Origin of the sequence: Roseibium sp. AS2, assembly GCF_038900065.1 — a bacterium.
Lineage (GTDB): Bacteria > Pseudomonadota > Alphaproteobacteria > Rhizobiales > Stappiaceae > Roseibium.
The window spans coordinates 110,611-167,108 of the sequence record NZ_JBBMQN010000005.1; the positions used below are offsets into that span (position 1 = coordinate 110,611).

At 62.1% G+C, this 56,498-nt stretch carries 56 protein-coding genes and 1 pseudogene (2 of these 57 only partly in view); 44 read left to right on the forward strand and 13 right to left on the reverse strand.

The features are described 5' to 3' along the window. The 37 genes and pseudogenes from WNZ15_RS15655 to WNZ15_RS15835 form a co-directional block, all read left to right on the forward strand. A protein-coding gene (locus tag WNZ15_RS15655; protein ID WP_342893932.1) for an ABC transporter substrate-binding protein crosses the window boundary here: on the forward strand, positions 1 to 609 show its 3' portion. It extends 876 nt beyond the left edge of the window; only the last 609 of its 1,485 coding nucleotides appear in the window; the start codon falls outside the window, past its left edge; the stop codon is at positions 607 to 609. A gap of 91 nt (positions 610 to 700) precedes the next feature. Next, positions 701 to 1,648 (forward strand): ABC transporter permease, encoded by a 948-nt coding sequence (locus WNZ15_RS15660; protein WP_342893933.1) that lies wholly within the window; start codon positions 701 to 703, stop codon positions 1,646 to 1,648. Continuing rightward, positions 1,649 to 2,479, forward strand: a complete 831-nt coding sequence (locus WNZ15_RS15665; RefSeq protein WP_342893934.1) for an ABC transporter permease — start codon at positions 1,649 to 1,651, stop codon at positions 2,477 to 2,479. Beyond that, a complete protein-coding gene (locus WNZ15_RS15670) occupies positions 2,476 to 4,065 on the forward strand; it encodes a dipeptide ABC transporter ATP-binding protein (protein ID WP_342893935.1) in 1,590 nt (529 codons plus the stop codon). The genes WNZ15_RS15665 and WNZ15_RS15670 overlap by 4 nt, the downstream gene beginning before the upstream one ends. Positions 4,066 to 4,074: 9 nt before the next feature. Beyond that, complete coding sequence (locus WNZ15_RS15675; protein ID WP_342893936.1) at positions 4,075 to 5,529, forward strand: aldehyde dehydrogenase family protein; 1,455 nt, start codon at positions 4,075 to 4,077, stop codon at positions 5,527 to 5,529. Between the two features lie 370 nt (positions 5,530 to 5,899). Further along, on the forward strand, positions 5,900 to 6,640 hold the full coding sequence (locus WNZ15_RS15680) for an SDR family oxidoreductase (RefSeq protein WP_342893937.1): 741 nt from the start codon (positions 5,900 to 5,902) through the stop codon (positions 6,638 to 6,640). 12 nt (positions 6,641 to 6,652) lie between these two features. Next, positions 6,653 to 6,846: pseudogene (locus WNZ15_RS15685) on the forward strand (GFA family protein); the annotation flags it as partial. 288 nt (positions 6,847 to 7,134) lie between these two features. Next, entirely contained in the window at positions 7,135 to 8,055 is a 921-nt protein-coding gene (locus WNZ15_RS15690) for a sugar ABC transporter substrate-binding protein (protein WP_342893938.1), read from the forward strand. Between the two features lie 79 nt (positions 8,056 to 8,134). Beyond that, the gene (locus tag WNZ15_RS15695) at positions 8,135 to 9,697 is read left to right on the forward strand and encodes a sugar ABC transporter ATP-binding protein (protein WP_342893939.1); all 1,563 of its coding nucleotides are present in this window, start codon (positions 8,135 to 8,137) and stop codon (positions 9,695 to 9,697) included. Further along, positions 9,694 to 10,692 carry an ABC transporter permease gene (locus WNZ15_RS15700; RefSeq protein WP_342893940.1) on the forward strand — a complete coding sequence of 333 codons (999 nt, stop codon included), beginning with the start codon at positions 9,694 to 9,696 and terminating at the stop codon, positions 10,690 to 10,692. The genes WNZ15_RS15695 and WNZ15_RS15700 overlap by 4 nt, the downstream gene beginning before the upstream one ends. Continuing rightward, positions 10,689 to 11,099: a D-ribose pyranase gene (gene rbsD / locus WNZ15_RS15705; RefSeq protein WP_342893941.1), complete on the forward strand. Its 411-nt coding sequence runs from the start codon at positions 10,689 to 10,691 to the stop codon at positions 11,097 to 11,099. The genes WNZ15_RS15700 and rbsD overlap by 4 nt, the downstream gene beginning before the upstream one ends. Continuing rightward, complete coding sequence (locus WNZ15_RS15710) at positions 11,096 to 12,022, forward strand: ribokinase (RefSeq protein WP_342893942.1); 927 nt, start codon at positions 11,096 to 11,098, stop codon at positions 12,020 to 12,022. The genes rbsD and WNZ15_RS15710 overlap by 4 nt, the downstream gene beginning before the upstream one ends. Before the next feature lie 74 nt (positions 12,023 to 12,096). Beyond that, positions 12,097 to 13,080, forward strand: a complete 984-nt coding sequence (locus WNZ15_RS15715; RefSeq protein ID WP_342893943.1) for a LacI family DNA-binding transcriptional regulator — start codon at positions 12,097 to 12,099, stop codon at positions 13,078 to 13,080. A 156-nt stretch (positions 13,081 to 13,236) separates the two neighbouring features. Next, positions 13,237 to 15,531 (forward strand): bifunctional salicylyl-CoA 5-hydroxylase/oxidoreductase, encoded by a 2,295-nt coding sequence (locus tag WNZ15_RS15720; RefSeq protein ID WP_342893944.1) that lies wholly within the window; start codon positions 13,237 to 13,239, stop codon positions 15,529 to 15,531. Further along, positions 15,528 to 16,271, forward strand: coding sequence for an SDR family oxidoreductase (locus tag WNZ15_RS15725; protein ID WP_342893945.1), 744 nt, complete (start codon positions 15,528 to 15,530; stop codon positions 16,269 to 16,271). The genes WNZ15_RS15720 and WNZ15_RS15725 overlap by 4 nt, the downstream gene beginning before the upstream one ends. Beyond that, positions 16,271 to 16,750: a MarR family transcriptional regulator gene (locus tag WNZ15_RS15730; protein WP_342893946.1), complete on the forward strand. Its 480-nt coding sequence runs from the start codon at positions 16,271 to 16,273 to the stop codon at positions 16,748 to 16,750. The genes WNZ15_RS15725 and WNZ15_RS15730 overlap by 1 nt, the downstream gene beginning before the upstream one ends. Continuing rightward, on the forward strand, positions 16,743 to 17,543 hold the full coding sequence (locus tag WNZ15_RS15735) for an enoyl-CoA hydratase family protein (RefSeq protein ID WP_342893947.1): 801 nt from the start codon (positions 16,743 to 16,745) through the stop codon (positions 17,541 to 17,543). Before WNZ15_RS15730 ends, WNZ15_RS15735 begins: the two co-directional genes overlap by 8 nt. Further along, entirely contained in the window at positions 17,543 to 18,697 is a 1,155-nt protein-coding gene (locus tag WNZ15_RS15740; RefSeq protein WP_342893948.1) for an acyl-CoA dehydrogenase family protein, read from the forward strand. The genes WNZ15_RS15735 and WNZ15_RS15740 overlap by 1 nt, the downstream gene beginning before the upstream one ends. A 3-nt stretch (positions 18,698 to 18,700) precedes the next feature. Next, on the forward strand, positions 18,701 to 20,320 hold the full coding sequence (locus WNZ15_RS15745; RefSeq protein ID WP_342893949.1) for a benzoate-CoA ligase family protein: 1,620 nt from the start codon (positions 18,701 to 18,703) through the stop codon (positions 20,318 to 20,320). 179 nt (positions 20,321 to 20,499) lie between these two features. Next, a complete protein-coding gene (locus WNZ15_RS15750; RefSeq protein WP_342893950.1) occupies positions 20,500 to 21,636 on the forward strand; it encodes an ABC transporter substrate-binding protein in 1,137 nt (378 codons plus the stop codon). A gap of 53 nt (positions 21,637 to 21,689) precedes the next feature. After that, positions 21,690 to 22,610 (forward strand): branched-chain amino acid ABC transporter permease, encoded by a 921-nt coding sequence (locus WNZ15_RS15755; protein ID WP_342893951.1) that lies wholly within the window; start codon positions 21,690 to 21,692, stop codon positions 22,608 to 22,610. After that, entirely contained in the window at positions 22,607 to 23,590 is a 984-nt protein-coding gene (locus tag WNZ15_RS15760; protein WP_342893952.1) for a branched-chain amino acid ABC transporter permease, read from the forward strand. The genes WNZ15_RS15755 and WNZ15_RS15760 overlap by 4 nt, the downstream gene beginning before the upstream one ends. After that, on the forward strand, positions 23,583 to 24,362 hold the full coding sequence (locus WNZ15_RS15765; protein WP_342893953.1) for an ABC transporter ATP-binding protein: 780 nt from the start codon (positions 23,583 to 23,585) through the stop codon (positions 24,360 to 24,362). Before WNZ15_RS15760 ends, WNZ15_RS15765 begins: the two co-directional genes overlap by 8 nt. Continuing rightward, complete coding sequence (locus tag WNZ15_RS15770; RefSeq protein WP_342893954.1) at positions 24,359 to 25,048, forward strand: ABC transporter ATP-binding protein; 690 nt, start codon at positions 24,359 to 24,361, stop codon at positions 25,046 to 25,048. The genes WNZ15_RS15765 and WNZ15_RS15770 overlap by 4 nt, the downstream gene beginning before the upstream one ends. 56 nt (positions 25,049 to 25,104) lie before the next feature. Then, positions 25,105 to 25,500: a RidA family protein gene (locus tag WNZ15_RS15775; protein WP_342893955.1), complete on the forward strand. Its 396-nt coding sequence runs from the start codon at positions 25,105 to 25,107 to the stop codon at positions 25,498 to 25,500. 256 nt (positions 25,501 to 25,756) lie between these two features. Further along, positions 25,757 to 26,479: an FCD domain-containing protein gene (locus WNZ15_RS15780; protein ID WP_342893956.1), complete on the forward strand. Its 723-nt coding sequence runs from the start codon at positions 25,757 to 25,759 to the stop codon at positions 26,477 to 26,479. Next, on the forward strand, positions 26,472 to 27,638 hold the full coding sequence (locus tag WNZ15_RS15785) for an aminotransferase class I/II-fold pyridoxal phosphate-dependent enzyme (protein WP_342893957.1): 1,167 nt from the start codon (positions 26,472 to 26,474) through the stop codon (positions 27,636 to 27,638). The genes WNZ15_RS15780 and WNZ15_RS15785 overlap by 8 nt, the downstream gene beginning before the upstream one ends. Before the next feature lie 43 nt (positions 27,639 to 27,681). Next, positions 27,682 to 28,938 carry a sugar ABC transporter substrate-binding protein gene (locus tag WNZ15_RS15790; protein WP_342893958.1) on the forward strand — a complete coding sequence of 419 codons (1,257 nt, stop codon included), beginning with the start codon at positions 27,682 to 27,684 and terminating at the stop codon, positions 28,936 to 28,938. Between the two features lie 62 nt (positions 28,939 to 29,000). Then, a complete protein-coding gene (locus WNZ15_RS15795; protein WP_342894362.1) occupies positions 29,001 to 29,864 on the forward strand; it encodes a sugar ABC transporter permease in 864 nt (287 codons plus the stop codon). Between the two features lies 1 nt (position 29,865). Continuing rightward, positions 29,866 to 30,714 carry a carbohydrate ABC transporter permease gene (locus WNZ15_RS15800; protein ID WP_342893959.1) on the forward strand — a complete coding sequence of 283 codons (849 nt, stop codon included), beginning with the start codon at positions 29,866 to 29,868 and terminating at the stop codon, positions 30,712 to 30,714. 12 nt (positions 30,715 to 30,726) lie between these two features. Next, entirely contained in the window at positions 30,727 to 31,803 is a 1,077-nt protein-coding gene (gene ugpC / locus WNZ15_RS15805; protein ID WP_342893960.1) for a sn-glycerol-3-phosphate ABC transporter ATP-binding protein UgpC, read from the forward strand. A 614-nt stretch (positions 31,804 to 32,417) separates the two neighbouring features. Next, positions 32,418 to 33,443, forward strand: a complete 1,026-nt coding sequence (locus tag WNZ15_RS15810; protein WP_342893961.1) for a LacI family DNA-binding transcriptional regulator — start codon at positions 32,418 to 32,420, stop codon at positions 33,441 to 33,443. Positions 33,444 to 33,481: 38 nt separating this feature from the next. Then, the gene (locus WNZ15_RS15815) at positions 33,482 to 34,432 is read left to right on the forward strand and encodes a substrate-binding domain-containing protein (RefSeq protein WP_342893962.1); all 951 of its coding nucleotides are present in this window, start codon (positions 33,482 to 33,484) and stop codon (positions 34,430 to 34,432) included. 68 nt (positions 34,433 to 34,500) lie between these two features. Next, complete coding sequence (locus tag WNZ15_RS15820) at positions 34,501 to 35,244, forward strand: ATP-binding cassette domain-containing protein (protein ID WP_342893963.1); 744 nt, start codon at positions 34,501 to 34,503, stop codon at positions 35,242 to 35,244. Next, entirely contained in the window at positions 35,241 to 36,245 is a 1,005-nt protein-coding gene (locus WNZ15_RS15825) for an ABC transporter permease (protein ID WP_342893964.1), read from the forward strand. Before WNZ15_RS15820 ends, WNZ15_RS15825 begins: the two co-directional genes overlap by 4 nt. Position 36,246: 1 nt before the next feature. Next, positions 36,247 to 37,317: a phosphotriesterase-related protein gene (locus WNZ15_RS15830; RefSeq protein WP_342893965.1), complete on the forward strand. Its 1,071-nt coding sequence runs from the start codon at positions 36,247 to 36,249 to the stop codon at positions 37,315 to 37,317. A gap of 27 nt (positions 37,318 to 37,344) precedes the next feature. Then, a complete protein-coding gene (locus tag WNZ15_RS15835; protein WP_342893966.1) occupies positions 37,345 to 38,115 on the forward strand; it encodes a glutamine amidotransferase in 771 nt (256 codons plus the stop codon). Between the two features lie 21 nt (positions 38,116 to 38,136). Here the strand turns inward: WNZ15_RS15835 and WNZ15_RS15840 are convergent, their stop codons facing one another. Beyond that, positions 38,137 to 39,033, reverse strand: a complete 897-nt coding sequence (locus WNZ15_RS15840; protein WP_342893967.1) for a ribokinase — start codon at positions 39,031 to 39,033, stop codon at positions 38,137 to 38,139. A 28-nt stretch (positions 39,034 to 39,061) separates the two neighbouring features. Here WNZ15_RS15840 and WNZ15_RS15845 point away from each other — a divergent pair, with 28 nt between their 5' ends. From WNZ15_RS15845 to WNZ15_RS15855, 3 genes are read left to right on the forward strand one after another with little or no spacing between them, the layout of a single operon-like run. Beyond that, positions 39,062 to 39,904: a BtpA/SgcQ family protein gene (locus WNZ15_RS15845; RefSeq protein ID WP_342893968.1), complete on the forward strand. Its 843-nt coding sequence runs from the start codon at positions 39,062 to 39,064 to the stop codon at positions 39,902 to 39,904. Then, positions 39,901 to 40,569, forward strand: a complete 669-nt coding sequence (locus WNZ15_RS15850; protein ID WP_342893969.1) for a TenA family protein — start codon at positions 39,901 to 39,903, stop codon at positions 40,567 to 40,569. The genes WNZ15_RS15845 and WNZ15_RS15850 overlap by 4 nt, the downstream gene beginning before the upstream one ends. Beyond that, positions 40,566 to 41,858 (forward strand): Zn-dependent hydrolase, encoded by a 1,293-nt coding sequence (locus tag WNZ15_RS15855; protein WP_342893970.1) that lies wholly within the window; start codon positions 40,566 to 40,568, stop codon positions 41,856 to 41,858. Before WNZ15_RS15850 ends, WNZ15_RS15855 begins: the two co-directional genes overlap by 4 nt. A gap of 95 nt (positions 41,859 to 41,953) precedes the next feature. On the opposite strand, the gene WNZ15_RS15860 is transcribed toward WNZ15_RS15855, so the two are convergent. From WNZ15_RS15860 to WNZ15_RS15895, 8 genes are all read right to left on the reverse strand, one after another. After that, positions 41,954 to 42,094 (reverse strand): hypothetical protein, encoded by a 141-nt coding sequence (locus WNZ15_RS15860; protein ID WP_342893971.1) that lies wholly within the window; start codon positions 42,092 to 42,094, stop codon positions 41,954 to 41,956. After that, on the reverse strand, positions 42,095 to 43,504 hold the full coding sequence (locus tag WNZ15_RS15865) for a metallophosphoesterase (protein ID WP_342893972.1): 1,410 nt from the start codon (positions 43,502 to 43,504) through the stop codon (positions 42,095 to 42,097). Between the two features lie 179 nt (positions 43,505 to 43,683). Then, positions 43,684 to 45,201 carry an ABC transporter substrate-binding protein gene (locus tag WNZ15_RS15870; RefSeq protein ID WP_342893973.1) on the reverse strand — a complete coding sequence of 506 codons (1,518 nt, stop codon included), beginning with the start codon at positions 45,199 to 45,201 and terminating at the stop codon, positions 43,684 to 43,686. A 28-nt stretch (positions 45,202 to 45,229) separates the two neighbouring features. After that, positions 45,230 to 46,222, reverse strand: a complete 993-nt coding sequence (locus tag WNZ15_RS15875) for an ABC transporter ATP-binding protein (RefSeq protein ID WP_342893974.1) — start codon at positions 46,220 to 46,222, stop codon at positions 45,230 to 45,232. Then, positions 46,219 to 47,214 carry an ABC transporter ATP-binding protein gene (locus WNZ15_RS15880; RefSeq protein WP_342893975.1) on the reverse strand — a complete coding sequence of 332 codons (996 nt, stop codon included), beginning with the start codon at positions 47,212 to 47,214 and terminating at the stop codon, positions 46,219 to 46,221. Before WNZ15_RS15880 ends, WNZ15_RS15875 begins: the two co-directional genes overlap by 4 nt. Then, positions 47,211 to 48,065, reverse strand: coding sequence for an ABC transporter permease (locus tag WNZ15_RS15885; protein ID WP_342893976.1), 855 nt, complete (start codon positions 48,063 to 48,065; stop codon positions 47,211 to 47,213). Before WNZ15_RS15885 ends, WNZ15_RS15880 begins: the two co-directional genes overlap by 4 nt. After that, positions 48,062 to 49,000, reverse strand: coding sequence for an ABC transporter permease (locus tag WNZ15_RS15890; RefSeq protein ID WP_342893977.1), 939 nt, complete (start codon positions 48,998 to 49,000; stop codon positions 48,062 to 48,064). The genes WNZ15_RS15885 and WNZ15_RS15890 overlap by 4 nt, the downstream gene beginning before the upstream one ends. An 8-nt stretch (positions 49,001 to 49,008) precedes the next feature. Continuing rightward, entirely contained in the window at positions 49,009 to 49,896 is an 888-nt protein-coding gene (locus tag WNZ15_RS15895; RefSeq protein WP_342893978.1) for a proline iminopeptidase-family hydrolase, read from the reverse strand. A gap of 231 nt (positions 49,897 to 50,127) precedes the next feature. On the opposite strand from WNZ15_RS15895, the gene WNZ15_RS15900 reads away from it, so the two are divergent. Beyond that, positions 50,128 to 50,895, forward strand: a complete 768-nt coding sequence (locus WNZ15_RS15900; RefSeq protein WP_342893979.1) for a LuxR family transcriptional regulator — start codon at positions 50,128 to 50,130, stop codon at positions 50,893 to 50,895. A 107-nt stretch (positions 50,896 to 51,002) separates the two neighbouring features. Beyond that, entirely contained in the window at positions 51,003 to 51,893 is an 891-nt protein-coding gene (locus WNZ15_RS15905; protein ID WP_342894363.1) for a proline iminopeptidase-family hydrolase, read from the forward strand. A gap of 10 nt (positions 51,894 to 51,903) precedes the next feature. On the opposite strand, the gene WNZ15_RS15910 is transcribed toward WNZ15_RS15905, so the two are convergent. Genes WNZ15_RS15910 through WNZ15_RS15920 form a run of 3 tightly spaced genes read right to left on the reverse strand, consistent with a single transcriptional unit; the run spans position 51,904 to position 54,781 of the window. After that, positions 51,904 to 53,202 (reverse strand): TRAP transporter large permease, encoded by a 1,299-nt coding sequence (locus WNZ15_RS15910; protein ID WP_342893980.1) that lies wholly within the window; start codon positions 53,200 to 53,202, stop codon positions 51,904 to 51,906. Then, positions 53,199 to 53,807, reverse strand: a complete 609-nt coding sequence (locus WNZ15_RS15915) for a TRAP transporter small permease (RefSeq protein ID WP_342893981.1) — start codon at positions 53,805 to 53,807, stop codon at positions 53,199 to 53,201. The genes WNZ15_RS15910 and WNZ15_RS15915 overlap by 4 nt, the downstream gene beginning before the upstream one ends. Beyond that, positions 53,804 to 54,781: a sialic acid TRAP transporter substrate-binding protein SiaP gene (locus WNZ15_RS15920; RefSeq protein ID WP_342893982.1), complete on the reverse strand. Its 978-nt coding sequence runs from the start codon at positions 54,779 to 54,781 to the stop codon at positions 53,804 to 53,806. Before WNZ15_RS15920 ends, WNZ15_RS15915 begins: the two co-directional genes overlap by 4 nt. 235 nt (positions 54,782 to 55,016) lie before the next feature. Between WNZ15_RS15920 and WNZ15_RS15925 the strand changes: the two genes are divergently transcribed. After that, on the forward strand, positions 55,017 to 55,787 hold the full coding sequence (locus tag WNZ15_RS15925) for a GntR family transcriptional regulator (protein WP_342893983.1): 771 nt from the start codon (positions 55,017 to 55,019) through the stop codon (positions 55,785 to 55,787). Between the two features lie 90 nt (positions 55,788 to 55,877). On the opposite strand, the gene WNZ15_RS15930 is transcribed toward WNZ15_RS15925, so the two are convergent. Continuing rightward, positions 55,878 to 56,372 (reverse strand): Lrp/AsnC family transcriptional regulator, encoded by a 495-nt coding sequence (locus WNZ15_RS15930; RefSeq protein ID WP_342893984.1) that lies wholly within the window; start codon positions 56,370 to 56,372, stop codon positions 55,878 to 55,880. 105 nt (positions 56,373 to 56,477) lie between these two features. On the opposite strand from WNZ15_RS15930, the gene WNZ15_RS15935 reads away from it, so the two are divergent. Further along, on the forward strand, positions 56,478 to 56,498 hold the 5' portion of the coding sequence (locus WNZ15_RS15935; protein WP_342893985.1) for a universal stress protein. 414 nt of this gene lie beyond the right edge of the window; only the first 21 of its 435 coding nucleotides appear in the window; its start codon is at positions 56,478 to 56,480; the stop codon falls past the right edge of the window.

The following is a 56,498-nucleotide window of genomic DNA, read 5'->3' on the forward strand; positions in this document are numbered from 1 at the left end:
GCGATCATCGACGGAGCCATGTTCGGCTACGGCACGCCGATCGGCACCCATTTCGCGCCGCATAATCGCGACTACGTCGACCTGACGGAAAAGAGCCAGTACGATCCCGAGTTGTCCAAAAAGCTGCTGGCGGAAGCCGGCTATGCGGAGGGCTTCTCGACCACCTTGAAGCTGCCGCCACCGTCTTATGCGCGCCGGGGCGGGGAGATCATCGCCTCGCAATTGCGTGCCGTCGGCATCCAGACCGAAATCTCCAACCTGGAATGGGCGCAGTGGCTGGAACAGGTGTTCAAGGGCAAGGATTTCGGCCTGACCATCGTCAGCCATACCGAACCGATGGACATCGGCATCTATGCCCGTCCGGACTATTATTTCCAGTATGACAATCCCGATTTCCAGAAGCTGTTCGAGGATCTGAGCGCTGAAAACGATCCGGACAAACGCTCCGCGCTGTTGAAGCAGGCGCAGGAAACGATTGCCGGAGACTACGTCAACGGCTTCCTGTTCCAGCTGGCGTTCCCGACGATTGCCGACGCCAGGATCAGGGGGCTGTGGATGAACCAGCCGACCCAGGCAACCGACCTGACGGCCGCCTATTGGGTGGACTGACCTGCCGACAGCCGGATGGCCGCGCGCGGGCGGGCCATCCGGCTGAGTTTCTCTTTCCTTTCCCGGGTCCCGGACGGCGAATGACGCACACATGCTGCAGTATTTCCTGAAACGACTGCTGTCCCTGGCGCTGAGCCTGGTGGCCGCGTCCGTGGTGATTTTCCTGACCCTGGAAGTGGTGCCGGGCGACCCGGCGGCCTATATGCTCGGCCTGAATGCCCAGGAGGACACGCTGGCGGCCCTGCGCGAGGAACTGGGTCTGGGCGGCACCCTGGTGCAGCGGTATGTTTCCTGGTTCGGCGGACTTCTGGTCGGCGATTTCGGCACGTCCTACACCTACCGGACACCGGTCGCGGACATGATCGGCGACCGGCTCTGGGTGTCCCTGCCACTGGCACTCTACGCGCTTGCTTTGAGTACCCTGATTGCCTTTCCGGCGGGCATTTTTGCGGCGTCCCGGCGCGGGACGACGTCGGATGCCGCCGTCATGGGCGTCACCCAGCTCGGCGTTGCGATCCCCAATTTCTGGTTCGCCATGCTGATGGTGCTGGTGTTTGCCATCAACCTGCGCTGGTTTTCCGCCGGCGGATTTCCCGGCTGGAACGCCGGTTTCTTTCCGGCGATGAAAGCGCTGACCCTGCCTGCGATCGCCCTGGCCCTGCCGCAGGCGAGCATCCTGACCCGGGTGATGCGCTCCAGCCTGCTCGACACCCTCAACGAGGATTTCATCCGCACCGCCCGGGCCAAGGGGCTGACACGGGGGCAGGCCCTGTGGCGGCATGCGGTGCGCAACGCGCTGATCCCGGTGCTGACGATCCTCGGGCTGCAGTTTTCATTCCTGCTGGCCGGTGCGATCATCATCGAGAACGTGTTTTTCCTGCCCGGTCTCGGCCGGCTGGTCTTCCAGTCGATCAGCGCGCGCGACCTGATCGTGGTCGAGAGCGTCGTGATGCTGCTGGTTTTCGCGGTGATCCTGGTCAATTTTGCGGTCGACATGGCCTATGCCTGGGTGGACCCGCGCCTCAGGGGGCGCAGGTAGATGGCCCCGTTCTTTCACAGCCGCACGCTCCTTCCGGGGGCCATCCTCACGCTGATGTTTTCCGGCGCCGCGCTGATCAGCCTGTTCTGGGTGCCTTATGACACGACGGTGCTGGACATTGCCAACCGCCTGAAACCACCGAGCTGGATGCATCCTTTCGGCACCGACCAGTTCGGCCGGGACATCCTCAGCATGATCATGGTCGGCGCGCGCACCTCGATTGCCGTGGCCCTTGTGGCCGTCGGCATCGGCATGCTCGCCGGCGTGCCTCTGGGTCTCGCCGCAGCCGCCGGCAAGGGCGGACTGCCGGACGAGGTCATCATGCGCGGCAACGACCTGGTCTTCGCCTTTCCCAGCCTCCTGATCGCGGTCATGATCACCGCCGTCTTCGGCGCCTCCGCGCTCAACGCCATCATCGCCATCGGCATCTTCAACATTCCGGTGTTCGCGCGGCTGACGCGCGGGGCGGCGCTGTCGCTATGGAACCGGGAGTACATTCTGGCGGCAAAGGTCGCCGGCAAGGGAAGGGCACGGATCTCGCTGGAACACATCCTGCCCAACGTCGCCAACTTGCTGATCGTCCAGGGCACGATCCAGTTCTCGCTCGGCATCCTGGCCGAAGCGGGCCTGAGCTATGTCGGGCTCGGCGCGCAGCCGCCGCTCGCCAGTTGGGGCCGCATGCTGGCCGACAGCCAGACGATGATATCGCTCGCGCCGCATCTGGCCCTGTTTCCCGGATTGGCGATCCTGTTGACGGTGCTCGGCCTGAACCTGCTGGGCGACGGTCTGCGCGACCTGCTCGATCCGAAACTGAGGAGGGCGCGCGTGTGAGCCTTCTCAAGATAGACAACCTGTCGCTTGCCATTCACGGACAGCCGATCCTTGATGACGTCTCCATGGAGGTGGCGCCGGGCCGCATTCTGGGGGTCATCGGGGAAAGCGGCTCCGGCAAGTCGATGACCGCCTTCTCCGTGCTGCAACTGCTGCCGGACGGTGCGGCCTGTTCCGGAGGCATCACGCTGTCCGGCAAGGATATCCTGTCGCTGTCCGAAGCAGGACTGTGCGGCTTGCGCGGGCGGGATGTCGGCATGGTCTTTCAGGAACCGATGACCGCGCTCAACCCGCTGAAAACCATTGGCGATCAGGTCGCGGAAACCATCCTGGTCCATGAGCGGGTGTCCAGATCGGCGGCGATGGACCGTGCCGCGCAGGCGCTGCGCCGGGCGGAGCTGCCACAGGACAGGTTTCCGCTTTCCCGCTACCCGCATGAACTCTCCGGCGGCCAGCGCCAGCGGGTCGTGATCGCCATGGCGATCGCGCTTCGGCCGAAGCTGCTGATCGCCGACGAACCGACCACCGCACTCGACGTCACCACCCAGGCCCAGATCCTCGATCTCCTCAAGCGGCTCGTCGCCGAGGATGGCATGGGCCTGATGCTGATCAGCCACGATCTGGCCGTCGTCGCCGATCTCGCCGACGATCTCGTGATCATGAAGGAAGGCCAGGTGGTCGAAAGCGGGCCGGCCAGAGACCTTTTCAGGTCCCTGAGCCATCCCTATTCCCGCGCGCTGCTGGAAGCGTCCGGCCATGTGCCGGAGCGAACCGGCACGCCCGCGCAGACACCCCTTCTGCAAGTGTGCGATGTGGTGCGGGACTACACCGGCCATTCCCATGGCTGGTGGGGCCGGAGCACGCGGTTTCGCGCCGTCGATGGGGTCAGCTTCGAAATACGCAAGGGTGAGAGCCTCGGGCTGGTCGGCGAGAGCGGCTGCGGCAAGTCCACGCTGACCCGCGCCATTCTCGGTCTGGAGGAGGTTCAGGGCGGCGAGATCCTGTTCGACGGCGCTCCTGTCTTCACCCATCATCACGCCAATGTCGCAGTGCGCCGGCGCATGCAGGTGGTGTTCCAGGATCCCTATGGCAGCTTCAATCCGCGCTGGAAGGTCGACCGGCTGATCACCGAGCCGTTTCATCTTCTGGACACCCCGCCAAAAGGGCGGGACAGGTCGGATGCGGTGGCAGAAGCCCTGGAAAGCGTCGGTCTGAGCGCTGCGGACGGTGGCAAGTACATTCATGAGTTCTCCGGCGGTCAGCGCCAGCGGATCGCCCTTGCGCGCGCGCTGATCATCCGGCCCGATCTGATCATCCTCGACGAGGCGGTTTCGGCGCTGGACGTCTCGGTCAGGGCGCAGGTGCTCGACCTGCTGGCGGATCTGGGCAGCAGGCTCGGGCTGACATATCTGTTCATTTCTCACGATCTCGGCGTGGTGCGCTCGATCACCGACCGTGTGCTGGTGATGAAAGCCGGCAAGATCGTCGAGGAAGGCCCGACCGGTGCCGTCCTCGATCAGCCACGGCATCCCTACACACAACAGCTTGTCGCCGCCGCGCCGGTTCTCCCGGTGCAGGCGACCTAAGGAGGAACCATGACCCAGGAGCTGGACCTTTGGTTCGATCCGGCGAAATGCCTGATCAACGGACAATGGCTTTCTCCGTCCGGCGGACAGGAGCTGCCCCTGAGCGACCCGTCGACAGGGGCATGTATCGGCGCCATCGCGCGCGGCGGGGCGGCGGATATCGACGCGGCTGTTGCCGCAGCGGAGGCGGCGCTGGCCGGAGACTGGGGCCGGGCGAATGCCGTGGAGCGCGGTCGGGTCCTCTTCCGCCTGCAGCAGCTTGTTCTGGAAAAGGTCGATCACCTGGCCCGGATCGAGGCGATCGATGTGGGCAAGCCGTTGAAACAGGCCCGGGCCGACGCGGTGGCGTTGGCGCGCTATCTGGAATTCTACGGCGGGGCCGCCGACAAGCTGCACGGTCAGACGATCCCTTATCTGGACGGCTACACGGTCTACACCCTGCGCGAACCTCATGGGGTCACCGGGCACATCGTGCCCTGGAACTATCCCATGCAGATCATCGGCCGTTCGGTCGGCGCGGCGCTGGCAACCGGCAATGCCTGTGTCCTGAAACCGGCGGAAGACGCCTGCCTGACCGCGCTCGCCTTTGCCGATCTCGCCCGTCAGGCAGGTCTGCCGGACGGCGCGCTCAACGTGGTGCCGGGTCTCGGCTCGGAAGCCGGCGCGGCACTGACCGCGCATCCGCGCGTTCATCACATCAGCTTCACCGGATCGGTCGCCACCGGCGTGCATGTGCAGACGGCGGCGGCGCAAAACGTCGTGCCTGTGACCCTGGAACTCGGCGGCAAGTCGCCTCAACTCGTGTTTGAGGACGCGGATCTTGAGGCCGCCCTGCCGTTTCTGGTCAACGCGGGAATCCAGAATGCCGGCCAGACCTGTTCGGCGTCCTCGCGCATCCTGGTGCACCGGCCGCGGCTGGACGAGGTCACCGGTCTGATGGCCGCGCGCTACGGCGCGCTCAAGGTAGGACCGGCGCTCGCCGATCTGGATGTCGGACCTTTGATCTCGGCAAGGCAGGAAAGCATTGTTTCCGGTTTCCTGGACCGGGGGGCGGATCTTGAAAAGGCGGCTGAAGGGGTGCTCCGGGATGTGCCTGAAGGCGGCAATTATGTGCGCCCGACGCTGTTTGCCGGCGTCACGCCGGATCATGTACTGGCGCGGGACGAAATCTTCGGTCCGGTACAGGTGATCATTCCCTTCGACGACGAGGACGAGGCCATCGAGATAGCGAACGGCACCGACTACGGACTGGTCGCCAGCATCTGGACCCGCGACGGTGCTCGTCAGATGCGGGCCGCAAAAAAGATCCGCAGCGGCCAGGTCTTCATCAACAATTACGGCGCCGGAGGCGGCGTCGAGCTGCCCTTCGGCGGCACGGGCAGGTCCGGCCACGGCCGGGAGAAAGGCTTCGAGGCGCTCTACGGTTTCACCACGCTGAAGACCGTGGCCGCCTACCACGGATGACAAACGTATTTCTCTTCGGCGCAGTGGGGCCGCAGCGATAAGCAGCTTGGAGAACTTAGGAGACATCGAAGCAACCAGTGTCTGCCTTCCCGGACGCAGCTGAGCGAAGATCCGGGATCCAGTACCCTCGGCGCCGGTTTAAGTTCCGGAACTCATGGGTTACTGGGCCCCTGCCTCCGCAGGGGCGGCCAGGGAGAGAGGGCCTCGAAAACTCAAGCCTTTTCCAATGTAAATTCAAACCGGACAGCCGTGTGGCATGCCCTGCAATGACGTCAGTTGTTTGGCGCGTGAACACCCGGTGCCCGGCGACATGTGAATTCGAACCGATGTGGAAAACTCGCTACTGGTTCGAGACAGACAGGAGACACGCATGAGACTTGAGGGAAAAAAAGCCATTGTCACCGGTGGCGCGTCCGGTTTCGGGGCGGGGATCGTGCGCAAGTTCGCGGCTGAAGGCGCGAAGGTGATGATCGCGGATCTGAACATGACACTGGCCGAAGAGATCGCGGCGGAAGTGGACGGACTGGCGCTCAAGACCGATGTCTCCAGCAATGACAGTGTCAGCCATCTGGCCGATGTCGCATCGACACTGCTCGGCCCCGTCGACATTCTGGTCAACAACGCCGGTATCACCCATCTGCCAAAGCTCATGCAGGACGTGAGCGAAGAGGAATTCGACCGGGTCATGGCGGTCAATTGCAAGTCGGTCTATCTGACCGCCCGGCATTTCGCTCCGGCCATGATCAAGGCGGGCAGGGGGGCAATCCTCAACATCGCCTCAACCGCCGGCCTCAGTCCGCGCCCGAAACTCAACTGGTACAATGCCTCCAAGGGCTGGATGGTGACCGCGACGAAAACCATGGCCGTCGAACTGGCGCCGTCCGGCGTGCGCGTAAATGCCCTTTGTCCGGTCGCCGGCGAGACGCCGCTCCTGAAAAGCTTCATGGGCGAGGACACGCCGGAAATGCGCGCCAAATTTCTGTCGACGATCCCGATCGGCCGGTTCTCGACCCCGGAAGACATGGGCAACGCCGCCTGTTTCCTGTGTTCTGACGAAGCCGGCATGATCACCGGGGTGGCGATGGAGGTCGATGGGGGGCGTTGTATTTGAGGGGACACGGTGATGGACCTCCACACCGGCGGTTGTCTTTGCGGGAACACCCGCTTCAAGACCTCGGGCCGCCCTTGTCGCGTCGTCTGTGCCACTGCCCCGACTGCCGCAAACACCATGGTGCATCGTTCCATGCCTCGCCGGTCTTTGACGAGGCGGCCGTAACCGTGGAAGGTGAAACGGCGAGCTATCAGGGCCGGGATTTCCTCTGTCGAAGCGGTATGAGCGGGATCGCGACACGCCGTCCGGAATGACGACGAAGAGCGGATTCGAGCTTCCGGACCTCGATCCGAGGCTCTCCAGCCAGATTTTCCTTCGATTAATTTCAGGTGAAACACTCTGAAAACACTTATCAATTTGTCCATAAAAATGAATGCATTCAAAAAAATGAAACGTTTCATATTGACGTTGCAAACAGGCCGTGCTTTCAATTTGTCAGCCTGATCGCCCCAGTGCATAGGCGGCGAGGGTGGAGCCTTTTTGGGAGGAAAATCATGAAGTTGTTTAAAATCGCTGCTGCGGCGGCGACCGGTCTCGCTATGCTTGGTGGCACCGCACTTGCCGATGACAAGCCGGTCGTTGGTCTGATCATGAAATCACTGGCCAACGAGTTTTTTCAGAACATGATGGTCGGCGCCGAGGCGCACCAGGAAAAGCGCGGCGACTACGAGCTCAAAGCTGTCGGCATGCAGAACGAGACCGACTTTGAATCGCAGATCAACGCGGTCGAGAACTTTATCACCCAGGGCGTCGATGCCATCGTGGTGGCTCCGGCCGACAGTCGCGCCATGGTGCGGCCGCTGAAAAAGGCGATGGAAGCCGGCATCGTTGTCGTCAATTTCGACGTTTCGCTGGATGAAGACGCCAAGAAACAGCAGGGCGTGAACCTCGCCTTTGTCGGCCCGGACAACCGCGGCGGTGCCAAGCTGGCCGGCGATGCGCTCGGCAAGAAACTGGGCGAAGGCGGCAAGGTCGTCATCATCGAGGGCAATCCGGGCGCCGACAACGCCAACCAGCGTCGTCTCGGCTTCGAGGACAGCGTGGCTGAATACAAGCTGGACCTGCTCGACAGCCGCACCGCCCATTGGGAAACCGAAGAAGCCAACCAGGTCTTCGCTACCATGCTGACCGCGCACCCGGACATCCAGGGCGTGATGGCGGCCAATGATTCCATGGCCATCGGTGTCGTCAAGGCGCTGGAAAGCGCCGGTCGTGACGATATCGTGGTTGTCGGCTTCGACAACATCCCGGCCGTCGGTCCGATGATCGCGGACGGCCGCATGCTGGCCACGGTCGATCAGTTCGGCACAGACATGGCCGCCAACTCCATCGATCTGGCCCTGGAAGTCGTGGCCGGTGGAGACCCGCTGCAAGGCTGGGTCAAGACCCCGATCGAATTGGTGACTGCCAACTAAGCGGTCTCTGATAGCGCTCCCGTCCGGTCAGCCTGAGGACGGGAGCCGTTTTTCTCCATCAATCATGACTGGACGCATCATGGCAGCACCGCTTGCCGCAGTGGCCTCCGCTGCGCCGGATATGCCGTTTCTTTCCGTTCTCGGCCTCAAGAAGTATTTCGGCGGTGTCAAGGCACTGGATGGCGTGAGCTTCTCTCTGGAAGAGGGCGAGGTCCACGCGCTGGTCGGCGAGAACGGCGCCGGCAAATCAACCTTGATCAAGATCCTGTCGGGTGTCTTTCCCCATGATGCCGGTGATGTTTCCCTGGCGGGCGAGCCTTACCGGCCGTCCAGTCCGCATGAGGCCAAGGGTCACGGCGTTCAGGTGGTGCATCAGGAATTCAACCTGCTGGATCACCTGACCATTGCCGAAAACATTTCCATCGAGCAGATGCCGAAGACCCGGTTCGGGCTGCTGGACAGGACGGAAATGAACCGCCGGGCGCGGCGGGCGCTCGATGCCATCGGCCTCACCGACATCAATGTCGCCCAGCCGGTGTCGTCGTTGGGCATTGCCCACCGCCAGCTGGTCGAGATTGCCCGGGCGCTGCAGTCGAAAAGCCGGATCCTGATCCTGGACGAACCGACGGCAACCCTGACGGAGCGTGAGACCAAGCGCCTGTTCGACATCGTCGCCGGCATCAAGGCCGACGGTGTCACCGTGGTGTTCGTCTCCCATCATCTCGACGAGGTTTTTGCGATTTGCGACCGTGTCACCGTTTTCCGAAACGGCAAGACCATTGCCACAGACCTGATAGCCGAAACGACACCGGAAGGCGTGGTCCAGCGCATGGTCGGTCGGCGTCTGGCCGCTGAACTGGACGCGCAACAGGCCCATACACCCGGCAAGTCGGCCCTGCGGATCGACAACCTGGTCACCCAGGCCAATTCCGGCGAAACCGGCGTGTCGCTGGATCTCAAGGCCGGCGAGATTGTCGGCATTGCCGGGTTGGTCGGTGCCGGGCGCACGGAAATCCTGCGCGGCATTTTCGGCATCGATCCGATCCGGAATGGCAAACTCTATCGCGATGGCCGTGAAATCCGCTTCAGGGGGCCGAAGGACGCCATCGCGGCCGGTATCGGCTTCGTCACCGAGGACCGCAAGGACGAAGGCCTGATCCTCGACATGCCGATCGCCGCCAACATGTCACTGGCAAGTCTCAAGGCAGTGTCGAAATCCGGCCTTCTTCAGCTTGCCAGTGAAACCCGGCGCGCCAGAGACGGCGGGGCGAAGCTGAAACTCAAATACGGAAAGACCTCGGACGCGGTCTCGAGCCTGTCCGGCGGCAACCAGCAGAAGGTGGTGCTGGCCAAATGGCTGGCGAGACAGCCGAAAGTGCTGTTGCTGGATGAGCCGACACGGGGCGTGGATGTCGGCGCCAAGGCCGAAATCTACGCGATCCTGAAGGATCTCGCCCGCGACGGTGTCGCGCTGCTGGTGGTCTCCTCCGAAATGCCGGAGCTGATGACCCTGGCTGACCGGATCCTGGTCCTTGCCGAGCATCAGATCCAGGGCGAACTCCAGCGCCCGGACTTCTCAGAAGAAAACATCCTGAAACTGGCCTACGGGCAGACGCCCGAGGCTGCGGGAGAGACACAATGACAATCGACACCGTACAGGAAGCCGCACCGCCGGTTTCCAAATTCTCCGTGCGCACGGTGCTGCACAATGCGGGCATCGGCCTGGCCCTGCTGGCGCTGATCATCTTTTTCTCGGTCTTTACCGAGCATTTCCTGACGCCGAACAACATCACCAACATCCTGACCCAGATCACAATCAACCTGATTCTGGCCGTCGGCATGACTTTCGTGATCCTGATCGGCGGCATCGATCTGTCGGTCGGCTCGGTGATGGCGTTTGCCGCCGTTGTCGCCGGCAAGGCGATCACACTGCCCGGTTTCGGGCCGGCGGAAGCGATCGCGCTTGCGATTGTCGCGGCCACGCTCACCGGTGTGCTCTGCGGGGTTCTGAATGGCGCCATCAGCGCCTATTGGGCGCTGCCATCCTTCATCATCACGTTGGGCATGCTCAACATTGCCCGCGGCGCGGCGCTGCAGGTCTCCAACGCCCAGACGATCTACTCCTTCCCCTACGCTTTCGAGGAGTTCGGATCCGCCATGATTTACGGTGTGCCTGTCGTCTTTTTGGTGGCGCTGGTACTGGTGTTCATCGCCTGGTTCGTGCTGAATTTCACCGTGTTCGGGCGGCTGATCTACGGCATCGGCAACAACGCCGAGGCCGTTAGGCTCGCCGGGCATTCGGTGTACCGCTACAAGATCGCCGCCTTCACCATCTGCGGCCTGACCGCGGGCATCGCCGCCATCGTCTACATGGCGCGCCTCAACATCTCCAGCCCGATTGCCGGCATCGGTTTCGAGCTGAACGCCATTGCAGCGGTGATCATCGGCGGCACCAGCCTCAGCGGCGGACGCGGATCGGTGATCGGCACACTGCTCGGCGCGTTCATTATCGGCGTGCTCGCCAACGGGTTGATCCTGATCGGTCTCAGCGACTTCATGCGCCAGATGATCACCGGTGTCGTCATCATCGTCGCCGTCATACTCGACTATTACCGCGCCAAGTACGCTTCGACATGAAACGGACCCCGCTTCTCAACCGCCATCTGAGCACACTTGTCGCTTCACTTGGGCATCTGGACGAAATCGTCGTCGCCGATGCCGGATTGCCGGTTCCCGGTGGCGTGGCGGTGATCGACCTCGCCGTCTCGCCCGGTGTACCCCGTCTCCGGGATGTGCTGGCGGCTCTGCGCTCCGAGCTTGTCATCGAACAAGCCGTCTGGGCCGACGAGGCTTCGGAAACGGTCTGTGGTGTGATGCAGGCCGAAATGGACCTCTGGCGCGATCAGACGGGGCCGTCGATCGAAACGTCCCGGTTGCCACACGAGGCCTTCAAGCAGCGCAGTGCGTCGGCCAGGGCCATCATCCGCACGGGTGAGACCACGCCATATGCCAATATCCTTCTTGTCAGCGGGGTCGCGTTTTGAGTTTTGTTACTGTCGTCGGCAGCATCAATGTCGACCTGACCAGTTATCTCGACCGCTGGCCACAGGTGGGCGAAACCGTCTCGGTCCGCGAAACCGTCTTCTCCCTTGGTGGCAAGGGGGCCAACCAGGCGGTCGCCGCACAGCGCCTGGGGGGGGCAGCCACCTTCATCGGCGCCGTCGGCACCGACGGTTTTGCCCAGCAGGCAGTTGGAGACCTGAGACAGGAAGGGGTCGGCGCGTTGTTGCGGGAGGTGCCGGAGGCAGCGACCGGTCTCGCCTTTATCGATGTCGGTCCGGAAGGCGGCAACATGATCCGGCTCGCAGGTGGGGCAAATCTCAAACTGACACCGGCCGACATTCACCGGCACGCGGACGTGCTGGCAGAAAGCCGCGTGGTTCTGCTGCAAAACGAAATCAATCTGGACACCTCGCTTGAAGCGGCCCGGCTGGCGCGCCGTGCCGGCACACTGGTGATCATGGACCCCGCGCCGGCGCCGAGCCCGGCCTGGACACACGGCGTGTTGTCGGAGTTCGACATCATCACGCCGAACGCCCACGAGGCCGGCGGCCTGCTGGGCTGGGAACCGAAAACGCTCCAGGAAGGGCGTGAAGTGGCAAACCGGTTGCAGGCGTTGTGCCCGCGCGGTGCCATCGTCACCATGGGCGGCACCGGTGTTGCATGGGCGCTAGACGGCGACAACGATTGTCTGCCCGCGCCCCAGGTCGCCAGCATCGACACGGTCGCCGCGGGCGATTGTTTCAACGGGGCCCTGGCAACAAAGCTGGGGGCCGGGGCAAGTCCGAGAGCAGCCATCATCTTTGCCATGCAGGCGGCTGCGCTGGCAACCACCCGAAAAGGCGCAGCGGCATCGCTTCCCTTTCTGGAGGATCTGCAAAGCAACCGCGTCACGCTCTCCGCCTGACAGAACCGGCAGCTTGATCAATCCGCTGAGGAGTGGTTCAAGGGAAGCAGCCGCCATGGGGAGAACCGGAATAGATGCCAACCATCAAGGACGTCGCACGCAAGGCCGGTGTGTCCGTCGGGACTGTCTCGCGCGTTCTTTCCAGGAATGACACCGTCAAGGAACCGTTGAAACTGCGCGTGCGCGCGGCAATGAAGGAGCTGAACTACAAGCCCAATCTCGCAGCTCGCGCATTGCGTACCAATTCCATCGAGGTGATCGGCCTGGTGGTGCCGGATATCACCAATCCGTTTTTTGCCCAGCTCGCCAAGAACATCGAAATGGAAGCCGCCAGACGCGGCCACTCCGTCATGCTGGCCAATTCCCATGACGACGTTGAAGCCGAGCGAACCCAGATTTCCGTGCTGCTCGACCGCTCCGTCTGCGGCGTCATCGTTGTCGCGACCTCCGACGGCGGCGAAGGGCACAAGGCCGAGGTGCCGATCGTCTCGCTCGACCGCCGCTTCGGTGCCTATCCGCTGGTCGCCACTGATCACCGCGACGGCTCGCAGAAGATCGCCGATCACCTGGTCGGCCTCGGTCACCGGCAGATCGCCTATATCGCCGGCCCGCAATCGATGGAAGTCGCCCGCCAGCGCCGCGACGGTTTCGTCGCGCGAATTGAGGCGTTGTCAAAGAAGGACGATCCGATCCGTCTCACCATCCGGGAAGGCCAATTCGACTATGACAGCGGCGAGGAGATCGGCCGCGCGCTCCTGAAAGACGCCCCCTCCGGCACCCGCCCGACCGCCATCGCCGCAGCCAGCGACCAGCAAGCCATCGGCGTTCTGCGCTGCGCCCGCGACCTCAAGCTCGAAATCCCGAAAGACCTCTCCGTTACCGGCTTCGACGACATCACACTCGCATCGCTGGTCGTCCCCCGCCTGACCACTTTGCGTCAGTCGATCGAACGTCTCGCGGTGACGGCTGTTGAGCGGGTTATTGCCGGGGAGGCTGTGAGTGCGGATGAGGCGATTGGTGGGGAGGTGGTCGTGCGGGAATCGACGGCTGAAGTGTGATTTTCGACCCACTGCAGCCAGAAAACATCCGGCCCAAGACCTTCTTGACGAAACAATCCAAGGCAGTCGCATTCATTTATTTCAAACTTAAAACTTTAGGCTTGAAATATATCTTGCCCTGTGGTTCGCTGATCCGGTCACAGCACGGAGGATCGCATGCGCATTGCTTGTCTTGGTGGAGGACCTGCCGGTCTCTATTTCGCCATTTCGATGAAACTGCGTGATCCGTCCCACGAGATCGACGTGATCGAGCGCAACCGGGCCGATGATACATTCGGCTGGGGTGTGGTGCTCTCCGACGAGACCCTGCAGAACCTCGCCGCCAACGATCCGGTCAGCGCGAAGGCCATCGGCGAGAATTTTGCCTATTGGGACGATATCGCCCTGCATATGCGTGGTGAGCGGCTGGTTTCCACCGGTCACGGATTCTGCGGCATCGGCCGCATGAAACTGCTGCTCCTGTTGCAGGACCGGGCCCGCGAACTCGGCATCAATCTGAAATTCGAGACCAATGCCGACAGCGCCGAGGACTATCGGCACAGCTACGATCTGGTGGTTGCCAGCGATGGCCTGAATTCCAGGACAAGGACGCTCTACCAGGACACGTTCAAGCCCGATATCGAAGAGCGGCTGTGTCAGTTCGTCTGGCTCGGTACACACCAGAAATTCGCCGACGCCTTCACGTTCATCTTCGAGGAAACCGAGCACGGCTGGGTCTGGGCGCATGCCTACCAGTTCGATGACGACACGGCGACCTTCATCGTCGAGTGCGCCCAGGACACCTATGACGCCTTCGGCTTCGGCGAGATGAGCCAGCAGGACAGCATCCGGGTGTGCGAGGAGATCTTCAAGGACCATCTCGGCGGCCATCCCCTGATGACCAACGCCAACCACATCCGTGGTTCCGCCTGGATCCGTTTCCCGCGGGTGCTGTGCGAGAAGTGGAGCCACGAGAACGTGGTGCTGCTGGGCGATGCCGCGGCAACAGCGCATTTTTCCATCGGTTCAGGCACGAAACTTGCCGTGGAATCCGCGATCGCCCTGGCGGACTGCCTGCACAACGAACGGGACATGGCCTCGGCTTTCGCCCGCTACGAACAGGACCGCCGCCTGGAAGTGCTGCGCCTGCAATCGGCCGCGCGCAATTCGCTGGAGTGGTTCGAGCATGTCGAACGCTATCTGCATCTCGATCCTGTGCAGTTCAATTATTCCATGCTCACCCGGTCCCAGCGGATCAGCCACGAGAACCTGCGCCTGCGTGACCCGCAATGGCTGCAATCGGCAGAGCGCTGGTTCATGAACCAGGCGGGTGTCTCTCCCGAGGCACCGGTGCGCACGCCCATGTTCACGCCGTTCAGTCTGCGCGCAATGGAGCTGAAGAACCGTATCGTCGTCTCGCCGATGGCGCAGTACAAGGCGGTCGACGGCGCGCCCACCGACTGGCATCTGGTGCATTATGGCGAGCGCGCGAAAGGCGGGGCCGGTCTTGTCTTCGTCGAGATGACCTGCGTCAGCGCGGAAGGCCGGATCACCCCGGGCTGCCCGGGCCTCTATGCGCCCGAACACGAGGCTGCCTGGAAGCGCCTGACCGATTTTGTCCATGCCGAGACCGATGCGAAAATCTGTTGCCAGATCGGCCATTCCGGCCGCAAGGGCTCGACCCGGATCGGCTGGGAGGGCATGGATCAGCCGCTGACCGGCGGCAATTGGGAGCTGGTCTCGGCCTCGGCGCTTGCCTGGTCGGACGGCAACGCGACACCGCGCGAAATCACGCCGGCCGAAATGGACGACATCAGGGACCGGTTCGTGGCCGCGGCTGAAATGGCCGAGCGCGCCGGTTTCGACATGATCGAACTTCATGCCGCCCACGGCTACCTGCTGTCCTCCTTCATATCTCCGGTTTCCAACGTGCGCACAGATGCTTACGGTGGATCTCTGGAAAACCGCATGCGCTGGCCGCTGGAAGTGTTCGCGGCGATGCGCGCTGTCTGGCCGGAGGAAAAGCCGATGTCCGTGCGCATTTCCGCGAACGACTGGGTCGGAGATGAAGGCGTGACGCCGGACGAGGCGGTCGAGATTGCACGGATGTTCCGGGGCGCCGGTGTCGACCTGGTCGATGTGTCCGCCGGTCAGACCACGCCCACAGCGAAGCCGGTCTACGGGCGCATGTTCCAGACGCCGTTTTCCGACCGGATCCGCAATGAGGGCGGACTGCCGACCATGGCGGTCGGCAACATCTTCGAGGCCGATCACGCCAACTCGATCCTGATGGCCGGACGGGCGGATCTGGTTGCCGTCGGCCGGCCCCATCTGGCCGATCCCTGCTGGACCTTCCACGAGGCCGCCAGGATCGGTGACCGCAACGCCTCCGACTGGCCCAAGCCCTATCTGGCTGGCCGCGACCAGCTCTGGCGGCTTGCGGACCGGGAAGCGGAGATGGAAAAGGTATGAGCGTGAAGGACCGTCATATCGTCGTCACCGGCGGTGGCAGCGGCGTCGGCGCCGCCTGCGCGCAGCTCTTTGCCGAAAAAGGCGCGAAGGTCACGATCTTCGGGCGCACCGCAACAAAGCTGGCCGAACAGAAGCTGTCCTGTCAGGTCTGTGATGTCACCGATGCGGATGCCGTCCGCGCGGCCATGACCGCCGCCCGCCAGGAACATGGCCCCGTCGACGTGGTCGTTGCCAATGCGGGCGCGGCCACCAGCAAGCCGTTTGCGAAGACCTCCCCGGAAGACTTTCAGGCCATGCTCGCGGTCAATTTCTTCGGCACCTCGAATGTCTGGCAGGCAGCCCTTGAAGACATGAAGGACCGCGGCTGGGGACGCATGATCGCGATCGCCTCGACCGCAGGGCTCAGAGGCTATCCCTATGTCAGCGGCTATTGCGCGGCCAAACATGCGGTCGTCGGCCTGACCCGGTCGCTGGCGCGCGAGCTGGCCAGGACCGGCATCACGGTCAATGCGATCTGCCCCGGCTTCGTCGACACGCCGATGCTGGAAAAATCCATCGATCTGATCGTCGACAAGACCGGCATGACCCGGGAGGCGGCCGCCGATACACTCAAGGCCGACAATCCGCAGGGGCGGTTCATCCAGGTCTCGGAAGTGGCCGAAGCCGCGCTTTACCTGTGTTCGCAGGGTGCAAGATCCGTCAACGGACAGGCCTTGACCCTGGCGGGAGGAGAACTGTGATGCCGGATCCCGGCCCTGCAAACGAACATTTGTCCAAGGCGCGCCTCCGCCTCTGGCTGAAGCTTCTGAAATCCGTCAACGGCATCGAGGCGGAAATCCGCCGGAACCTGCGCGAGCAGCATGGCACCACGTTGCCGCGCTTCGACGTCATGTCCGCGCTGGCCAGGTTTCCCGACGGGCTGAAAATGTCGGACCTGTCCACGTATCTGAAGGTCTCCAACGGCAATGTCACCGGCATTGTCGACAAGCTGACCGAAGAAGGGCTTGCCGTGCGGGTGGCCGTGCCCGGCGACCGGCGGGCCCAGCAGGCCCGGCTCACACAAAAGGGCAGGGACACGTTCGCGGACCTCGCCAGCCATCATGAAAGCTGGATCAACGACCTTCTGGACGGCTGGCTGCCTGAGGACATCGACGCGCTGTCGGCGCGGCTCGACACGGTCCTGAACCGTCAAAACCAGGAGGAGGCAGTCAATGGGTGAGAATGTGACGCATTTCAGGTGCGACATCGACGGCGGGATCGCACGCATTTCGCTCGACCGGCCGGAACGCAAGAACCCGCTGACCTTCGAAAGCTACGCGGAACTGCGCGACTGGTTCCGGGACCTGCATTATGCCGAAGACGTTCATGCGGTGGTGATCCTGCCCAATGGCGGCAACTTCAGTTCCGGCGGCGACGTGCATGACATCATCGGCCCGCTGACGAAAATGAACATGAAGGAGCTTCTGGCCTTCACCCGCATGACCGGCGATCTGGTCAAAGCCATGCTGAATTGCGGCAAGCCGGTGATCGCCGCCGTCGACGGCATCTGCGCCGGGGCCGGGGCGATCATGGCCATGGCCGCCGATCTGCGCATCGCCACCCCCGAGGCGAAGGTCGCCTTCCTGTTCAACCGGGTCGGCCTTGCCGGCTGCGACATGGGCGCCTGCGCGATCCTGCCGCGCATCATCGGCCAGGGCCGGGCTGCGGAACTTCTTTATCTCGGCCGCTCGATGAAGGCGGAGGAGGGCCACGCCTGGGGCTTCTTCAACTCTGTCGTGCCGGCAGCCGGGCTCGAAAGCGCCGCGCTGGAGATGGCCGGACGCATTGCAGCCGGCCCGACCTTCGCCAATTCCATGACCAAGACCATGCTGGCCCAGGAATGGTCCATGACCCTGGAACAGGCCATCGAGGCCGAAGCCCAGGCCCAGGCGATCTGCATGCAGGGCAATGACTTCCGCCGCGCCTATGAGGCGTTCGTGAACAAGGAAAAGCCGGTGTTCAAGGGGGACTGATGTCGGATAAATCCTTCCTGCATTGGCCGTTTTTCGACGACACGCACCGTGCGCTGTCCGAGGATCTGGAAAACTGGGCAGACGCAAATCTGGTGCCTGCCGATCACGCCGATACGGACATGGCCTGCCGGGATCTGGTCGCACGGCTGGGCAAGGCCGGATTTCTGCAGCACACGGGGGCCGGGGACGGGGTTCTCGATGTGCGCAGCCTGTGTCTGATCCGCGAAACGCTCGCGCGTCACGACGGCCTCGCGGATTTCGCCTTCGCCATGCAGGGTCTTGGCACCGGTGCGATCTCGCTGTTCGGCACCGACGCCCAGAAGGCCGACTGGTTGCCGAAGACACGGTCCGGAAAGGCCATCTCGGCCTTTGCGCTCACGGAGCCGAAATCGGGCTCCGATGTCGCCAACTCCACCATGACCGCCACGGATGACGGCGATGCCTATGTGCTGGATGGCGAGAAGACCTGGATATCGAACGGTGGTATCGCCGACGTCTACACCCTGTTCGCACGGACTGGCGAGGCACCGGGCGCGAAGGGCCTGTCGGCCTTCATCGTGACGCCTGATCTGCCGGGGTTCGAAGTCGCCGAACGCCTGGAAACGATCGCGCCCCATCCGCTCGCTTCCCTGCGGTTCACGGGCTGCCGGGTCCCGAAGGCCAATCTCCTCGGCGCGCCGGGGGCGGGGTTCCGGATCGCCATGTCGGTGCTCGACATCTTCCGCTCGACGGTTGCCGCTGCCGCGCTCGGCTTTGCCAGGCGGGCACTGGATGAATCCCTCTCTCGTGTGATCACGCGGGAAATCGGGGGGGCGCCGCTGTTCGACCTGCAACTGGTGCAGGGCCACATCGCGGACATGGCCCTCGACATCGATGCGGCCGCCCTGCTGGTCTACCGGGCCGCCTGGACCAAGGACAGCGGCGCCCCGCGCGTCACCCGCGAAGCGGCCATGGCCAAACTGTTCGCCACCGATCAGGCGCAGGCGGTTATCGACAAGGCCGTGCAGCTTCATGGCGGTGACGGCGTCCGTTCCGGTTCGGCGGTCGAAAAACTCTACCGGGAGATCCGCGCCCTGCGCATCTACGAGGGGGCTTCGGACGTCCAGAAAATCATCATCGCGCGCCAGACGCTTGGCGCCTTCCAGGGAGACTGATCCATGCTAGGTCCCTCCGCCCATGTCGATACCTTCACGCGGGACAATTTGCCACCTGAGAGCACGTGGCCCGATTTCCTGCTCGACGGGTTTTCCTACCCGGAGCGTCTCAATGCGGGCGTTGAATTCACCGACAGGCTGGTCGCCCAAGGGATGGGCGATCACACGGCGCTGATCGGCAACGGCCGCAGGCGCACCTACAAGGAACTGGCCGACTGGACCAACCGCCTGGCCCATGCGCTCACCGAGGATCTGGGCGTGAAGCCCGGCAACCGGGTGCTGATACGCTCGGCCAACAATCCGGCCATGGTCGCCTGCTGGCTCGCGGCCACCAAGGCCGGCGCGGTTGTCGTCAACACCATGCCGATGCTGCGGGCAGGGGAACTCGCCAAGGTCGTCGACAAGGCGGAAATCGAGTTCGCTCTCTGCGATACGCGTCTGATGGACGAGATGGTCTCCTGTGCAAAGTCGTCGCCGGTCCTGAAAAAAGTCGTCGGTTTCGACGGCACGTCCAATCACGATGCCGAGCTGGACCGGCTGGCACTGGAAAAGTCCGTTCGCTACGACGCCGTGCCGACAGGGCGCGACGATGTCGCGCTGCTGGGGTTCACGTCCGGGTCGACCGGAACACCCAAGGCGACCATGCATTTCCATCGGGACCTGCTGATCATCGCAGACGGCTATGCGAAGGAAGTCCTCAACGTGACACCGGAGGATGTCTTCATCGGGTCGCCGCCGCTCGCCTTTACCTTCGGTCTCGGCGGCCTGGCGATTTTCCCGCTCCGGTTCGGCGCGGCGGCAACGCTTCTGGAAGCCGCCACACCGGCGAACATGATCGAGATGATCGAGAAATACAAAGCCACCGTCTGCTTCACCGCGCCGACCGCCTACCGGGTCATGCTGCAGGCAATGGACGCGGGTGCGGACCTGAGCTCGCTGCGGGCTGCGGTTTCGGCCGGCGAGACCCTGCCGGCACCCGTCTACGATGCCTGGAAGGCGAAGACCGGAAAGCCGATGCTCGACGGTATCGGCGCCACCGAAATGCTGCACATCTTCATTTCCAACCGGTTCGAGGATCATCGGCCGGCCTGCACGGGAAAACCCGTCAGCGGCTACGAGGTCAGGATCATCGGCGAGGACGGCCAGCCTGTGCCGGCCGGAGAGGTCGGCCGGCTCGCGGTGCGCGGTCCGACCGGTTGCCGTTATCTCGCCGATGAGCGCCAGAATGACTATGTGGTCGACGGCTGGAACATCACCGGCGACAGCTTTTCCATGAGCGCGGACGGCCATCTGCATTTCGCCGCCCGCAACGACGACATGATCATCTCCGCCGGGTATAACATCGCGGGTCCGGAGGTGGAGGCCGCGTTGCTGGCGCATCCGGCCGTCCTGGAATGCGCCGTGATCGGTGTTTCCGATGAGAGCAGGGGTGCCATCGTGCAGGCTCACGTGGTTTTGGCCGCTGGCAGCGCAGCGTCAGAAGATCTCGACAAGGCCTTGAAGGATCACGTGAAGGCAATGATCGCGCCCTACAAGTATCCGCGTTCGATCGTGTTTACCGAGACATTGCCGAAAACCGAAACCGGCAAGATCCAGCGCTTCCGGCTGCGTCCGGATGCCTGAGCCTGAGCTGAGACTGGCCTGAGGCTTGCCTGAGACTGGCCAGATGCAGCAAAGGACACCCGTGCGGGGCGCGCGGGAATAACAACAACGCCCCGACGCCGACCGAACTCGAACAATGAAGCTAGGCGGCACTTTGACTTGAACGGGAACAGCAGGTCCTAGACCAAGAGGAGCAACAGATGAAATTCACACTTATGGCTGCCACGGCGGCTCTGGCGATCGGTCTTTCCGGTGCCCAGGCCGAACCTGTGAAGGTCGGCATGATCACGACGTTGTCGGGGGGCGGTGCCGGTCTCGGGATCGACGTGCGCGACGGTTTCATGCTGGCGGTGAAACAGTCCGGCAACACGGACATCGAGGTCGTCATCGAGGACGACCAGCGCAAGCCGGACATCGCGGTGCAACTGGCGGACAAGATGGTCCAGTCGGAAAAGGTCGACGTCCTGACCGGGATCATCTGGTCGAACCTGGCCATGGCGGTGATCCCGTCCGTGACCGCGCAGGGCAAGTTCTACCTGTCTCCGAATGCGGGTCCGTCCGCGCTGGCGGGCAAGGGCTGCCATCCGAACTATTTCAACGTCGCCTGGCAGAACGACAACCTGCACGAGGGCGCAGGGGCCTATGCCAATTTCCAGGATTTCAAGAACAGCTTCATCCTGGCGCCGAACTATCCGGCCGGCAAGGACGCGCTGACCGGCTACAAGCGCTTCTACAAGGGCGACCTGGCCGGTGAGGTCTATACCAAGCTCGGCCAGACCGACTATGCATCCGAGATCGCACAGATCCGCGCGTCGGGGGCCGACAGCGTGTTCTTCTTCCTGCCGGGCGGCATGGGGATCTCGTTTCTGAAGCAGTACAAGGATTCAGGTGTCGACCTGCCGGTGGTCGGTCCGGCGTTCTCGTTCGACCAGGGCATCCTGCAGGCGGTCGGCGATGCCGCGCTGGGCGTGAAGAACACCAGCCAGTGGAACAAGGACATCGACAATCCGACCAATAAGGCGTTTGTCGAGACGTTCCAGGCCGAATACGGCCGGCTGCCGTCGCTGTATGCCTCCCAGGGGTTCGACACGGCCAACCTCTTGCTGTCGGCAATGGCCAAGGCGGACGTGAGCGATGCCGACGCGTTCCGCGCGGCGCTGGAGGAAGCCGACTTCAAGTCGACGCGCGGCAACTTCCGGTTCGGTCCCAACCATCACCCGATCCAGGACATCCATGTCCGCGAGGTGATCAAGGAAGGCGACGTCTACACCAACAGGACCATCGGCACGGCGCTGACCAGCCACGCCGATGCCTACTGGTCCGAGTGCAGCATGTAACGTATTGACCCCGGGCCGGCGTGTTTTGCGCCGGCCCGTCAGGTGGGAATTTCATGTCACTGATATTGCTCCTTGAGCAGGTTCTCAACGGCCTGCAATTCGGCATCATGCTGTTTCTGATGGCCGCCGGACTGACCCTCATCTTCGGCGTGATGGGACTGATCAATCTCGCGCACGGTTCGCTCTACATGATCGGGGCGTTCTGCGCCGCGGCTGTTGCGGCGGCGACGGGATCGTTCCTGCTTGCCTTGGTGGCCGCGCTTGCCGGGGCGGCGCTCGCCGGCGCGCTGGTGGAACTGGTTGTCATCCGGCGTCTCTACGGCAAGGACCATCTCGACCAGGTGCTCGCGACCTTCGCGCTGATCCTGATCTTTTCGGAAGGCACACGCTGGATTTTCGGATCCTTTCCGCTGTTTTTGAATGTGCCCGAGACCCTGTCCGGACCGGTCACGCTGCCGGGAGGGATCGAATACCCGCTCTACCGGCTGGCCCTGATCGTCGTCGGGCTTCTGGTCGCAGTCGGATTGTGGCTCCTGATATCCAGGACCCGTCTGGGCGTCCAGATCCGCGCCGGAGAGAACGACCGCGAGATGATCGCCGCTCTCGGTGTCGACATCGCCCGGCTCTATACCATCGTGTTCGCTCTCGGCGCGGCTCTCGCCGGTCTGGCCGGGGCCCTGGTCGGCGCCATCCAGTCGGTCCAGGTGGGCATGGGCGAACCGGTGCTGATCCTGGCCTTCGTGGTCATCGTCATCGGCGGCATCGGGTCCATCAAGGGAGCGCTGATCGGGGCGATCCTGGTCGGACTGACCGACACGCTCGGCGGCATCTTCCTGCCCGAGCTCTTGAAACTCGTTCTCGATCCGTCGACCGCGACCTCCGTCGGGTCCTCGCTCGCCTCCATGGCGATCTACATCCTGATGGCCGCCGTGCTGATCCTGCGGCCCGCCGGACTTTTCGGAGCGCGCGCATGATCCCCGAACGGTACGTCAACGCCGCGACGCTCCTGGCCCTCGTCGCAATCCCGCTCTGGGCCCTTGCCGCCGACGAGCCCTTCACCATCACGCTGATGACCCGGGCCGCCATTTTCGCCATCGCGGCGGTTGGCCTCAACATCGCGCTCGGCCTCGGCGGGCTGGTCAGTCTCGGGCACGCGATGTTCTTCGGTCTCGGCGGCTATGCCATGGGTATTCTGGCCCACCACGCCCAGACCTACACTGTGCTCAGCGAGTGGCCGGTCCTGATCGAGGGCACCAAGTCGATGCCGGTGATCTGGCTGGCAGCCGTGCTGGTGTCATCGCTGGCCGCGCTGGTGATCGGCATCCTGTCGCTCCGGACGGCAGGTGTCTATTTCATCATGATCACCCTGGCCTTCGGACAGATGTTCTTCTTCTTCGCGATTTCCTGGGCCGAATATGGCGGCGAGGACGGTCTGTCGATCTATGTCCGCAACAGTTTTCCGGGCCTCAACACGCTGGATCTGATCCAGTTCTACGGGCTGTGCCTCGGGCTGCTGTGCCTGGTGCTGGTGTTCGCCTGGCGTCTGGCGGGATCGCCCTTCGGTCTTGCGCTCAACGCCGCGCGCCAGGCGCCGGTGCGCGTGGAAACGGTCGGGCTCGATCCGGTCCGCCTCAAGTTGGTGGCCTTTGTGCTCTCCGGGGCCATAACCGGCTTGGCAGGTGCGCTCTTCGCCGATCTCAACCGCTTTGTCAGCCCGACCATGTTCAGCTGGCAGACCAGCGGCGAGATCATGATCTTCGTGATCCTCGGCGGTGTCGGGCGCCTGTTCGGTCCTGTGGTCGGCGCGCTGGTTTTCGTGGCCCTGGAGCACTGGCTCGGCGGTCTCAGCGATTTCTGGCACATCTGGCTCGGGCTGTTGCTGCTGGTCATCGTGCTGTTCGGCAGGGGCGGTCTGATCGGCATGATCTGCGGACGGGAGGCGGTTCATGACTGATGCTGTTGTTCAGGCTCCTGTCCCTGAAATCCCGGTTCTGGAAACAAGAGGGATCAGCAAGAGCTTCGGTGCGCTGCGCGCCAGCCGGAACATCTCTATCGATCTGCGGCCGGGTGAAATTCACGCCGTCATCGGACCGAACGGGGCCGGCAAATCGACGCTGATCGCCCAGATCTGCGGCACGCTGAAACCCGATGCCGGATCCGTGTATCTGCTTGGCCAGGACGTCACCGATGTGCCGACCCGCACACGCGCCCGCGCCGGTCTGGGGCGGACATTCCAGATCTCCGCGCTGGCCATGGAGGACACGGTTCTGCAGAACGCGCTGCTCGGGGTCCTCGGGTCGAGCGGCAAACCCTGGCGGTTCTTCGGCAACGCGCTGAAGGACGGCGCGCTGCGGGCGCGCGCGGAACAGGCACTCGAACGGGTCGGCCTTCAGGATCAGGCGCGCATGCGCACCGCCGAACTCAGCCACGGCCAGCGCCGCCAGTTGGAAGTTGCCGTCGCCCTGACGCTGGACCCAAAAGCGCTGGTGATGGACGAACCGATGGCCGGCATGGGTGCGGAAGGCTCCAGGACCCTGACCGGTTTTCTCGACGCGCTGCGCCAGGAGGCGCCGATCCTCCTGGTCGAACACGACATGGATGCGGTCTTTTCGCTGGCCGACCGGATCAGCGTCCTGGTCTATGGCGAGGTGATCGCCACCGGCACGGTCGACGAGATCCGCGCCAACGCCGCCGTCAGGGAAGCCTACCTGGGAGACGAGGCATGAGCGCACTGTTGAAACTGACCGGTGTCACCGCCTCCTATGGCGCCAGCCAGGCGCTGTTCGGCGTCGATCTGGAGGTTAACGAGGGTGAGGTGCTGGCGCTGCTGGGGCGCAACGGCATGGGCAAGTCGACCACCGTCAAATGCATCTGCCGGATGCTGGCGGCCGACGGAACACTGAGCTTCGATGGCCAGGACCTGTCGCGCCTGCCGAGCCACAAGGCCGCGCGGCTCGGGCTCGGGCTGGTGCCGGAAGGCCGCCGGTGTTTCCGCGATCTCAGTGTTCAGGAAAACCTGATCGCCGCCGCGCGCCGGGGCGACTGGACCTTCGAACGGGTGACCGGTCTGTTCCCGCGTCTCGGGGAGCGGCGCGGCCAGCGGGCAGGGTCGCTGTCGGGCGGAGAACAGCAGATGCTCGCCATCGGCCGGGCGCTGATGACCAATCCCAGGCTCCTGATCCTGGACGAGGCCACCGAAGGCCTTGCACCGGTGATCCGGCAGGAGATCTGGGCCGTGGTCCGGCAACTCAAGGCCGAAACCGGTCTCGCGATCCTTGTGATCGACAAGTCGATCCGGGAATTGCGTCAGGTGTGCGACCGGGCGACCATTCTGGAACGCGGAAAATCGGTCTGGACCGGATCGGTTGACGCGCTCACGGACGACGTCACCGCCGGCTATATCGGAGTATGAGCCGTGTTTCTCTCCGGTCAGGTCAAGATGCAGCAACTCAAGGAAAGTCAGGATCAATGACGCTCAAAACCATTCAACCGGAAGGCTGGGCGCCTGCCAGAGGCTATGCGAACGGGATGCTGACACAGGGCCGGACCCTGCACATCGGCGGCCAGATCGGCTGGAACAAGGACCAGGTCTTCGAGACCAGCGATTTTGTCGGCCAGATGGAACAGACGCTATCCAACATCGCCGCCATCGTGGAAGAAGCGGGCGGCACGGTTGCCGACATTGCGCGGTTGACCTGGTTCATCACCGACAAGCAGGAATACCTGGCGCGGCAGAAGGACGTCGGCGAGGCTTACCGCCGGGTCTTCGGCCGCCATTTTCCGGCCATGTCCGTTGTGGTCGTCGCCGGTCTCATCGAGGACGAAGCGCTGATCGAGATCGAGGCGACCGCCCAGATCGGCTGATCGCTTTTCCATCAGTCACCTAAACGCAGCCCGGCAATGTGCCGGGCTGTTTTGTTTTGTGAAACCGGATGTCCGATTCCGTGCATCTGACACAGTGACGTGGGTCAAACGCGTCGCCAGGTTTTTTCCTTAAGATAATTAGATCAGTAAGTTACATCGAGATTTTGACTCGTAAAAATTATGTCAGACATAATGTTTACATTGTCAGACAAAGTGGTATCGTTGGCGGGCTAACGAGAAAGGCGCTCCCCACCTGATGCCCGAAATTGCCCTCCAGAAAGCTCCCGACGCAGGCCGGACCGAAGGTCCGCGGGACGTGCCGCGGGCCCTGATTACCCTGATCGAGGAAGAGGGGCTCAAGGTTGGCGACCGCCTGCCGCCCGAGCTTGAGCTGGTGCGGCGTCTTGGCTTCGGCCGCTCGACCATTCGCGAAACCCTGAAGACATGGGAAAGCATGGGTGTCGTCAGCCGAAACAAGGGTGCCGGCACGCGGCTTATCGCGGAAATTTCGAGAAACACGCTGCGCGTCGCCCTGACGATCAAGCACGAGGCGCAAAGCCTGTTGCGCATGCAGCAGGTGCGCCGTCCGCTTGAAATCGAGGCGGTCCGGATCGCCACGCGTCAGGCGACCCCGGAGCAGCGCAGGATCATCAATGCCCGCGTGGCGGAGCTGATGGCGGTTTTTGAGGCCGGCGAGGACTGGCGGCCGGCGGACCACCGCTTTCACAATGCCGTACACGAGGCCACGGGCAATCCGCTGTTCAAGCAGTTCATCGCAGAGATCCAGAAGGCCTTTCACGGCATTTACGATACCCCTTTCGGCAAGGCCCATCTCGGTCAGGAGACCATACCGCTTCACCGGCCGCTCGCCGACGCGATCATCGCGGGGGACGAGGACAGGGCCGCTGAGCTGACCGCGACCATCATCGACATGGTGTGCACCGAAACCCAGAAGATTTCAGAGGAACACGATGGCTGACGCTGAGCCGGGCGGATATTCGATCGAGACCATGCTGGCCGCGGCAGCTTCCGGGTTCGGCGGCGCGGTCGCACCGCCGATCGTGCAAACGTCGCTGTTCACCTTCGACAGCTACAAGGCCTTCGAGGACCGCATGGCCGGCCGCTCGGGTGACCCGCTTTACACGCGCGTCCAGAACCCGACGGTGGCTGCCTTCGAAAACCTGATGGCGAAAGCGGAAGAAGGCGAGGCCGCGGTCGGTTTCGCCTCCGGCATGGCGGCAATTTCGTCAACGGTGCTGGCCTTTGTGCGTCCGGGAGACCGGATCGCCTGTATCGAACACGTCTACCCCGATGCCTACCGCCTGTTCGAGCGTCTGCTGCGCCCGTTCGGTATCGAAGTGACCTACCATTCCGTGGCAGACTTCCAGCAAGATCCGGATCTGCTCAAGGGCGTCAGGCTCGCCTATCTGGAGAGCCCGAATTCGGTAGTGTTCCAGACATTGGATCTGGCCGCCGTTGCCGCCCATGCCAGGCGGCACGGCACGCTGACCGTGGTCGACAATTCCTGGGCGACGCCGCTGTTTCAGCGTCCGCTGACCCTTGGCATCGACATCGTTGTTCACTCGGCATCCAAATACCTGTCCGGCCATTCGGACACGGTCGCGGGCGTTGTCGTTGCGGGCACCGATCTGATCGGCCGCATCCGGGATCTCACCTTGACGTTGCTCGGTGGCAAGCTGGCGCCCTTCGAGGCGTTTCTCCTGACCCGCGGGCTGCGCACCCTTGGGCCGCGCATGCGCCAGCACCAGGAAACGGCGAATGTCTTTGTCGACAGGCTGTCAGCCCATCCGAAAGTCACCGCAGTGCTTTCGCCCGGCCCCAATTCGGTTCCGGGCCTGACCGGTCGGTCCGGACTGATGTCGCTTGAACTGGACGCAAGCGTTGATATTCCGCGCCTGGCGGACGCGTTGAAACTGTTCCGGCTGGGGGTCAGCTGGGGCGGCTTCGAAAGCCTGGTGCTGCCGACCCGGATCGGCCTGGCCCAGGCCGGCGAACAGAATTCCATGCAGCGTTTCGGCGTGTCGGACCGGGTCCTGCGCCTGAGCCTGGGTCTGGAAGACCCGAACGATCTTTGGGCCGATTTCGAAGCGGCCCTGAGCACAAGCGCCCGATCATAAGCGGCGCGACCAGAACGAAACCTTTCAGCAAGTGGAGTTGATCATGAGGGGATTGATAGGAGCAATTAGCGCTTTGGCGTTTCTGTCGGGCACGGTGGCCGGCGCGGAAACCCTGAAGCTGGTGGAAGTCATCACCAGCCCGGAACGCACCAAGGTGCTGCAAGGCCAGGTCGATGCTTTCGAGGCAGCCAATCCGGGCACCGAGGTCGAGATCGTCTCGCTGCCCTGGGGACAGGCCTTCGAGAAATTCGCCACCATGGTGGCCGGCGGCGACATTCCCGATGTCGTGGAAATGCCGGACCGCTGGGCGGGGATCTACAAGGACAGGCTTGTCGACCTGAACAGCCGCATCGCCGGCTGGGAACACGGCGATACCCTGACCCAGAAGACCCTTGACATGGGCCGCCAGACGGACGGCAAGTCCGCCCGGATGATACCCTACGGCTTTTACCTGCGCGCCCTGTTCTACAACAAGAAACTGCTTGCGGAAGCGGGTGTCGAAGGACCGCCGAAGACCATGGAAGACTTCATGGCGGCCTCGAAGGCGGTTTCCGAACTGGACGGCAAATACGGCTATTGCCTGCGCGGCGGCCCCGGCGGCCTCAATGGCTGGATCATGATGGCCGCCACCATGAATGGCAGCAACACCTTCTTCGACGCGGACGGCAAAAGCACGCTCAACCAGCCGGGTTCGGTGGAAGGCATCCAGTTTCTGATCGACATGTACCAGAACGGCTACGCACCGAAGGATTCGGTCAGTTGGGGCTTCAACGAGATTGTCGCCGGCTTCTATTCGGGCACCTGTGCGTTCCTGGATCAGGATCCGGATGCGCTGATCGCGGTGGCCGAACGCATGGAAGCGGATGATTTCGCTGTTGTTCCGATGCCGGTCGGTCCGGCGGGCAAGGCTTTTCCGACCATCGGCTTCGCGGGATGGGCGATGTTCGACAACACGGACAACGAGGACCTGTCCTGGAAGCTGATCGCGCATCTTGCCAGCCCGGAAGCCAACAAGGACTGGGCGAAACGTGTCGGGGTCATTCCGATCCACGAAGGCGCCGAGCAGGACCCGCACTTCAAGACCGAACAGTTCGCCGGCTGGTTCGAAACCCTGAACGGGGAGGCCTATATCCCGACCGTGATGCCGACCTATCTGGAACAGTTCGGGTATTTCGCCGATTCCGTCGCGCTTGAAACCAGCCAGGAAGCCCTGCTTGGCCAGATCAGTGCCCAGGAGATGGCCGATCAGTGGGCCGCGTTCCTGACGGAAGAATACGGCCGCTGGAAAGCCGCGCAATGAATTCCGCAAAATCAGTCGCGCCCGGGACTTCCCGGGCGCGGCCCTCCTTCTATCTCCGCTACATGGTGGAACCGTATCTTTATATCTCGCCGGCGCTCGTCCTGATCGGCCTGGTGATGCTGGTTCCGCTGGTGATCGGGATCTCCTACGCCTTCCAGTCCGTCAACCTGCTGCGCCCGTTTCAGTCGGGCTGGGTCGGATTCGACAACTTCCAGGCGCTGTGGAGCGACCGGAAATTCTGGCTGGCACTGACCAACACCTTCTGGTGGACGCTGGGCTCGATCTTCTTCCAGTTCTTTCTGGGCCTTGGCCTGGCTCTGCTTCTCAACACGCAGTTTCATGGCAAGCGCCTCGTGCAGGCGCTGGTGTTCCTGCCCTGGGCCGTGCCGACCTTCCTGTCGGCCCTGACCTGGGCCTGGCTGTTCAACCCGACCATCGGACCGCTGCCGCACTGGCTCGCCGCGCTCGGCATTCTTCCCGAACCGTTCAACATTCTGGGCGACCCGGACCTGGCCATGTGGGGCCCGGTCACCGCCAATGTCTGGTTCGGCATTCCGTTTTTCGCCATCACCCTCCTGGCAGCCCTGCAATCGATTCCGAACGAGCTCTACGAGGCCGCGGAAATCGACGGCGCCACGCCCTGGCAGTCCTTCACCAAGATCACGCTGCCCTTCCTGGCGCCGATGATTGCCATCACCGTCATGCTGAGGACGATCTGGATCGCGAATTTCGCCGATCTCATCTTCGTCATGACCGGCGGCGGGCCTGCCAATTCCACGCAGATCCTGTCGACCTACATTTTCACCACCGCCTTCCGGAAACTGGATTTCGGCTACGCCTCGGCGATCGCGGTCGCGCTGCTCGCCCTTTTGATGCTGTATGCCGTCATCCTGCTGGTGTTGCGCCGCAAGCTGGTCAGGATCTGAGATGTCCCTGAGAACGCTCCGAAAAAACTCGCCGCTGGCGGTCACGGGAAAGTATCTGGCGCTGGCCCTTTATGTCGGCTTCGCCCTTTTCCCGCTCTACTGGCTGGCCAAGATCGCCATCACGCCGGACAAGCTGATCTATTCGGAAGGAACGGCGCTGTTCCCCAGTTCGGTCACTTTCGAGAACTTCCGGACCGTCCTGCTCGCGACCGACTTTCTGGCCTATTTCAGGAACAGTGTGATCGTCTCGTTGGTCACGGCCGCCGTCACCACCTGTGTCGCTGCGGCGGCAGGCTATGCCTTCTCGCGCTTCGATTTCCGCGGCAAGCGGCTCGTGGTGGCCCTGATGCTGATCACCCAAATGTTTCCGCTCCTGATGATCATCGCGCCGATCTACAAGATCGTGGCCGCTGTCGGCCTCCTGAACTCACTGACCAGCCTGATCATCGTCTACACGGCCTTCAACATTCCCTTCGCCACCTTCCTGATGCAGTCCTTTTTCGACGGCATTCCCAAGGATCTGGAGGAAGCGGGCATGATCGACGGCTGCACCCGGTTCGAGGCGCTCAGGAAGATCATCCTGCCGCTGACCCTGCCGGGGCTGGCCGCAACCCTCGGCTTTGTCTTTACCGCCGCCTGGAGCGAACTCCTGTTCGCGCTTATGCTGATCAATTCCAACGACACCATGACCTTCCCGGTCGGGCTGTTGACCTTCGTCTCGAAATTTTCGGTCGACTGGGGGCAGATGATGGCGGCCGGCGTGCTCGCGCTGGTGCCGTCCTGCCTGTTCTTCATCTTCATCCAGCGCTATCTGGTCCAGGGGCTCACCTCTGGCGCCGTCAAGGGGTAGGGGACCCGGCTCATGGCTCGCATCGAACTTCAGAACATCGCCAAGAATTACGGTCCCGTTGAAGTCCTGCGCGACATCAACCTGGAGATCGAGGACGGCGAATTCATCGTGCTGGTCGGCCCGTCCGGCTGCGGCAAGTCGACCCTTCTGCGCATGATCGCCGGGTTGGAACCGATCACGGACGGGGAGTTCCGGGTCGATACACGCCGCATGAACGAAGTGCCGCCGCGCGACCGCGACATGGCCATGGTGTTCCAGTCCTATGCGCTTTATCCGCATATGGATGTCGCCCGGAACATGGGCTTCTCGCTTGAAATCCGCAAGGCTGCAGCAGCGGAGCGTAACGACAAGGTCGGCAACGCGGCCGGCGCGCTGGGGCTGAGCAGCCTGACCGCCCGGCTGCCCAAACAGCTTTCCGGCGGCCAGCGCCAGCGGGTGGCCATGGGCCGGGCCATCGTGCGCGATCCGAGCGCCTTCCTGTTCGACGAGCCGCTCTCGAACCTGGACGCCGCCCTGCGCGTCGAGATGCGCCTGGAAATCGCTCGCCTGCACCAGCGCCTGAAGGCGACCATGATCTACGTGACCCATGACCAGGTCGAGGCGCTGACGCTGGCGGACCGGATTGTCGTCCTGAATGGCGGCGACATCCAGCAGGTGGGAACGCCGCTCGACCTCTATGAGCGGCCGGCCAACAAGTTCGTCGCGCAGTTCATCGGCTCGCCGACCATGAACATCCTGGAAATCGAGCCGGGTGGTGACGGCATTCTGCTGAAGGACGGAACGCCCCTGCCGCTCGGCCTGAGCGAAAGTCAGGGGCGCGCCAAGGAGCTCGGCGTGCGGCCGGAGCATCTCGACATTGTTGCTCCGGCAAGGGCGCATATGACCGGCAGCGCCGAACTGGTGGAGCATCTGGGCTCGGACACCAACATACACGCCAATATCCCGGGGATCGGCCAGGTGCTGGTGCGCGAGCATGGCCATTTTCCGCTGAAGTCGGGGGATGCGGTGGGCATTGCCATAAACCTGGAAAAGGCCCATCTGTTCGATGGCGCGGGGCGCAGTTTGCCTAAGCCAGCTACGCCGGTCTGACCCGCTTGCAACCTGACCATTGCGCTCAGATCTTCGCCGCCAATTGAAGCAGGCACAGCTGCAGGACCGGTCTTGCGCGATCGGCATGTCTCCTGTTGGCGCACTCAGTTTGCCGAGCAATTCCAGGTTTCGCAGGCCAGCCGGCTGACAGCGCTCTGCGCGCAGGCATAGGCGTGCCAGTTCGACGAATTGATCGGACTTCGCGGTGCCTTCATCGCTCAAGGTTCAACGAAGCGCTGGCGCAGAGTGTCGCCGTTCTCGATCCGGGTTGCCAGCGCGGCACGGGTCGCCGACACCTGTGGCCTGAGCCCTGACGCCTCGAATGAGTGCAAACGAACAGGCGTCTGCCCAAGACAGAATATCTGCTCAAGACTCCGGCAAACCGCAACGCGGCATCGAGCGTTATGGCATCAGACCAACACACACGACTTTCGCGATGCCCATCGAAAGCCCTTTTCTGGTAACGGATTCTCCTCGAGCGCAGGGCCTCTGAGGCCTTTTTCCCGGGCATGCCTGTTTTTTCATCTGCGACGCAACGGGAATCCAATTGACAGCGATAAATATATGGAAGAGGCTTTGTAAACCGATTTACTAAATCGCTTTACGAGACAAACATGGCCGAGCGAAGAACGACAAGTCTGAAGGATGTAGCCAAGGAAGCAGGTGTCTCCGTGACAACTGTTTCGCGCTTCCTGAATGGCAAACTCGACCTGCCGGACTCCACAAAAAAGCGCATAGAATCTTCCATTGCCCGCCTCGAGTACGAGCCCAATCCCCATGCCCGGCGACTGAGCCGCGGTCAGACGGATACGATCGGTCTGGTGGTTCCCGACATCGCCAATCCCTTTTTCGGCACTCTGGTTGCGGCGGTTGAAGAAGCCGCAGACAGCCGCGGTTTGGCAGTGACCCTTTATGCCACCCTCAACCGTGCGGATAGGGAGCTGGCCTATTTGAGCCGGATCGAGCGCAACCACGTGGACGGCCTGGTCTTTGTGACCAATCACCCGGACAACGGAGACCTGGCGGCTTTGATCAATCGCACGGGAAAGGTCGTGGTGGTCGATGAAGACGTCCCGCTGGCGACCGTCCCCAAGCTCTTTTGCGACAACGAGAACGGCGGCTTTCAGGTCGGCCGGCATCTGGCGGAATTCGGTCACCAGCGGGTGCTTTATATCGGAGGTCCCGAGGAGATGATCTCCACGCAGCGGCGCTACAAGGGACTTGAACGCGCGCTACAGCAAGATTTCGGCGACAGGGCTGTGATCGATCGTTACGTCGGCGCCTACACCATTGAATTCGGGCGGGAGGCAGCGCGCCGTTTCATCGCTGACAACCAGCCAGCAACCGCCATCTTCGCGGCGTCGGACGAAATCGCCATCGGGCTGATCGAGGTGTTCCGGGAAAGCGGTATTTCAATCCCGGCCGACGTGTCCGTCATCGGATTTGACGACGTCGGCCCGTTACACCTTTTCGGGCCGCCTCTGACTGCAATCCGTCAGCCTGTGCGTGCTTTGGGCCAGCGCGCCCTCTCTCTTCTCATGGATACCGATTGGCAGCGGGACGCCCCTATAGCGTCGGAAGAACTGCTGCCGGTTGAAATCGTCGTACGGGATTCTGTTGCACCTCCGGCGAAAAAATAAAAGCAACGCACCACCACCTAACAGAGGACTATCAAACAATGAGATCTCTCACCCGCAGGACTTTCGGTGCTGCTCTCGCCGCGACAACGGCGCTTGCCTGCCTCGGTGCAGCTCCTGCCTTTGCAAAAGACAAGACATACGCGCTTATCCAGATCAATCAGCAGGCGCTGTTCTTCAATCAGATCAATGAAGGTGCCCAGGAAGCTGCTGACAAGAGCGGCGACAAGCTGGTGATCTTCAATGCCAACAACGACCCTTCGGCGCAGAACAGCGCGATGGAAACCTACATCACCCAGAAGGTCGACGGGTTCATCGTCGTCGCCATTGACGTCAATGGCATCATGCCGGCTGTCGAAGCCGCCAACGAAGCCGGTATTCCGGTGGTCGCCATCGACGCGGTTCTTCCGGAAGGTCCGCAAAAGGCACAGATCGGTGTCGACAACGGTCAAGCCGGCGCGGACATGGGCGCTTATTTTGTCGACTACGTGAAAAGCGATATGGACGGCAAGGCCAAGGTTGGCATCGTCGGGGCCCTGAACTCCTTCATTCAGAACCTGCGTCAGAAAGGTTTCGAGGACGCGATCAAGGACAAGGACGGCATTGAAGTCGCCGGCGTTGTCGATGGCCAGAACATTCAGGACAACGCTCTGACGGCCGCGGAAAACCTGATCACCGGCAACCCGGATCTGACGGCTATCTATGCCACGGGCGAACCGGCTCTTCTGGGTGCAATCGCTGCCGTTGAAAGCCAGGGCAAACAGGACGACATCAAGATCTTCGGTTGGGACCTGACGGCTCAGGCCATTTCCGGCATCGATGCAGGTTATGTCGCCGCCGTCGTTCAGCAGGACCCGAAAGGGGAAGGTGTTGCGGCTGTCGAGGCTCTGGACAAGATCACATCCGGTGGCACTGTCGAGAAGAGCATCGACATCCCCGTAACCATCGTGACCAAAGCGAACGTCGATCCTTACCGAGACACATTTAAATGATCGATGACCAACAGCCATCTACCGCTGTTGGCGGCACCGGGGATCCCAGCGATCCCCGGTCAGTCGGAATGGCGGCCACTACTTCGCCGGCTGTGTCGTTGCGGGGCATCCGCAAGACCTTCGGCTCTCATGAGGCTCTTCGCGGGGTCGACCTCGATCTTTATCCGGGTGAGTGCCTCGGATTGGTGGGCGACAATGCCGCCGGCAAGTCGACGCTCTCCAAGATCATTTCAGGGACCCATATCCCCGACGAGGGAACCATCACGCTGAATGGCAAGACCGTGCGTTTTTCCGGTCCGGCGGAGGCCAGGCGGAGCAGCATCGAAATGGTGTTCCAGGACCTCAGTCTGTGCGACCACATCGATGTGGTGGGCAATCTCTTTCTCGGCCGCGAACTGACCAAGGGTCCTTTTCTCGACCGCAAGCAAATGATCGAGGAAGCCCGGAAGATGCTGGATTCCCTTGAAATCCGCATTCCGCGCCTCACCGCAAAGGTGGAAAAACTGTCCGGCGGCCAGCGTCAGGCAATTGCCATCGCCCGCGCCGCGTCCTTCCAGCCCAAGGTTCTGATCATGGACGAACCGACTTCGGCACTCGCGGTTGCGGAAGTGGAAGCGGTGTTGTCCCTCATCAACCGCGTCAAGGCCAGGGGTGTTGCCGTCGTGCTCATCACCCATCGCCTGCAGGATCTCTTCCGCGTCTGCGATCGCATTGCGGTCATGTACGAGGGAACCAAGGTGGCCGAACGCAACATAGCTGACACCGATCTGGAAGATCTGGTGAAACTGATTGTCGGAGAGGAAAGACATTGACGGTCTACACCGAGCGTACCAAAGGGCATCCGTTCGCCGATTTCCTCGGTGAGCATGCCCAGGTCCTGTCCATCGCCTTCTTTTTCGTGGTTTGTGTCGTGTTCTTCTCTCTCATGACGACGACATTCTTCTCCGTCGGCAATGTCCTGAACATCGTGCGCCAGGCCGCGCCGATCCTGGTCGTGGCGATTGCCATGACCCTCGTTATTCTGACGGGCGGCATCGATCTCTCCGTGGGATCTATGGTGGCACTGATCAATGCAATTGCCGCGATCGTTCTGGCTCTGGGAGTGCCCTGGCCGCTTGTCATCATCGCGATGCTGGTTCTTGGAGGCGTCATCGGTCTGATGCAGGGCTGGTTTGTCTCCTACCAGGGTATTCCCGCCTTCATCGTCACACTGGCAGGCCTGTCCATCCTGCGCGGCTTTGCCCTTTATCTGACCCAGGGCTATTCCATTCCGATCCGTGACGTTCCCGGCTTCTTTTTCATTGGCCGGGGCGAACTCTTCGGCATGCCCTTTCCCGCCATTCTGGGAATTCTGGTCGCGATTGCCGGGTTTGTGGTGATCTCGGTCACCAAATACGGCCGTCAGGTTGTCGCCGTGGGGTCCAATCTGGAGGCGGCCCGCCGGGTCGGCATGCCGGCCAAGTGGATCGTGGCATCCGTGTACATGGTATCGGGGTTCGCCTGCGCGCTTGCCGCGATTCTGATCTCGGCCCGCCTCGGCTCCGGGTCGTCCAATGCGGCGGTCGGTTTCGAGCTGCAGGTCATCGCGGCGGTTGTTCTCGGGGGAACCTCTCTCATGGGCGGACGGGGAACCATGATCGGCACGGTGCTCGGAACCCTGACGATTGCGGTGATCGGCAACGGCTTGATCCTGATGCATATCTCGCCATTCTTCACCCAGATCGTAACCGGCGCGATCATCCTGCTGGCCATCTGGCTGAACACCCGGATATTCACCACCAATTTCCGATTTGGCGGCAAGAAGCGGAATTGACATGAGCAAGACGGAACTTTCTCCTGGCCATGTGGGCTCCGGACAGGTCATGAGTGTCCAGGGACCGATCCCGGTGGAGCAGCTCGGCGTCACGTTGATGCACGAGCATATCCTCAACGACTGCCGCTGCTGGTGGAACCCGCCCCGTACCCGGGACCGCCAGTATCTGGCCGACAGTTTTGTCTGCATGGAGATCCTCGGCGAGTTGCGTCAGGACCCCTTCGTGAACAAGGACAATATTTCGCTGGACGACGAACGTCTGGCCATCACCGAACTGGCGGCGTTTGCCCGGCAGGGCGGCAACACAGTCGTCGAACCGACCTGTCAGGGCATTGGCCGGAATCCGGAAGCACTCGCCCGAATCTCCAAGGCGACCGGTCTCAACATCGTCATGGGCGCCGGTTTCTATCTGGATGGGTCGCATCCGGCGAGACTGGCGGACATGTCCATCGACCAGATCGCGGACGAGATCGTCACTGAAGCCGTTGACGGTGTGGACGGGACCGGTCTGAAGATAGGACTTATCGGCGAAATCGGTGTCTCCGCGGCCTTCACCGCCGCCGAACGCAAATCCCTGCGCGGTGCTGCCCAGGCCCATGTGCGCACGGGACTTCCGCTGATGATCCATCTGCCCGGCTGGCTCCGCCTCGGTCACGAGGCTCTTGACCTCGTCGCGGAGGAAGGCGTGGACTTCCGCCACACCGTGTTGTGTCACATGAACCCTTCGTGGGACGACCTGACGTATCAGAGCGAGCTCGCCTCCCGGGGAGCTTTCATTGAATACGACATGATCGGAATGGATTTCTTCTATGCCGACCAGCAGGTGCAGTGCCCGAGCGACGACCAGGCCGCGGCCGCGATCGTCAAGCTGGTGGACGAGGGATACCGGGACCGGATTCTGCTCTCCCACGATGTTTTCCTGAAGATGATGCTCACCCACTACGGGGGCAACGGCTACGGCTATGTGCAGCGCCACTTCCTGCCGCGCCTGAAGCGGCATGGACTGGACGACGATAGTCTTACCGTCTTCCTGCGTGACAACCCCAGATCCGTTTTCCAGGCAGCAGCCTGAACTTAAGTACACAAGATTGGAATAGTAATGACCACCAAAGTCCTCCTCGTTGGCGAAAGCTGGGTCAGCTCTGCCACTCACTACAAAGGGTTCGACCAGTTTGGCAGCGTGACATTTCACCTGGGTGCTGAACCACTGGTGAAGGCCCTGAAGGGCAGCGAATTCGAACTGACCTATATGACCGCGCACGACGCCGTCGAGCAGTTCCCGTTCGAGATGGAAGGGCTTGACGCCTACGACGCGATCATCCTCTCCGACATCGGTGCAAATTCCCTTTTGCTGCCTCCACAGGTCTGGCTGCATTCGCAAACGGTGCCCAATCGCCTGAAGCTTATCCGGGCCTGGGTCGAAAAGGGCGGAAACCTCCTGATGATCGGCGGTTACTTTTCCTTCCAGGGCATAGACGGCAAGGCGCGCTGGCGGCGTACGCCGGTCGAGGACGTTCTTCCGGTGACATGCCTTCCCTATGACGACCGGATCGAAATCCCCGAAGGCACGGGTGCCGATATTCTCAAGCCGGATCACCCGGTCTTTGCCGGCATCGAAGGTGAATGGCCGCCGATGTTGGGCATCAACGAAGTGGAAGTGCGCGAGCGTGAAGATGTGGAAGTCGTCGCCAGGCTGCCGGAAGACCAGGGTGGTTTTCCGCTGCTGGTACTGGGCAGCTACGGCAAGGGCCGGAGTGCAGCCTGGACATCGGATATCGGTCCGCACTGGCTGTCGCCGGCGTTTTGCGAATGGGAGAATTACGGCAGGCTCTGGAAGAACCTGCTCGGCTGGATGACTGAAAACAGGTGAGGTGAAGCGGACAAAACCGGATCAATCGGCAAGAATGTCTGCCAGTTCCTTTTCACTCGGGAAGGCGGAACGCGTTCCACACCGGCCGACCGTCAAGGCGGAGGCGGCCGAGGCATGGCGCAGGGAGCGCTCGTCCAGGTCGCAGCCGCGCAGGGCGGAGGATGCGATGGCGACTGCCATGAACGTGTCGCCGGCCCCCGTGGTGTCGAGCACCGTCGCCGGAGAGGCCGGCACGGTCACGAAACCCGTCCTGTCCGCGAGCGTGGCTCCTTCGCCCCCTGCCGTCAGCACCACCTGGCGCACGCCCCTGGCGAGAAGTTTCCGTGCCGCTGCTTCACCATCGGCGCCGGTCAGGCTTCGAGCCTCGCCCTTGTTGAGGAAGGCAAGGTCGACGTCCGGCCAAAGATCATGGAAGTAGGACCGCAAGGGGGACGGGTTGAAGGCGGTAACCAGGGCTTTCTCACGTGCCTTCTTCAGGATACCGCGAGTCACGGTTTCGGAGAGGTTGCCCTGCAGGACGACAATATCGCCGGGTTGCGCTTCGCAAAGGGTGGGAAGCACGGCATCAAGCGTAAGGCTTTCCGCCGCTTCGGTGGTCGTAACGATGGCATTTTCGCCGTCAGGTGTGGTGAAAACGATGGAGAAATCGGTAGGGACGCCGCTGAGACGGATCAAATCGCTCTTGATGGGTTCCTGGGCGAGTTGCTCCTGGATCATCCTGGAGCGGAACCCGTCGCCAACCGCGGCGATCAGGGTGGTCGCAAGGCCGCAACGGCCGCAGACAACCGACTGATTGGCGCCCTTGCCCCCCAGGTCGCGGCTTTGCTCGCGGCCCAGAAGAGATGCCCCGGCTTGCGGGAAGGCAGAAACAGAGATGGTTTCGTCGATGGCGACGTTCCCGATTACGTAAGCACGCATGTGTAGCTTTCGCTCAAAAGGAAAGAAAATGCAGGACGTTTCAAACAAGTCATCCAGCGCAATACGGGAAATATTCGGTACAGACAAGGCATTGATCGGAATGGTGCATTGTCCACCCTTTCCCGGTGCTCCACGCTATTCAGGCGCTGCAATGGACGGTATCTACGATGCCTGTATGCGCGATGCGGATGCTCTGATCAAGGGCGGTCTGCACGGACTGATAATTGAAAATCACGGCGATGTACCCTTTTCGAAGCCCGAGGACATCGGTCATGAAACCGCAGCTTTCATGTCCGTTGTGACGGACCGCATCGCGCGCGCCACAGGCATGCCACTCGGCATCAATGTCCTCGCCAACGCACCGCTGCCGGCGTTCGCGGTTGCAGCGGCCGGAGGCGCCGGTTTCATCCGGGTCAACCAATGGGCAAACGCCTATGTGGCCAACGAAGGCCTCATGGAAGGCCGTGCGGCGGAGGCGTTGCGCTACCGCTCCCTGTTGCGCTCCGAGCATATCAAGGTCTTCGCCGACAGCCACGTGAAGCATGGCGCTCACGCGATCACTGCCGATCGGACAGTCGAGGAACTGACCCGAGATCTCGCCTTCTTCGATGCGGATGTTGTGATCGCCACGGGTCAACGCACCGGAAACTCGGCCACTCTGGAAGAAATCGACCAGGTCGGCACTGCCACCAGTCTGCCGGTGGTTGTCGGTTCCGGCGTTACTCCTGAGAATGTTGCCTCCATCCTGGAGCGGACCGACGGTGTGATTGTCGCGTCATCGCTGAAGGAGGGAGGCGTCTGGTGGAACCCGGTCGATCCGGTCCGGGTAAAAACCTTCATGGAGGCTGCGGCCCCGGCGCTGCAGCCATGAGCACAGTGGCGGAACCTCTTTCGGAACAGATCCTGCGCGAGAACCGAACGGTCTTCGAGGCGATGGTGAACCATCGTTTCGTAAAGGACATCAAGGCTGACCGCCTGGACCGTGTCACTTTCGACCGTTACCTCGTTTACGAAGGCGCCTTTGTCGATACCGCGATTTCCATCTTCGCCTATGCCACGGCGAAAGCCGTGACGATGTATCAGAAGCGAAAGCTGATCGCCATTTTGGATGCGCTGGCCAATCAGCAGATCGCTTTTTTCGGGAGAGCATTCGCGGAACGCGGCATCGATCCGGCTATCCATGACACCGCCCGCCCGGAAGTTGCCGCTTTTCGAGACGGCATGCTGGACATCGCCCGGAAGGGCGGGTTCCTGGACATAGTCGCAGCAATGTTCGCGGCCGAGTGGATGTACTGGACCTGGTCCAGGGCGGCGGTGGATTGCACGCTCACCGATCCGCTGTTGAGGGAATGGATCGAGATGCATGTGGAGCCGGGCTTTGAAGCCCAGGCCCGCTGGTTGAAAGATATCCTGGACTCGGCGGGCAAGACCCTCGGTCACGAGGACCGGTCTCGTCTCAGCATGATATTTGGCCGTGTCCAGACGCTGGAAATCGCCTTCCATGATGCGCCCTATCTTGAAGAGATCGTCAAATGAGCACTCGTCACACGATAAACGGCAATCGTCTTCTCCTGCGGCTGGAAGAGTTCGCGCGGATCGGGGCAACCGCGAAAGGTGGCGTCAACCGCCAGGCGCTGACCGAGCTCGACCGCCATGCGCGCCAACGTCTGACGGACCTTGCCCTGGCGCGCGGGTTTTCCGTGTTTCAAGATGCTGCGGCCAATCTGTTCGTACGACGTGAAGGACGTAATGCGGAGCTGCCTCCGCTTCTGATCGGAAGCCATCTGGACAGCCAGCCGACCGGTGGCCGGTTCGACGGCGCTCTGGGTACTCTTGCCGCCTACGAGGTGCTGGAAAGCCTGGAAGACAAGGGCATTGAAACCGAATGTCCGGTCGAGGTCATTGCCTGGATGAATGAGGAAGGATGCCGTTTCGCGCCAGGATGCATGGGCTCTTCCGCCTTTGCTGCAGGCGCTATTCCCGCGAGTTGGGCCACGATTGTCTCCACGGACGGTTCGTCTTTGAAAGAGGAACTCGCAGCCACGCTGGAAGCTCTGCCGGAAGCGGTCATGCGTCCTCTTGGATTTCCCATAGCCGCCTATCTCGAAGTCCATATCGAGCAAGGGCCGTCGCTTGAAAAGGAAGGCATTCCCATCGGGATCGTCACGGGCATCCAGGGCACGCGATGGCTTGAAGTCAAGGTCACTGGCCAGGCCGCTCATGCAGGCACCACGGCGCTTGACTATCGGCGCGATCCCATGCGTGCCCTGAGCGAAGCTCTCGCCGACCTCTTCGGAACGGTGATGCCCCAAGACGAGAGAGCCCGGTTCACAGTCGGACAGGTGACACTTTCACCCGGCGCGGTAAACGCCATTCCGGAGATTGCGTGCTGCACCGTCGATGTGCGCCATGTGGAAACCGGTCTTCTGGACAGTCTTGTGAAGCGCATCGGAAAGACTCTGAACAGCCACGCAGAGAAAAATGGTTGCACAGTCGAGCTGCGCGAGACCTTCAACATGGCGCCGGCGACTTTTGCAACCGATATGCTGGACGCCCTCTCCACCGCCGCGCAAAAGGCAGGACTTCAATCGAAGGAACTACTCTCCGGGGCCTTCCATGACGCCCTCTTCGTGAACCGTGTTGCCCCCTCGGCAATGATATTCGTGCCGTGCCGCGACGGTCTCAGCCACAACGAAGCTGAATTCGTGGAGCCGGACTGGTCCATTGCAGGAGGCCACATGCTCTTTTCCGCGGTGGTGGAGCTCATCACGAGAAGCGTCTGCACCGGGTCAGGTGGGCATTCAGCGGGCACCCGTCCCGTGTGAGCCCCGATCCGCTCGGTATCGGCCTTAGCCGACGATCTTCAGAACCGGACTTCCCATCGGTTCGGAGAGGGGGGCATCGGCAAGTCCCGGGTCGGTCACATTTCGCACAGCGTACCGGCCATCCGGGTGCCAGCATAACAAATGCCACGTTCGCCCGCGCCAATGATGGCGATGTCCAATGCTCTGGTCTTGCCGTCCTGAGCGGCGGTTTCTTGCATCTGGATATCGGGCCACACTCAATTCGCCTTGCAGTAACAGGCCTCATAGGCGTCTTCACTGACGGCGCTCTGGGCGCAGGCATAGGCCTGCCAGTTCGACGAGTCGATCGGATTGTCCGGTGCCTTCACCGCGTAGAGCTCGGTGAACTGCTGCCTCGGCAACGTGTCGCTCTTGATCCGGCTTGCCAGCGCCGAGCGGCTTGCGGGGGAGAGGTCCTGGAGGGAATAGGTGCTGCGGTAGACATATTCGAGCTGCCAGTCGGGCGGGGCGCCCTGTGCGGCGGCGGCAAGGTTCGACAGATAGAATGTCGCCGAATCCAGCAGATCCCCGCTTGTGCGGTTGTAGAGGAAAACGGCGAACGCCGGATTGTTGCCGAAGATCGGGCTGACCGCCGGCGTGATCTGGCTGGCGATCAGCGGCGTGCCGTCCGTGTCGTTGATGATCGCGAAACTGTCCATGTGGGTATGGCCGGAAAACGTGTAGTCGACGATGCCGGAGTATTCGCGCATGAGATCCAGAAAGCCTTTCGAATAGCGTTCATGCCAGAAAGGGCTCAGCCGGCTGTCGCAGGGGCCCGAGCCTCGGACCGTGCTGTAGGCATTGAAACCCGGCGGGACATGCAGCAGGATCTGGGCCTTTCGTCCTTCCTGCCGGGTCTGCTCAAGCTGCTTTTTCAGCCAGGTCATCATCGCGCCGCCCGGATCGCCGCCTCCGGAATTGCACCTGTCGGAGTAGCGCGGCGTCCAGAAGATATTGTTGAGGGCGATGATATCCTGATCCGCGAGGGTGGGATGGGCGACCTTGTAGTAGCCGCCTGTTCTGAACCGGTCGAACCGGTCCGGCTGCCGGCTCAGCGCAGCCCATTGATCCTTGAGACCGGCTGTAAAGGCGCTGTCCGGCGCGATCTCGTAGTCGCCACAGGCGGAATCGGTATTGCCCATCACACCGAGGATGGGACTGCCGGCGAAGGTTTCGCTCAAGAGGTGGGACACATACCGCGCGGTCTTGATGGCGAAGGAGGCATGACCCTGAGGCGACGGCCCGGCAAGGGCCTGATACTTGGAATTGAAATCGTGGCTCAGGTAGTCTCCGGTGTAGAGCACATAGTCGTATGTCATGTTCTGCGCCGCGGCAGCTTCCAGAGCCGACCGCGTCAGGAAATAGCCGGCATCGTGATTGTAACCCCGGGGGTTTCCGCCGGTGCCGGTCTTGAAGATCGCCGACCAGTCGGAAACCGGGCTCCGGTCGAGCTTCGGCACCAGAGACGGCTCGGTGAACGGATCGAAGTGGATGTCCGTCACGATCAGGAAAAGCCCTTCGTCCGGGCCAGGCTGGAGCGGGGCGGCGGTCTGCTGGGCGTGCGCGCCGGCCAACGGCAGCATCACGGCGGCAAGCGCCGCAATAGAGAAAGCAATCCTGCCAGCCATACCAGATTTCCTTGGCTTGCGCGTGGGGCTAGCGCCACCCTATGGCGTTTTGCCTTTCTAAGGAAGTCGGGAAGTCCGGCACATACCGAAGTTGTGCGCGCATGCGGCCAGAGCGCGTTCCTGTCGGTCGGCCCGGGTCCCACCCGGGCCATCCTGTGGTCAGTGGAACACGACCCGGTCTAGTTCTTCACGGTGTCTTCAAGGAAGAACCGCCCGAGCGGGTTCTGGTAGAAGCCGTCGATATTGGACCGTGAGACGTTGCGGTACGGGCTGTAGTAGAGATCGATCCAGTTCACGTCGTCCTTGGCGATTTTCTGAAGTTCGACATACATGTCCTCGCGTTTGGCCGAATCCATTTCCACGCGAGCATCGGCCACGAGCTGCTTGACCGTGTCGTTGCTGTAACGGGTCATGTAGTTCATGTTGGTGTCATGGCCGAGGACGAAGGTCGTCTTCTGGTCCGGGTCGAGAATGTCGTTCGTCCAGTACATGACCGACAGGTCGTAGTCACCGGCGACCAGCATGTCCCAGGTCTGGCTCGGGTCCATCTTGATCAGGTTGACGGTGATCCCGGCTTGGGCGAGCTGTTGCTGCAGCAGGATGGCGATCTGCTCGTCGACCTCGTCGCCGGCATTCACCAGGTAATCGAGCGTGAGTCCTTCAGCGCCTGCATCGGCCAGCATCTGCTTGGCTTTTTCAGGATCGTAGGGCCGCTTGAGATTGTCCGCATAATGGTAGAGGGCGCCCTTCGGGATAAAGGAATAGGCGATCTCGCCGATGCCGAAAGTGACCGCGTCCACGACCGCCTTCTTGTCGATGGCGAAATCAAGAGCCTGCCGGACTTCCTTCTTCGCCAGCTCGGGGCTCTCGTGGTTGATCAGAAGATGATCCTCACGGGTGGATGGATCCAGTTCAACCTTCAGATCCGGGTTCTGTTTGAGTTGCTCGATACGGGAGAAGGGCACGAAGATGGCGGCATCCAGCTCACCGGCCTCGATCTTCAGCATGCGGGTATTGTCGTCGGGAATGGAAATCCATTCCACCCCGTCGAGCGACACCCGGTCTGCTTCCCAGAATTCGGGGTTCCTGGCGAGAATGACCCGGTCGCCGCGCAACCAGTCGTCGACCACGAACGCACCCGAGGCGACAGGTTTTTCCGCATAGGCTTCAGGCCCCATGCTTTCCATGCCCGCCTTCGAGATGATCGACGCGCCGGGCATCGCCAGGGACGAAAGGAAGGGAGCGGAGGCCTCCGACAACGTGAGGACAAGTGTCTTTGGGTCAGGTGTCTCCATGTTCGAGATGACCTTGTAGGAATCGCTCCACAGCGACCCTTCGTCGTCGCGGATGCGTGTCAGACTGAAGGCGGCATCCTCTGCGGTGATCGGCGATCCGTCCGAAAATTTCGCGTCGCGCATGGTGAAGGTGTAGGTGAGGCCGTCGTCGGAGACCGTCCAGCTTTCGGCGAGACCCGGTTCCAGCTTTGTCCCTGTCTTGTCGACGCGTACCAGAACGTCATAGACATTGGCGAAGACCCAGAAATCGATGTTCTGGGCAGTCATGATCGGGTCGAAGGTGGAGGAATCCTCCCGCCGTCCGATGGTCAGCACACCTGCTGCTTCCGCGATGCTTGTACCGAGTGAGAGCGCCGAGAGGGCGGTTGCCGCCGCTAGGCGTATGAGTTGACGTTTTTTCATCTGTCCTGTTCCCCTTTTTATGGTCGGTTCAGCTTCTGATCTCCCCGGGAGGGAGAATGCATGCGGCCCTGTGGGGCCCATCTGGGCCCAGCTGGGGCGGCTCGCCGGTGCTGCATACTGGAAGGGCTTTCGGGCACCGGGGATGGAAGGCGCATCCGGAGGGAAGCGCGATGGGACTGGGAGGTTCGCCGGCCAGCGGGTTTTCGGGCAGGCCGCGATCCGGGTCGATGTCTGGAATGGCACTCAGCAGTGAAGCCGTATAGGGATGCCGGGGAGTCGTGAACACCTGTTCGGTCGGTCCGGTCTCGACGATCCTGCCCAGATACATGACAGCGACCCGGTCGCAGAGACGGCGCACGATGGCAAGGTCATGGGCAATGAAGATGATCGCCATGCCGATCTGCTCGCGCAGATCCATCAACAGATTGATGATCTGTCCCTGGATCGAGACGTCGAGCGCGGCGACGCATTCGTCCGCTACGATCAGCTTCGGTTCGACCGCAAGAGCCCGCGCGATGCCGACCCGCTGGCACTGGCCGCCGGACAGGTCCAGTGGCCGAGAGCGGGCATAGCCCGCATCGAGGCCGACCAGATTGAGAAGCTTCGCGACCCTGTCGGCAACCCATTCGGGGGGAACTTTCCGGTGGACACGCAGCACTTCCGCGATCGCGTCGCCGACACGCATGCGCGGATTGAGCGCGCCGTAGGGATCCTGAAAGATCATCGCGCTCTGTCGTCGTAACTGGCTCAGGTCGCCAAGCGTGGCCCGCGCGATATCGACACCGTCGAAATTGATTTCGCCCGATGTCAGTTCACCAAGCCGAAGGATGGCACGCCCGAGGGTGCTCTTTCCGCTCCCGGATTCGCCGACAAGGCCAAGGGTTTCGCCGGGCATGACCGAAAGCGACACGTCGTTGACGGCCCGAAGAGGCGGTGTGCGCAGCGCCGGGATCAACCCCTTGCCGCCGAAATGCACGTTCAGCCCGGTCGCTTCCAGCAATGGGACGGGTTTGGCACTCATGGCGCTGCCTCCACCAATTCAGGCCCGATCGGGTGGTGGCAGGCGACAGAATGACCGGGCTCCGCGGACACAAGTTCCGGACCGACCGCCGAACAGGTCCCGTCGGCGCGCGGACAGCGGGGATGAAACCGGCAGCCCGGCGGCATGTGTCCGACACGCGGCGGCTGGCCGGCGATGGTGCGGACCCGTTCACCCGGCTGTCCCTCGGCCGGCTGGCAGGCGACCAGTCCGGCGGTGTAGGGATGCCGGCCGTTGCCGATCACCTCGCGCTTGCCGCCGAGTTCCACGATCCGTCCGCCATACATCACCGCGACCCTGTCGCAGATCTGCGAGACGATACCCAGGTCATGGGTGATGAAGATGATGGAGACCCCGCGCGCGTCGCGCAGGTCGGTGAGGAGTTTCAGGATCTGCGCCTGAACCGTCACGTCAAGGGCCGTTGTCGGTTCGTCGGCGATGAGAATGTCCGGGTCGCAGGCCAGCGCGATGGCGATCATCGCGCGCTGACGCATGCCGCCGGAAAATTCGTGCGGATAGGCATCGTAACGCCGTTCCGGATCGGGAATGCCGACCTGCCTCAGGATTTCCACGGCATGATCGCGGGCCGTCCTCCCGGTCACCGCCTTGTGGAAGCGGATGCTCTCTGCGATCTGCTTGCCGATGGACATGACCGGGTCGAGATGGCTGGACGGGTTCTGGAAGATCATGCCGATCGATCCGCCGCGCACGGCGCCCATGGCGCGCTCGTCGAGCGACAGGATATCCTCGCCCTTGAGGAGTGCGCTGCCGCCGGATATCGCCAGACGGCTGCCCGGCAGCAATTGGATCAGAGCCCGTGCGGTCATGCTCTTGCCCGAGCCGCTTTCCCCGACCAGCCCGAGAATTTCTCCGCGCCGCAGGTCGAAGGCGACCCGGTCCAGGATTGTTTCCGGCGATCCGTCGCCGCTGGTGACCACTGACAGGTCGCGCACGCTGAGAACGGTCTCGCTCATTCGCGCACCCCCAGCAGTTCGCCCAAACCGTCGGCAAGCAGACTGAACCCCATGGCCAGCGTCACGATGGCCACGCCGGGAAATGTGGTGATCCACCAGGCAGAAGTAATGAAACTCTGACCTTCCGCGATCATGATGCCCCATTCGGCCGTGGGCGGCTGCACCCCGAGACCGAGATAACTGATCGCCGCTCCGTTGAGCAGGACCAGAACCGCGTCCGACATGGAAAAGACCACAGATCCGAGGATCGCATTCGGCAGCAGATGGCGGAAAATGATCCTGGAGTGGCCGTAGCCGAGGCTGGTGGCGGCCAGGACAAAATCGGAAGACTTGATCACCAGGATCTGTGCCCGCACGAGACGGGCATAGGAGACCCAGCCAACCAGGGCCATGGCGACATAGAAGCTGGACAGGCCCGGTTTTAGTATGACGATGATCGCCATCATCAGGACCAGGAACGGAAAGGCCAGCACCACGTCGATGATGCGCATCAGGACCGTATCGATCCAGCCGCCGAAATAACCGGCGCAACTGCCGAGCGTCGTTCCGATCACAAACGGGAAGACAACGCCGAACAGGGCGATCTGCAGATCGATCCGCGCACCCCAGACGATGCGCGAAAGGATGTCCCGGCCGAAATTGTCGGTGCCGAACCAGTGGGCGGGGCTCGGCGGCTGCAGGCGGGCAGCAACATCCTGAAAGATCGGGTCGTAGGGCGCAATGACGGGCGCAAGAACAGCCAGAGCGAACCAGATCAGCAGGATCGTGCCGCCGAGATAAAGCGGCAGCGGACCGCCTCCGAACCTCAGGCGGAAGCCGGTGCGCGCCGTTTCCGTTCGCACGAGGCTCATAGCTTGACCCTCGGATCCGCGGCGACCGTCAGGATGTCCGCCAGGAAATTGACCAGAACGGTGGCCAGCGCGAAACACATGGCGACGCCCTGCACGACCATGTAGTCGCGGGTGAAGATGCCGCGGACCAGTAACTGCCCCATGCCGGGAATGGCGAAAACGCTTTCCAGAACCACCGTTCCGCTGATCAGCCAGCCGATATTGATGGCCAGCAGGTTGATGGTCGGCACCAGCGAATTCGGCATGACGTGCCGCCAGAACACCTGTCCTTCCGGGAGGCCACGGGCGCGGGCCGCCGTTGCCTGGTCGGAATTGAGCTCGGCCAGGAGACTTGCGCGCAGGTTCCGCGTGAGAACCGCGGACAGGGCCAGGGCCGCCGTCAGGCAGGGCAGCACCATATGGTGAACCTTGTCCAGGAAGGTGCGGCCGTAACCGCTCACCGGAAACAGGTCGAGCTGCACCGAGAACACGATGATCAGCATGATGCCCAGCCAGAAGGCGGGGAATCCCAGTCCGGCGGTGCTGACAAGGCGGATCAGGTGATCGGCGAGGGAGCCGCGCTTGCGGGCTGCGATGGCCGCCAGCGGGACGGCGATCAGGAGCGCGAGGCAGACGGCGCCGGTGACCAGAACGGCCGTCGGCTCGATCCGGGTCGCGATCAGTTTCAGGACGTCGACCTTGTAGAGGATCGACTTGCCCATCTCCCCGCGGAAGAGGTTCTTGACGAAATAGAGATATTGCATCCAGAGCGGTTCGTTGAGGCCGAACTGTTCGCGGATGCGCTCGATCGCGCTGGCGGTGCTGCGTGGTCCCAACAGCACGCGGACGGGATCGCCCGGTATGGAGCGGATGAGAACGAAGGTGATGATGCTGATGCCCACGAGGACGGGCAGCAGTTGAAGCGGGCGGAAAAGGACGAAGCGATATCGGTTCAACGGCGGCCTCAGGCTCTGTTTCGCTTCAGGAAGTCAAGAAGCACGGGGTAATAGGCATCCGGTTCCTCGTAAAACGGCATGTGGCTGCTGTTGGGAAACACATGCAGTTCCGCATTCTTCAACGCGAGTTTCATCTTCATCGCGCAGGCGGGTGTCAGTTCGTCGTGCTGGCCGGTGGTGATCAGCGCGGGGACCTGGATGCGCGGCAGGTCCGGGACACGGTTCCAGTCCTTCAGATTGCCGACATAGAGAAACTCGTTCGGCCCCTGCATGGTTTCGTAAGGGGCCTTGTTCCAGTCGTCCAGCGACCGGTTTATCGGCGCGGGCCATGTGCTCAGGCGGCATACGTGACGGTAATTCAGCAGGGTGATCGCGGCCTGATATTCCGGATGGTCCATCGTTCCCTGCGCTTCGTGACGCTGCATCATCGCCACGGTCTCCGAGCCGAGGGCACAGCGCAGGCGGTTCAGTTCGTCGGCAAGATGCGGCATGTCGGCGACGGTGTCTTCCAGGATCAGCGTTTTCAGCGCTTCCGGGTAGGTCAGCGCATAATCGATCCCCAGCCAGCCGCCCCAGGAATGTCCCAGAAGATGCACCTTGCCGAGGCCAAGCGCCTGGCGCACGGTCTCCACTTCTTCCACATAGCGAGAGATGTTCCACAGGGAGACGTCGTCCGGACGGTCGGAGCGCCCGGTGCCGAGCTGATCGAAGGCGACGACCCTGTAGCCTTCCGCGGCCAGGCAGGAATGCGCCTCGCGCAGGTAGTCGCAGGGCAGGCCCGGGCCACCGTTCAGGCACAGGACGACCTCGTCGCCCGCGCCGAAACTGTAGGTCTTGACCGTATAGCCGTCCACGGTGACGTCCCGGGTCTGGTCGGGCTCAAGCTCGCGCCACATATCAGCAGTTCCTGCCTGTTCGTTGCATTTTCGGATCTGTCGAAAGGCTAGGAGCGGAGCCCGGAGGCCGCTAGCTATCAATTGTTATAGAATGACGGACCCGTTGCCGATTGCTCGGAAATGACTAATATGTGCTCATGAGTAAGAATGGGGCAATTCAAAAAGCCGTCGGCTGACTTGTCCCAAGGCCGGACCCCGGCTCCTCTTTTCGCAGATAGGTGGTTTTCCGGAATGCTGGAAACGCTGGATGTTCTTGATCAGACGCTGTGCAAGGCGGCAACTCTGGACGACAAGGTGGAAGCCGCGATGGTGTCTCTCAGCGCCATCGGCTTCACGTCGCTGGTCTATGACTACACACCCGTGGTCAGGAGCTTCGAGGGAGACCTGATGACCCCGTCCCACCTGAGTCTGAGGAACGTCCCGGACGACATGCGTTCGCTCTGGTGCGACGCCGGGTACTACCAGAAGGACCCGGTCCAGCTCATGGCGATCCGCTCGACGACACCTTTCATCTGGTCCTACCGGCAGACGCGCGACAAGACCCAGCTCACCAATTTCATCTGCCAGGACCACGAACCGGTGGTGTCGTACCTGCACGATGCGGACCTGACCTGCGGCATCACCGTGCCTGTGCATCGGACCCGTGGCGACATGGCGACCTTCACGGCGATCCAGAAGGGGGCAGGGCGCCGGTTCGTCAAGGAAGCGCGCGAACATCTGGCAGTGTTCGGCCTGCTTGGGCAGGTCTTTCACGAACACGCCTATCCGCTGTTGAGTGAGGAAGAGCGGCGAACGGGCAAGACCAGGCTGACACCGCGCGAACGGGAATGCCTACTTTATTCATCCGAGGGGCTGACCGCCAAGGAGATCGCCTACAAGATCGGCCGCTCCGTGCCCACCGTCATCCTGCACATCAATTCCGCGACGAAGAAGCTCGGTGCGCGCAACCGGCTGCACGCGGTCATGCTCGCCAGTCACTACCGCTTGCTGGATGGGTAGCCGGGCCGGACCTTCAACCGCATTTCTATAAGAATTGAGAGCTTATCGGGCGCTTTCTCTACCGACTAACCTGTTGAGGCTGCTAACAGGAGGTTGCAAGAGTGCGCATGCTGATGATCGAGAATTACGCGCCCTTCGGTGCCTACAGGACCTGGTATCGCATCACCGGAGACCTCGGCAGCGGGCGGACGCCGCTGATTGTCGTGCATGGCGGGCCTGGCTGCACCCACGACTATGTGGATGCTTTCGCGGACCTTGCGGAACACGGGCGGCCGGTCATCCACTACGACCAGCTGGGCAACGGCAATTCCACGCGGTTGCCGGAAAAGGAGGCCGAATTCTGGACGGTCGATCTGTTTCTTGCCGAACTGGACAATCTGATCAATCACCTCGGGATCGCCGGCGGTTACATGCTCCTGGGCCAATCCTGGGGAGGCATGCTGTCCAGTGAGCACGCCGTGCGCAAACCGGACGGCCTGAAAGCGCTGGTCATCGCCAACTCGCCGCCGAGCATGCGTCTGTGGGTGGAGGAGGCCAACCGTCTGCGGCGGGATCTGCCGGACGATGTTCAGGAGACACTGCTGGCACATGAAAAGGCGGGAACGATCGCCAGCGAGGCCTACAAGGCCGCATCGATGGTGTTTTACGGACGTCATGTCTGCCGGGTGGTGCCCTGGCCGGCGGAGGTGGCACGCACCTTCGAAATCATGGACGGCGACTCAACCGTCTACAACGCCATGAACGGGCCGACGGAATTTCACGTCATCGGCACGTTGAAGGACTGGTCGGTGATCGACCGGCTGCATCATATCGACGCGCCGACCCTGCTGCTCTCGGGCCGCCATGATGAGGCAACTCCGAAAGTGGTCCAGCCCTTCGCGGACAAAATTCGCGACGTGCGCTGGACTGTCTTCGAGGACAGCAGCCATATGCCGCATGTGGAGGAACGCAAGGCCTGCATGCAGGTCGTCGGAGCGTTTCTGTCCGAATTCGACTGAGCCGGCAGCTTTACCTGTAGATCAGGTTCGGCAGCCACATGGAAAATGCCGGCACGAACGTCAGCAGCAGCAGAACCGCCACCAGAGGCACCAGGAACGGGGCTGTCGCCGTCACGCATCGCTCGAAGGGCACTTGCGCAACCTTGGACAGCACGTAGAGCACCATGCCGACGGGCGGTGTCAGCAGGCCGATCATCAGGTTTAGGATCATGATGATGCCGAAGTGGACCGGATCGATGCCGAGACCGACCGCCACCGGCAGCAGCACCGGCGTCAGGATGGTGATCGCGGCGATGGTCTCCATGAACAGGCCGATGACCAGCACGATCAGCGTGATGATCAGGAGCAGGGCGATCTTGTTGTCGGTGAAGGCGACCATCAGCTCGGAAAAATGCCGGGCGGTCTGGTTGGCTGTCAGGATCCAGGCGAAGATCGTCGAGGCCGCAACGATGAGCATGATCGCGGCGGTCGTTTCCACGGTTTCGAAGGAAACCTTCAGGATTTTCCGGAAGTTCAGCGTCCGGTACACCCCCACGCCGAGAAAAATGCACCAGGCGACGGCGGCAATGGCCGCCTCGGTCGGTGTGAACAAGCCGAACATGATGCCTCCGATGATGATCATCGGTGTCATCAGCGGCAGCAGCGCATCCAGAAACGTGCGCCCCAGGCGGCCGAGCCGGAAATCCAGGTCGCGCGGATAGTTTCGGCGGCGTGAATACCAGGACACCATCGCCATCAACGCGAGCGCCATCATCAGACCGGGCACGATGCCGGCCATGAACAGCTGGCCGATGGACGCGTCCGCGATCACACCGTAGATCACCAGCGGCAGGGACGGGGGGATGATCGGCCCGATGGTGGACGAGGCCGCCGTGACACCGACCGCGAAATCCGTGTCGTAGCCGGCATCGCGCATCGCCTTGATCTCGATGTTGCCAAGCCCGCCGGCGTCGGCCACGGCCGCGCCGGACATGCCGGCGAAAATGACGCTGGCGCCCACGTTGACGTGTCCGAGACCGCCATGCATCCAGCCGACCGCGGCGCGCGCGAAGGCGAAGATGCGGGTGGTGATGCCGGCGGAATTCATCAGGTTGCCGGCCAGGATGAAGAACGGAACCGCAATCAGGGGAAAGGAATTGATGCCGTTGACCATGTTGGCCAGCACGATCATCGGCGGCAGGCCTTCAAAGACCACAAAGGCCAGGCAGGCCAGTGCCAGGGCAGCGGCGACCGGAACGCCGATGATCATGAGCACAAAGAGAAACAGGATCATCAGGACGATGGCCATGCGCAAACTACTTTCGTTCAATCAGTGGTCAGGTGGTCGTCCATTGACCGGACGATGTCCTCCGGCGATTGGCGCAACCGGCGCCACAGCCACAAGGCCGAGTAAATCGTCATGATGCCGAGCGAGATCACGCAGATCGTGTAGATCCAGGCCTTCGGGATCGGCAGCGAGATCATTTTCTGGCGGGTCTTCTGGGTCAGCTCGATCCCGATCCAGGTCATCGCCCCGAAAAAGCCCAGGGTGATTGTCTGCGACAGGAGGGTCAGCCCCTTTGCGGCGACAGGCGGGACGATGCGCATCAGGAATTCCAGCGTGATGTGCGCGCCGCGCCGTGTGGCCGTGATCGATCCCAGAAAACAGACCAGGATCAGAAGATAGCGTGCCACCTCCTCGGTCCAGGCCAGGGAGTCGTTCAGAACATAGCGGGTGAAGAACTGCAGGAACACGACCACCGCCAGGATCCAGAAGACCAGGATACCGGGCGCATCGATCCACCGGATGGCGCTGAGGTCGGTCGACGTGTCTTCGAACTGCAGCAGGTCGGGCGCGCCACCGGCGCGCCCTTTCCGGTCTTCAACGGCGGCGGGATCGTTCGGTCCGGCCGCCGTTTCGGTGTCCTGGCTCATTGAGCGAGAGCCTGTATCCGTTCATAGTGCTCCTGGGTGTAGGGCACCTTGGATTCGTCTGTCAGGATCGGAGCGACCGCAGCCTGAAAGGCAGCCTTGTCGACTTCATTCACCTGAATGCCCTGGTCTACGAACCATTGCGCCAGATCCTGCTCGGACTGGTAGATTTCGTCCGCGTTCTGCGCCAGTGCGTCCTTGACGACCGCATCGACGACCGCCGCGTCGTCTCCCAGTTGGCCGACGGCGTTCTCGGAGACCACGACAATCAGCGAGTTGCCGATATGACCGGTCAGATTGATGTTCGACTGGACCTCGTAGAATTTCTTGAACTTGATGGTCGGCAGCGGGTTTTCCTGCGCATCAACGACACCCTGCTGCAGGGCCAGATAGACTTCCGAGAAGGCGATGGGCGTCGGGTTGGCACCGACAGCGTTCGGGAACAGCACCATGAGCGGCGAATCCGGAACGCGGATCTTCAGGCCCTTCATGTCGTCGGGCTTGGTGATCGGGAATTTCGACGTCACATGCCGATAGCCGTACCAGGTGATGCCCATCACCGTATGACCGGTGGCGTCCCGGTAACCGTCGGACAGCTCCGTGAACAGGTCGCTGTCGCGGTAGGCTTTCCAGTGATCATAGTCCTTCAGCATGAAGGGATAGTCGGAAATGGCGATCGGGCCAAAATCGCGCTCGGCGAAACTGGGACCGGTGTAGATCATGTCGACCGAACCGATGGTCAGGCCTTCGTTGATTTCTGCTTCCTTGCCGAGGGATGAGGCCGGAAACACCGTGATTTCGACACGGCCTTCGGTCTTGTCCTTGATCTGCTCGGCGGCCCACAGCGCCCATTTGTGATAGCTGGAGCCTTCTTCGTAGACGTGCGCCCATTTCAGGTCGGCAGCCCAGGCCTGGCCGGCAAGGCCAAGCGTCATGGCGGCGGCCATCAGGCCCCGCGTCATCGTTCTTCCAATCATGTCAATCCTCCCATCGGCCGGGAACGAGCTCCTCAACTCGGGTGGCCGTAATTTGTATAACTAGTATACAAGATAATTTACGTATATGACGTAGTGTCGCATTGCAACTCAAATCGAGTAGCCAGGCAGCAGGCGGCCTGTTAGTGGAGTGCCCGGAACAGGGTGAATCCTATAAATTTTGAGGCGGATCGATGCCGTGCCTCAATTCGCGCCAGACCCGGTTTTCGGAGACGAGATGGCCGCACCACCGAAAAAATCGCCTTCACAGCGGGCGAAAACGCGCAAGCCGAGGGCGCCGAACTCTCCGCCGCGCAGCTCCGCGGCGAAAGTTCCCGGGCAGGCTAGGCGCAATTCCGAAATCGTCTACCGGGATCTGCGCGATCAGATCATGAACCTCACCCTGTCGCCCGGCACCCCGCTGGCCGAGAACGACATCGCTGACAGATACGGCCTCAGCCGCACTCCGGTCCGCGAAGCGATCCTGCGCCTGGCCGAGGAGCGTCTCGTCGACGTCTTCCCCAAATCTGGAACCTTCGTGGCCAGAATACCGATGACGGAACTGCGGGAGGCGATCGTCGCCCGGAAGGCGCTGGAAGAGGTCTGCGTCCGCGAAGCGACCGTGAAGGCGAGCGAGAGCTGGCGGGCTGAATTGAGGGCCATCGTCCAGCGGGAGCGTGACCTGGCAGAAGCCGGTGACGCCCAGTCCTTCCACGAAGCCGACAACGCCTTCCATGCCGGGATCGCGGCGGCGGGCGGTTATCCGGGCATCTGGACCATGATCGAGAAGATCCGGCTCCAGGTGGAGCGGTACCGCCGGCTGACCCTGCCGCAGGAGGGCAGGATGAACCTGGTCGCCGATGAACACGCGGCGGTGCTCGATGCGATGGAGCAGGGTGATGCGGATACGGCGGTTGCGCGCATGAACAGCCATCTGAACAAGTTGCAGATCGACATCGGGACCTTCAGGCACCTCTGGCCGGACTATTTCCTGTTCGACGACCAGTAGCGCCGGGCAAGCGGGACCGGTCGGCGGCACCGGACAATGGCATCGGGCAGGGCGCCGTGCGGACCCGTGCCTGCCGGCCGTTCAAAAACCTCATTGTTCCAGATGAAGGCCCCGGAACTCCTTGACCGTGCTCAGGCTGAGCAGGGTTTTCATCTGCGAGACCGACGGGATCTGGGACAGCCGGTTCCGGTAGAGCTTTTCATAGGCCGCCGTATTCTTCGTGACCAGCCGGATCAGGTAGTCGAATTCTCCCGAAATCAGATGACACTCCAGAACCTCCGGCATGCGATCTATCGCGTCCTCGAACGCGGTGATGTCGTCCTTGCGCTGGCTGGTCAGTTTGACCTCGATGAACACCTGGATCTCCAGGTTAAGGGCCGCACGGTTCAGGCGCACCGTGTATCCGGAAATGAACCCGTTCGCTTCCAGCAGTTTGACCCGGCGGTGGCAGGCCGAAAGTGACAGCCCGATTTGCTCGGAAAGCTTCGCCATGGAGACTCTGCTGTCCTTTTGCAAGGCTGTAAGAATTTTCTGATCAAGCCCATCCATGAAAAAATTTCCGATTTTTCCCAGTAATTTCAACATTTATTCATAAATTATCCGAAATCGATCAAAATTCGAGAACATTTCTGTTTTTTAGCAAGGTAAATTCTTTCTACGGCAAATTGCCGCATGACAGGGGAACAGAACATGTCAAAGAAAATCGTCGTC

Bases quoted from the DNA above. Each gene is read 5' to 3' on its own strand.
- WNZ15_RS15765 (WP_342893953.1), top strand. From the start codon at position 23,583: ATGACTGATGCTGTTGTTCAGGCTCCTGTCCCTGAAATCCCGGTTCTG.
- WNZ15_RS15665 (WP_342893934.1), top strand. From the start codon at position 1,649: ATGGCCCCGTTCTTTCACAGCCGCACGCTCCTTCCGGGGGCCATCCTC.
- WNZ15_RS15840 (WP_342893967.1), bottom strand. From the start codon at position 39,033: ATGCGTGCTTACGTAATCGGGAACGTCGCCATCGACGAAACCATCTCT.
- WNZ15_RS15720 (WP_342893944.1), top strand. From the start codon at position 13,237: ATGCGCATTGCTTGTCTTGGTGGAGGACCTGCCGGTCTCTATTTCGCC.
- WNZ15_RS15750 (WP_342893950.1), top strand. From the start codon at position 20,500: ATGAAATTCACACTTATGGCTGCCACGGCGGCTCTGGCGATCGGTCTT.
- WNZ15_RS15900 (WP_342893979.1), top strand. From the start codon at position 50,128: ATGCTGGAAACGCTGGATGTTCTTGATCAGACGCTGTGCAAGGCGGCA.
- rbsD (WP_342893941.1), top strand. From the start codon at position 10,689: ATGAAACGGACCCCGCTTCTCAACCGCCATCTGAGCACACTTGTCGCT.
- WNZ15_RS15790 (WP_342893958.1), top strand. From the start codon at position 27,682: ATGAGGGGATTGATAGGAGCAATTAGCGCTTTGGCGTTTCTGTCGGGC.
- WNZ15_RS15905 (WP_342894363.1), top strand. From the start codon at position 51,003: ATGCTGATGATCGAGAATTACGCGCCCTTCGGTGCCTACAGGACCTGG.
- WNZ15_RS15870 (WP_342893973.1), bottom strand. From the start codon at position 45,201: ATGAAAAAACGTCAACTCATACGCCTAGCGGCGGCAACCGCCCTCTCG.
- WNZ15_RS15755 (WP_342893951.1), top strand. From the start codon at position 21,690: ATGTCACTGATATTGCTCCTTGAGCAGGTTCTCAACGGCCTGCAATTC.
- WNZ15_RS15660 (WP_342893933.1), top strand. From the start codon at position 701: ATGCTGCAGTATTTCCTGAAACGACTGCTGTCCCTGGCGCTGAGCCTG.
- WNZ15_RS15885 (WP_342893976.1), bottom strand. From the start codon at position 48,065: ATGAGCCTCGTGCGAACGGAAACGGCGCGCACCGGCTTCCGCCTGAGG.
- WNZ15_RS15770 (WP_342893954.1), top strand. From the start codon at position 24,359: ATGAGCGCACTGTTGAAACTGACCGGTGTCACCGCCTCCTATGGCGCC.
- WNZ15_RS15835 (WP_342893966.1), top strand. From the start codon at position 37,345: ATGACCACCAAAGTCCTCCTCGTTGGCGAAAGCTGGGTCAGCTCTGCC.
- WNZ15_RS15745 (WP_342893949.1), top strand. From the start codon at position 18,701: ATGCTAGGTCCCTCCGCCCATGTCGATACCTTCACGCGGGACAATTTG.
- WNZ15_RS15880 (WP_342893975.1), bottom strand. From the start codon at position 47,214: ATGAGCGAGACCGTTCTCAGCGTGCGCGACCTGTCAGTGGTCACCAGC.
- WNZ15_RS15760 (WP_342893952.1), top strand. From the start codon at position 22,607: ATGATCCCCGAACGGTACGTCAACGCCGCGACGCTCCTGGCCCTCGTC.
- WNZ15_RS15695 (WP_342893939.1), top strand. From the start codon at position 8,135: ATGGCAGCACCGCTTGCCGCAGTGGCCTCCGCTGCGCCGGATATGCCG.
- ugpC (WP_342893960.1), top strand. From the start codon at position 30,727: ATGGCTCGCATCGAACTTCAGAACATCGCCAAGAATTACGGTCCCGTT.
- WNZ15_RS15775 (WP_342893955.1), top strand. From the start codon at position 25,105: ATGACGCTCAAAACCATTCAACCGGAAGGCTGGGCGCCTGCCAGAGGC.
- WNZ15_RS15715 (WP_342893943.1), top strand. From the start codon at position 12,097: ATGCCAACCATCAAGGACGTCGCACGCAAGGCCGGTGTGTCCGTCGGG.
- WNZ15_RS15725 (WP_342893945.1), top strand. From the start codon at position 15,528: ATGAGCGTGAAGGACCGTCATATCGTCGTCACCGGCGGTGGCAGCGGC.
- WNZ15_RS15740 (WP_342893948.1), top strand. From the start codon at position 17,543: ATGTCGGATAAATCCTTCCTGCATTGGCCGTTTTTCGACGACACGCAC.
- WNZ15_RS15730 (WP_342893946.1), top strand. From the start codon at position 16,271: ATGCCGGATCCCGGCCCTGCAAACGAACATTTGTCCAAGGCGCGCCTC.
- WNZ15_RS15865 (WP_342893972.1), bottom strand. From the start codon at position 43,504: ATGGCTGGCAGGATTGCTTTCTCTATTGCGGCGCTTGCCGCCGTGATG.
- WNZ15_RS15735 (WP_342893947.1), top strand. From the start codon at position 16,743: ATGGGTGAGAATGTGACGCATTTCAGGTGCGACATCGACGGCGGGATC.
- WNZ15_RS15855 (WP_342893970.1), top strand. From the start codon at position 40,566: ATGAGCACTCGTCACACGATAAACGGCAATCGTCTTCTCCTGCGGCTG.
- WNZ15_RS15915 (WP_342893981.1), bottom strand. From the start codon at position 53,807: ATGAGCCAGGACACCGAAACGGCGGCCGGACCGAACGATCCCGCCGCC.
- WNZ15_RS15675 (WP_342893936.1), top strand. From the start codon at position 4,075: ATGACCCAGGAGCTGGACCTTTGGTTCGATCCGGCGAAATGCCTGATC.
- WNZ15_RS15795 (WP_342894362.1), top strand. From the start codon at position 29,001: ATGGTGGAACCGTATCTTTATATCTCGCCGGCGCTCGTCCTGATCGGC.
- WNZ15_RS15810 (WP_342893961.1), top strand. From the start codon at position 32,418: ATGGCCGAGCGAAGAACGACAAGTCTGAAGGATGTAGCCAAGGAAGCA.
- WNZ15_RS15785 (WP_342893957.1), top strand. From the start codon at position 26,472: ATGGCTGACGCTGAGCCGGGCGGATATTCGATCGAGACCATGCTGGCC.
- WNZ15_RS15690 (WP_342893938.1), top strand. From the start codon at position 7,135: ATGAAGTTGTTTAAAATCGCTGCTGCGGCGGCGACCGGTCTCGCTATG.
- WNZ15_RS15680 (WP_342893937.1), top strand. From the start codon at position 5,900: ATGAGACTTGAGGGAAAAAAAGCCATTGTCACCGGTGGCGCGTCCGGT.
- WNZ15_RS15930 (WP_342893984.1), bottom strand. From the start codon at position 56,372: ATGTTGAAATTACTGGGAAAAATCGGAAATTTTTTCATGGATGGGCTT.
- WNZ15_RS15820 (WP_342893963.1), top strand. From the start codon at position 34,501: ATGGCGGCCACTACTTCGCCGGCTGTGTCGTTGCGGGGCATCCGCAAG.
- WNZ15_RS15800 (WP_342893959.1), top strand. From the start codon at position 29,866: ATGTCCCTGAGAACGCTCCGAAAAAACTCGCCGCTGGCGGTCACGGGA.
- WNZ15_RS15845 (WP_342893968.1), top strand. From the start codon at position 39,062: ATGCAGGACGTTTCAAACAAGTCATCCAGCGCAATACGGGAAATATTC.
- WNZ15_RS15925 (WP_342893983.1), top strand. From the start codon at position 55,017: ATGGCCGCACCACCGAAAAAATCGCCTTCACAGCGGGCGAAAACGCGC.
- WNZ15_RS15895 (WP_342893978.1), bottom strand. From the start codon at position 49,896: ATGTGGCGCGAGCTTGAGCCCGACCAGACCCGGGACGTCACCGTGGAC.
- WNZ15_RS15815 (WP_342893962.1), top strand. From the start codon at position 33,482: ATGAGATCTCTCACCCGCAGGACTTTCGGTGCTGCTCTCGCCGCGACA.
- WNZ15_RS15920 (WP_342893982.1), bottom strand. From the start codon at position 54,781: ATGATTGGAAGAACGATGACGCGGGGCCTGATGGCCGCCGCCATGACG.
- WNZ15_RS15700 (WP_342893940.1), top strand. From the start codon at position 9,694: ATGACAATCGACACCGTACAGGAAGCCGCACCGCCGGTTTCCAAATTC.
- WNZ15_RS15850 (WP_342893969.1), top strand. From the start codon at position 39,901: ATGAGCACAGTGGCGGAACCTCTTTCGGAACAGATCCTGCGCGAGAAC.
- WNZ15_RS15830 (WP_342893965.1), top strand. From the start codon at position 36,247: ATGAGCAAGACGGAACTTTCTCCTGGCCATGTGGGCTCCGGACAGGTC.
- WNZ15_RS15780 (WP_342893956.1), top strand. From the start codon at position 25,757: ATGCCCGAAATTGCCCTCCAGAAAGCTCCCGACGCAGGCCGGACCGAA.
- WNZ15_RS15875 (WP_342893974.1), bottom strand. From the start codon at position 46,222: ATGAGTGCCAAACCCGTCCCATTGCTGGAAGCGACCGGGCTGAACGTG.